The following is a 57,671-nucleotide window of genomic DNA, read 5'->3' on the forward strand; positions in this document are numbered from 1 at the left end:
TCCTCGATAGCTTTGGTTAGCTCCTCCCGGTCGGCCGTACCGCCCCTGTAGGTAGACTGGTAGAAATCAAGCGAGAGGTCTTCACCGATGGATCGCCCGTACATGGCAATTTCGGCCAAGTCATCGGAGTCGGAAACAGCAGGTACGTAGTTGCGGTTGAACATCGAGTCGGCATCGATAATATCGGCATAGACCAGCTCCTCACTGATCGGATCGCGCTTAACTAAGGTGGTGAGTTTATACAACCGGTTGTCGTAGCGGAAAATCTGGCGGATGTCCTCATCTTCGTCTGGAATGCCGTAGGCATCAATATGAGTGGCGAGAAGCTGCTTAAACTTCTCTCGGAGAGGCTCTTTCTGCTCGCTGTCCCGGGCCAGTGCGGTAACGAAATCATCATAGGTATCGAGCATTTGGCAGGCCGAGGCGATTTTTTCGCGCAACCCTTCGCCTGCTTTGTCCTTGCTTCCTACAGCAATAGGTTTAAAATAGTGGCGCTGTTTTTCATAAAAATTTCCATCATGGTGAATGATATTCCCAGCGTGATAATCTCGACTTGTATTCAACCGGACTCCCTCATCGGGGATGCGGTAGAATTCCATTGGGATTGGGAGCTCGTAGGGAAACTGAAGGCCATCTTTCACCACCCGGTCGGTAAGCTTATTATCGACTTTGCCTTTTACGCCCATGCGAGTGAGAAACTGCATGTCGTGGCCTTGAATATGCTCACCTAATACTTGTTGGGGATACTTTTGGTAGTAGGGATTATAGTAGGCCCCGTAAGACTGGCCGTTATGTTCAGTGATGCTGACGGCGAGCTCCTGGTGGGCAAACAATCGATTAAGTTCGCTAGTGACATCAGGGTGTTGCTCCCCGTCAAAGTCAGGATACTTCTGAAACAGGAGCAGATCCGTGGTCACAAGGGTATCGGCATTATCTTTAAAAGCGGTCGAGGGCAACCGGTAGGCGCCCACAAATCGGGCGCGTTGGACCATAGCCTGTCGGATGGCCGGATCTTTTTTGTCCATCGTACCGACCGAGGTGATCACCGCCATAAAACCGCCGGGCTGAAGAGCCTCCAGAGACTTCAAGATAAAGTAGTCGTGGATGCGCGGATTTAGGTGAGCCAGCGGGTCGCGCTGGGTATGAATTTTTATATCTCCAAAGGGGACATTGCCTATGGCGCCGGTAAGATTATATAGCGACAGATCGGTCTCAGCAAAGTTTTGGTGTTTAACTAACTGGTTAGGGTATAGGAGCCGAGCAATACGAGCGCTCACTGCAGACCGCTCAACCATCAACATACGATAGCTGTCGGTATTAGGCAGAAATCCCGCAAAATTTCCAATGCCTGAGCCGGGCTCTAATATGTTGCCCCCGTCCACGCCCATAGCCTGGAGTTTATCCCAGATCAGCTGTATCAACGGGTAGGAGGTGTAATGCTCGTTGAGCAGGCCGCGCTCGGTGCCGGTGCGATCCTCCCCGTACCCCAATCCACCAGCTCCGGTATACCGGCGAAGGGTGTCCAGGTCGGATTCGGTGATAGCACGATCTTCTTTTTCCAAGACGGCCAGCGCTGCTTCGTTGGCCCGGCGGCGTTCGGATTTCGTTAAACGGATCGGATCGTAATTTTTCAACGAAAGGTCAGAAAAATCGCTTTCATATTTCGCTTCTCCCGCACGATCTTCAGAGTCATGGTATGATTGGTCGTCTTCAATTTTGGTTGATAGGTCCTCACTTGTGGCATCTTCAAAAATTTGGTCAAAGTCGACGCCAATAATATGTCCGTGCTCGCGAAATAGCTGCAGTGCCTGCTCGCGATGCTCGGTTGGAAATTTGTCTAATGAAAATGCCAGTGCTAATTTCTTAACCGTTTCGGTAAAGGAGTCCTGGAGTACCTGCAACTGGTTGGTAGGATTTTTACGGGTCGTCAACTGTTGGTTCAATTTTGGGGAGTTGCCCAGAAGATCATCTATTTGCTTTGCGGCCTCCTCATTTCCCTGGTCAGCTTGCCAGGCCAAATCGGTTAGGTGCTGCATTCGTGTAGTGTTAAGTGTATTGGATTTATAAGGCTGGTGAGCCGCATTAGCTATTTGGGCCATCCGCTGGGTTTTAACCTGAATCTCGACCGGAATATCACCGGCGGTGCCAGCCATTACAATAAAATGGTGAGCGCGATATCCTCCAACGGGTCTGGCGTATTTGTCTTCATGCTCAATTACGTTGCCAACAGCTCCTGAATCAATTTTTCGGGCTACCTGGTCCAACTCAGCTTGACCCGACAAAACAATCATGCATCCGGCCATATCGGTCAATCCTTGCATGTAGTGTTCGCCAGCGCCAGCCTGCTTGATATCTCCCTTGATACGCTTTCGACGCAATTTGTTGATCACTGAGTACGGAGATTTTACCCGTCCCTTTATCGGGGCTTCCGGTTTTAGATCTTTGAGCTTTGCTATTACCTGGTCCAAGGCCTGCTGATAGTCGCCACGTAGTGCAATTAGCTGTTTGATTTCCTCGGTGAGTTTGACCTCTTCGACGGTATCAGTGTCCCCGGCCAGCTGCGGGTTGGGATCGTCGGCGTTGGGGATTCCGTCTCCATCGAAATCGCCAAAAATACCGGGGTAATCATCGGTTGTAATTTCGTCAAAAGGAGTAACAGTCGGATTGTTTCGCATCGGGCTAGCCCAGTATTTTGGTTAAGAAGGCATCCAGTTTGTCCTGGCTTTGTTTGGCCGCTTCGATATCAATTTCAGGTTCGGTTTCTTTCGGTGAAGTCGGTTGGATCACAGGCGTGGATTCTTCTGGAGCAGTTTTCTTCGGCTTCACTGTTGGTTTGGAGCTTTTCGGTTTCTTGTTATCGCCAGCAGTATCCTTCGGGGGTTCTTGTTGTTTAGCAAACGCCCGTTCCTGTCGCTTGTACTCCTTGGCGCCCAGTACCAGTTTCGCGTGGTCCTGCTTGTAAATCCGGATTTCCAGATCTCCATATTTTTTGACAAGCTTTTTCCAACACGCCAGTACCCCGCCACCAGAACCTTCCGTGCAGGCCTGATATTCAAGGTGGCCGTCCAGCAACAGATCCATGATGTATCGCTTTTTGGGATAGTCGGCGGTGTACCGGATCGACAGGTGAGCGTTTTCGGATTCTCCGGAATGCTTCGGGGCATAGCAGGGCATTTTGCTTCCGAACATGGAGTTGATGCGCTTCCAGGAGCGAATTTTGTGGAGTTTGTCCAGCTCTTTTAAGGTAATTTTAAAAGGGGTATCCACGGGGTTCTCGCGGTTGGCTGGAGCCTGTTGTTTCTCTGGCTTAGTTTTTGGTGAAACGTTTCGGTCGGCGGCCGTAAATGGCACGGCAATAGCCGTAAGTTCCCGGTAACGGTTCTTTTCGGTTTCGGCTCCGCCCTCTTTGGTAACCTTGATTTCGATGTCGCACTCGTGGGCAATGCTGGTATTGCCTTTGTACTGTCCGTCCTTGGTGGCATGCGATACCATAACAAACATAATACCGTTTTCTCGGCACCACTGGGCCAGCTCTACGGTTTCCTTGGCGTTGGCATCAATCACGGAAATCGAATCCAGGATACAGGCGAAGGACCGGTTCTTTAGCAGAATTTCTTTGAGGGCCTGAATGGATTTCCATTTGGTAAAATTGAGGTTCGGGTGGGTCGCTTCCAGGCGTTTGACGCGGTCGACCAATGTTTTGCCAAAATGTTCTTCGGCGGGAATATATTCGATGCGCCCATGTTCGGCTAAGGCATCAGCCAGTCCGAGGCTCATCGTTGATTTACCGGCTCCTTTTTCGCCCCAAATAAAAATGACGGCATTCTTTTCGGGCTCACCGAGAAGTCTCCCGTAGGGTTGGGCAATGGTAATGCCTTTGATATTAAGCTTGGAAAGCTGCTGGGCTGTCATTGATTCCATATTACTGTCGTCTGATTGTTTTAATTGCGATTCCAATGGCGATAATAGACAGGCTGCCAAACAGCAACACCTTGTGGTTTACCGATGCCTGTGGTGGCCTTTGGGTTATGGCTTTCGGGTTAATGCCTAGTTTTTGTAGTAGCCCCTGGCCGGCTATGCCGCTGGTTGGGAGCCCAAACTGTTGTTGGGCTTGTCTGACAGCCTGCTGGGTCTCCGGTCCAAATATCCCGTCGACACCATATTTGGGCAGGTCCATACCGGCGGCTTTGAGTGCGGATTGCAGGTGCATGACCTGCGGCCCTTTGTCACCTATTTTTAGAGTCATTGGGAAGAACGTTTTCGGTTTATGAAGGTGAGACCGGCAATTCCAATGGCGATGCCCATGGAGAGAAAACCGGCTTGTTTAAGTGTGGCCATGGATTTGCTTTTTGCAACGGTCTCTTCAAGACCGATAAGATCACTTACAGCTTGCAGGTCCACATATTCGAAGTACCGGTTGATAACCCCGGCATGTTGGTGGTAAATGGTATTTAACCCATCTTTATCGGTCGTAAGCTCGGCCATGATGATGGCCGTAGTTGCGGCTTTTCCTTTCTTGCCGCTTAGGGCGCGATCGGCTAGGCTAATGGCTTTGCGAAACGCATTTTTTCCGGTTTGTCGCAGGTAGCTGTTTAGCCCGCCCATACCGTCGTCCACAATCTGATAATCTCGACCTTCAATGAGCTCACGCATCTCGGGTTTCCTCCCGGCCGGTGTCAGGGTTGGTCATATTTTTCATGCTGTCTCGCAGGCCGGGCATAAGCGGGCCAAGGAAATACGCTCCGGCTCCGATGCCAACCAGCCATAAAGCTTTGGTGAGTGTGTTGTTGACGCCGCTGAACGCGCTTTGTGGGTTAGGCAAGCTAATCTGATACCACGGCTCGGTGGGTGGAGCATATACCCCGCTCTGTTGGCCTTCCTCGATATCCAGATCTAGGGTCATAACCTTGGAGGCCGCAAGCGGTTTGGCCTCGGATATATTGGCTTCGGTAACATTGCTGGTATGCAGCTCAAAGATGACCGGGTGATTACGGTCCGGACGAAAAGAGCGCCCGAACACCAGCCGGGTTTGCCCGCGACAGCCGTCCCACATGCTGGTCAGGATTCGGGATATGGCCAGTACTTTTCGGGTTTGCGGGTCCAGGGCCGCGATGACCGCATCCGGACATGCTATAAGCAGAAACGAGTTCCAGAAATTGCGGTATCGGTCAATCTCGATATCAACGGAGAAGGGAACCCCGTTTTTGGGCACCCCGCGCTCGGGATACCGGCCGATAATGCGAACTTCGCCAGCCTCAGAGCTAATAATATTTCCTGTAATGCCGGCGGATCCTAATCCGTTGTCACTATATGCATATTGGGTCTGGGTCATGTTATCTTCGTCTGGTTAAGATTCTAAAAGCAAGATATCCACCGGCAATCCATCCCAGGGTTTTCTTGTGTTGGTCAAACCAATTTCGGAGCTCTTCGGAGGGTCGAGCGGCGGAGAGCCGCTGGCAGATCGATTGGCCTTCAGGGGCTTCAACCTCTGCCCCTTTTGGGACTTCCTGCAGCTGGATGGTCGGTTGCAGGTACACCTTTTCCTCTGATGGAGAGGGATTTGGGTAGCGCCCGTTGGGAATATGACCATCGAGATAATGAGAAATTCCTACCGGATGGGCGGGATAAGTGGCTTCAATCATATTACGATTTCTTTTTTAGTAAGGTGTACATGAGTCCTCCCCCAACGGCAACGACGCCGCCAATAAGCAACATGCTTGTCATATTGGGGCCGCTCGATTTTTGGGCTTGCAGGAGCGCCATCTGTTGCTGGGGGGTTAGGCCACTGCCACTGGAGTTATTTTTCCCGCCGTTGATAACCCCGTCCACGGTCACGGCGGTATCGGCCGCTGTGGTCAAAAAGCTGGACAAGTCATTCAGGATGCTGCCAAACTTGGTTTTCTTTGAGGTGGTGGTTGTGGATCCAACAGGAGGGAGGAAGCTGTTTGTGTAGTTAAATGGCCGGGTAGTCTGCAGAAAATCTAATTGATTGTAGGAGCTGTTGTTCATAGGGGTTGGGGTATGCTATTGGGATTTAGATTTTTTCTTTTTGGCGATAAACATGATGGCGGCTCCCAGAATGGCAACCCCGCCCACTGCTGCGCCCGCAATCATGGCCGTACTTGCGGTCTCTTGTTTGGCAGCGGTATCGGTGACGTTGTGCTGTAAGGCCGTCATGAGTTGCTGTTTTTCCTGCTCTATTTTCTTCTTTTCAGCCAACTTGCGCTCGTGGGCCTTACAAAGCGCCTGCGATTTCTCCCGTTTTCGGCGGCAGCGTTTAAGTTTGCCGAACATCTTTCCCTTACAGCTCTGGTTGGCATACCGGCAGGGATCATCTTCTTCCCAACCGTTCAAGCCAACAGTTGAAGGGTATATGACCAATTGATCATTGTCGGGTTGTAGTATTGCTACGGGTCGGAGGTAGGAGCTGCTCATAAACAGTTATTAGTGGTTAAGGGTCCAGTAGCTGATCCCGCCAAGGGTGAGAAGCCCGGCCGAGAGTCCACCGTACAGGAGCCATTTTTTATGTTGAGATTTCTGCTGGTCGGCATAAAAACTGTTGCCGATGCTTCCAAATCTGTTCAGGTGGTCAACAGCCGGTTGGCCGTATTCTTGGATAACTTGGGCGTATTGCTTGAGGATCGCGTTATCCTTTTGGGAAAACGAAATGACGTCCGAGCGGACCCCTCGGGCCATTAGATAGTCTCGCCATTGCCCGCGCTGGATACGCTCGCCTTTATCTTTGGCGCCAAACCATTTGGAGAACATGCTGCTCATGGTTACGCCTGTTTTTACCGCTGTAGTGGCCGCGACAGTAAGGGTAACCGGATCGACACCCAGTCCTTCTGGCATGCTGTTTGGCAGGTGTCTGGATTTTTTAATCAGCGACTCGTCAAACTCGAAACCGGGATATTTGGCGATGGTTGTGTCAAAGGATTTCCAACCCTGAGGGGATCGGTAAACCGCGTAGATATGATCGTAGTTTCGTCCCGTCCGGCTCACAATCCGAAATCCGGTTTGAATACCCAGGCTTTGCAGCAGGGCCGCTGACAGGACCGCGTGATCGTCGCAGTCTCCGGCCTTCTGCCGGAGCGTGATATCCGGGGATTGAATGCGTTCAATATTCCAGGGATCCCGAACGTAGTTAATATTACGGGTCATCCACTTGTAGATAGAATCGGCAATCTGATCTACATTTCGCAGGTCGGGAAGGCCGGTATTTGAATTCTTGTGAATTCCCCGGGTGATTTTTAACGCTAACTCGCGGATATCATCCCGGCCAGTATATTTGGTAACAAGCTTCGAAGCTAGTTCGAGGACGCTATCGATCCCAGGGTATCTTCGACGGCGGGAAATAATAGGGGCGGCAGCATCACCTTTTGGGAGATTTGCTGCCGCCTTATTGCTCATCACTAAACCGTCGGTAGTGACTGCGTTACGGGAAGGGGTGATATGAGGATAATGGCTGCTCAAGAGCGGTAGGTGATATAGTCAAGTAGAAGTTGCAGGCCGTGCTCGGGGTTGCGGGTTGTGACATCACCGAGCCGTTTCGCTAGTTTTGGATCAAGATCGCCCAGGCTGATAAGCACGCCCGCAAATTGACCGGAGCGCGTGATGGTCGTTATTCCTGCGGTATCCAATTCCTTGTAGATGTTATCCCGAAGGCTTGTAACGGGTTGTTGGGTAATGGTTGGCATAGCTGTTAACTAAGATTTGGGTCCGTTGGACGTGACTAGTTTTTGCAGTTCAATAATGACTTCTGTGAGGAGCGCCTTTATTTGGTTGCTCACCGATATGCCGGTAAAGCGCAGCAGCTGTTGGCAAGCGAGGTGGGCAGGGATATAGCAGAGCGTAGTTGCGTGTTGCCCTAATCCATCCACAAGGGGATATATCGTTTTTGCAATGCGTTCGGCTCCGATATCCCTGCTTATCGCTTCTTCAGAAAGTAGTTTGGCCATGCGTGTCCAATCCTGTATCGTAATCGGGCGCCCGTAAGACTGCATCAGTGCCAGTTGTGATTTAATGCGTTTGGCATAGCGCCCGTAGGGCTGCGGGTGGTCGCCAAGATATTCAAGGGCCATCTTAAGCAAGGGAATATGATTGGGATTCATGGCGGGGTTGTTCAAAGTTGGTTATATGGTCATGGGTGATTCGGGATGGCCACCTGCCTCGGGTGAAGAAAAGCTGCCATTCAGAGTCGGCCCGCCTGCGCCATCCAACAGGGTCTCTGGGATATCGGCTCCGTCGGCGGGAAGGTGCCGAGGAGTCTCCTCCCCGGCACCTTTGGATTGTTCGGCTTCGTTGTTGAGGAGGGCATCTTGTTGGGGTTGGTCAGACTTTTTCTGCGTTTGAATCTTTTGGGCTACTGCGGTTTTAAAAGCCTCGGTTTGCTCGGGGGTTAGTTGGCCTTGGCTTCCGGCTCGTTGGGCAAAGAGCCCTGAAATGACGCTAAAAAACAATGGCGCATTTTCTTCCAGCATATCCAGCATGCGGCTTCCGGCGTCTCTGCCGCCAGCCCGCTGTTCCATTTCCATGCGGAATTTTACCTTTTCGAGTTCTCCGAGCTCTTTTTCGAGAGCTTTGAGGTTACTTCGTTGAATTTCTTTGAGTCGGTCAATCTCGTTGCGGTGTGATTCCTTGAGGTCGGCCAACTCTTTCTGGTGAGTGAGCAGGGTCGTGGTTTTATCTTCGGCAAGTTCCCGCTTCAGATTCATAATCTCATCAACCTGCTGGCGGATCTTGCGGTCCGCATCATGGAGCTCCCCTTCCAGCCGAAGAATACGATTGCTGTAATAGCCTTCGTCTTTGGTCTCCCTGGAGCCGGTCGGTTGCCCGAACAGGTCAGTAGTTACTTCAGTCTGCTTGTTTGGATCGTCAATCCGGAAATTAATTTCGATATCATGGTCGTCGCCGGTATGCAAGGTATAGATGCCGGGCTCCAGACGACACATGGCCTTGGCCACCTTAAAAGGAGAACGAATGTTGAACGGAATATCCTTTTCGACGTCGATGAAATCATCGGTCCGGCCGGTAATACGCCCGAAAATAGGCACCCCCTCTCGCAGTTCCTGGAGGGTGGTGGCATAATCGCATTGCTGGGTTTCTAAGGTATTCGGCAAGTGTTCAGGCATCGGGCCAGGCTTGGTTAATATGTCGTGATTGTATCAGTATTGGCAATCACCGATGTCAACGTAACACTATTTCAAATCAGGGGAAATACCTCGGGACGGGCTGGAATAACCTGCAATTAACTGCCAAAGCTTGGGACAGGATGGGAAAAGAAGAAACAAGATGTGCTAATTTGAGAAAAGATCTTCAAAAAGTGAGGTATATGGATAAATAATATTATATGTAAGTGTTATTTGTATTACATAAAGAGCCCTTGTATGAATAATATATTGATAAATCCCTTTTAGATAATTTAAAGGTCAGCTTTGCATAGTATATTGACAATGAATAGTATTTAACTCTCTGCACATAAGTTAAGGTTAGGTGTTTAAAGAAACCATATTCATGAATTTGAATCTACAGGTAGTAATTTCATATTCAGATATTTTTGATGATGATCCTCCAGAAATATCTGATTTGCTAAATGGTATACCTTCAATTATTGCTATTCAGATTGTTGTACACTACCTAACCCAAATTCACATGGATGAAACTGGATCTGAACAACAATTTGAATTCATTAAACAATGGACAGGAAGACAAGATAACGATCTAAAGAAAAAAATTTATCAAGTGTATAAAAGCTACTCCGGACGATTCAATTTTATTAACAATATATCTTGTTTGTTTTTAGTCCAAGAAATACTAGAGAACTTCAATGACAAGAATTCTCAGGAACTAACTCCTGATCAAGAAATTGATTTATTTAAAGCTTATTTAATCTCTTCAAAAGAATGGATAGAAAAATCTACAAAATTACTTGATGATGACAGAGAATATCAGGAACCAGATGAGGTGATTGAACTCGTTTTGCCAAGTCAATTACCAATCCATGAACTAAAATATTTCAAAGATTTCCGGTTACAATTTTATAAGGCAATAGAATTTTTCAATTTCTGTCAATCAAACAAATTATTTAAAGATATACTGTCGAAATTTTTAAAGTCTAGAAGCCAAAAAACTTGGGAAGATTATTTAGGCACAATAATTTCTGCTTATATGCAGATGGTTGATCAAGCGTCAAATAGATCCGTTCTGAAAATTTCTAATGACGAAAAAGCAGATTTTTTCTCTCTTTTGTCATTAGACCCTAATTCATATTCAAAAAAGATAGATTTTCTAAATATTAGAGAAAGACCAGTACTAAATTTTGATACAGATAAGTATCTTTTTCTAAACTTAAATTTTCTTATAGATAAAATTTTCCAAGGTATTCAGTTTGATATTTTTGAAGCAATTAAAAGTGAAAAACTTAAAGGAGGAGTCAAGTACAATAATTTCCCAGATTTTAAGTCCCAGTTAAGTGAAGATTTTACCGAAAAGTACCTGTTTAAAAACTTAGCAGAAGAAATTTTTTGTGAGAATTGTATTCATATACCTGAAGATAAATTCACTGGCCAAGAAATAAATCCTGATTACTACATTAGAAGAAAAACGAAAGTTTTTTTATTTGAATTCAAAGACATATTGTTTAGTGCTGCCTCAAAAAATTCATACGATATTGCAACTATTCAGCAAGAACTTTTGAAAAAGCTTGTCGAAAATAACCAAGGGAAACCAAAAGGTATTAAACAACTCTTAAACAATATCGAAGCCCTATCCAATAAGGGGTTACCCAAATCAGATCCATATGATTTCTCAAAAGCAAAGTTTTACCCAATTTTAGTAGTCACTGATCGTGTTTTTAATCAGTTTGGATTTAATTACTTAATTAAGAAAGAGTTTGATCAATTACTTGAAAAATCAAACATACCGGAGACACACCGTGTGAAAGAACCAGTAATAGTTCTGTTGGATGATTTAATCAAGTTTAAAACACTATTTAAGAATCAGGAGTTAAAAATTAATTCAATATTTGATTCTTATAATGGTCATACTAATGCTGGTGACCCTTTTAGAATTTTATCATCATTTAGCGACTATCTTCATCAAAGAGCAAAAGAATATGAAATTACTCCAACTGGATTTATCGAAGAAAAACTTGATACATTTTTAAACACCTAACCCGCCTTACCTGGACGCACCTCGCCAATTCGCTGCCTTCGTTAGTTGTTGATTTAACATAAATCTGGGCCGGTTATGCGCGATGTCGTTAGGCCAATTAATCAATCAGAGAGGTTTATATGAGTTTATCAATTGAGCAAATAACATCAGCAAGAAAAAAAACTTTCAAGAATGCTGAAGAGCTTATAAAAGATTCTGAATTACTTTTTGAAAATGGCTCTTTTGCTAGGTCACTTTTCTTATCCCAAATTGCTGTGGAAGAATTGGGTAAATACTTAATGATTTGCAGTATTATTACTCAACAAATTAGAAATGATGATATAGATTGGAGTAAGTTTTGGAAAAGATTTAGAAGTCATATTGAAAAGAGAGGCAATATATACAATTTTGGAATTTTCCTTTCTTTCGAAACTACACCTGAAGAAAAAAAAGAACAGATAGAAAATTTGGAAGATGACTTAGAAGATTTAGAAAGTGAAAAACTGTCTTCACTGTATACTGACTATACTGATAATGAATTTACTCTTCCATCAAATTTAATTGATGAAGAAACAGCAGTGGATAAATTAGAAAATGCAAAAGGAGTTTTGGACTTCTTTAGAACAGGTGAAGAGTTATTCAAAGCAGGTGATATTAAATCAATAGACCCAGAAAAGATAAAACAACTTCATTCAAAGTTAACACAAATTGAAGATGACCAAGAATTGGCCTAACCCGTCTTTAACTCGGACAGGTCTCGCCATCTTCTTGCCACCCTTTGGCTTTTTAGCTTCTCGTTCGTTATTTATCAACTCAACATTTTTACGGGCGCACCTTATGCGCAATATCGTTAGGCATCTTTCCTAGCTTTACAACTTCTAAATCATAGAGATATAACTAATTTATGAGACCACCTAAGAGTTATTCCATCTTTTTACTATTCATCTCTACATGTTTCCTATTTTCTTGTAGCACTAATAGTGATACAAGAATGTATGATGTAACTGTGAATATTCAGCCTTCAGATGGTGGCAATGTTTCCCCTTCAACTGACAGCACTTATGAAGAAGGAGAAACAATTACACTCAACGCAACTCCATCAGATGAATATTTATTTAAAAACTGGTCTGGAGATATCGATTCATCTGCTAATCCGTTAACATTTGATATTGATCAAAATTTAAGTTTATCTGCAAATTTTGAAATAAAACAATATCAACTCAAAGTTAATACAGTTGGGGAAGGTACTGTTGAGGAAGAAATTGTTAACCAGAAGTCTACTGATTATGATTATGGAACAACTGTCGAATTAACAGCTAATCCTTCAGAAGGATGGCGATTTAATAATTGGAAAGGTGGTATTGAAGGAAATCAGAATCCTGAACAAATTACTATTGATGAAGAAAAATCAGTAACGGCTGTTTTTGAAGAAGGAGGATATGTCTCTCATGGTTATGTAGAAGGGGTAACCCCAAACACAGAAGAAATATTTTCTGAAAGAACCTATCCTACTATTCGTGCAGATTGGGAAGGTGTTGGTGGTGATAAACTTTGGACTAAATGGAACCTTGGCGCTATAGCTGCACCAGAAAATGCTACAGATCAAGATCCAGAAAAACGAGGATGGGTTTTCCAATTTAATAGGCTTCAAGGTTATCACTATGATGGAGATATTGAAGAATCAAATAGGATACCACAGAAAAATTTAGAATCAAGTATTGATGAAGATGTTGAATGGGAAATTTCTAATGATCCTTGTCGTCAATTATTAGGTGGTTCATGGCGTTTACCAACACTTGAAGAATGGGATGCTTATTATAATGCATACAAAACTGGCACTTTTAATCCGGATATTTACCAAGATGATGCTTTTAAATCTCCCCTTCAGATACATAGTCCTTTCCGTGACCGAGGTCGTTGGGGTACCCATGATAATATTGGCGCATATTGGAGTGCTACACAATTTGGTGATCGTAATGGTAGGTTTTTAAAAGTTCCATCTACTGGAGACATTGATTACACAAGAAAATCAAATTTAATTCTTGTAAGATGTATCAAAGATTAAGTTAAAACTTCCAAAGATGCCTAACCCGCGCCTTTAGGGGACGCACCTCGCCCCCTCTTGCCGTTTTGTTTTCTTGGTGCCAAATAGTAAACTGGAAATTGAATTAAATACAGTAAGGCCGGTTATGCGCAATGTCGCTAGGTGGCTAAATAAATTGCTATGAATTTAGGTACATTCAAAAAATGAATGAGGAAGAGAAATACGTTCTTAAATACTGGATCAGCAAAGAGGAGTTCAATAAAAAAGAGCTCTCTGCTCATCTCGATTCAGCACTAGAAAAAATTCTACCAAAATTAGATTGTAAAATTTATTTGAACCAGGAATACCTAGTTCTTGAAGTGGTCGGTAATGAAAAAAATATTGATGCTTGCTATGATAAGTTAAATCTAAATCGTAACTGGGCCTATAGAGTCCAAGATGACCTCGGTGAAACTTTACGTATAAAATCATATCGCATTTTGGCAGATCTTGAACTGTCTTTCAGAGAATTTATAAATCGTGCGATGATTGAAGTAGGAGGTTTCAATTGGTGGAACTCATTAATACCTGACAATATCAAAGAAAGAGTTAATCAGGTTGAACAAAAAACCGATGACAAACAATTAGATAGCCAACACGCGTTAGAGTTCACTCATTTTGATGACCTCGTAAAAATTATAACTGCTGATTTTCAAGAATTATCCGATGAAGAAAATATTTCAATAGAAAAACTTTCAGAAATAATTTCTAAATGTTCGACTTTTGAAGAGTTTAAAAATGAGCTGAATGAGAGAAGAGAAGTCATCTCAATTTGGGAAAATGTATTCTCAAAATATTTTGAGGACAAAGAAGAATGGCTTGATTTAAGAAAAAAAATTAAAACTGATGTTATTGGGACTAGGCATAAAGTCATGCATCACCGAATGCTTAGACTCCATGAAGTTCGTAAATTAAAAGAGTGTAGCGAAGAAGTTAAGAGAGTAATAAAACTAGCAAAACGGGGTCTAAGCAGGAAGGAATTAAAAGAGGCAAGAGAAAATCTGCAACGTATTGCTGAAACTTTCCAAAAGAGTTTCAATAAAGCTATAACGGATGATTTCATTTCAACAATGAATGCATTTGAGAGACAACACAAAAAAATAATTGAAGATTTAAGTAATAGTATAAGGATTCCCAATATTTACTCTAATATCCCGAACATTGCTAATTCAATCGATTGGTCTTCCTTTAATCGTCTTCCTCCATCCCAAAGTGATAAAGGTAAAGATAATACTGATGAAGAAGACAATGGAAAGGATGATTCGGATAAAGAGGATTCAGAGGAAAACAGTGGAGATGACAAAGAATGAAAGTTTAAAATTAGTTAGATAATTAGATGATTTATCATCCAATAAATTTTGAAAGAGTAAAAGCTAAATTCCCTTTAATTACTAATTTATTCGGCAACAATGATCTTAGATCGCAGATCAAAATGTTTAATAAGGTAGTTGAAGCAAAGGAAATCCAGTTGGGTAGATTTGGTTTCATAAAGGAAATTGATAACAATATTGAGGTTCACTATAAAATTTTAAATATCCTTTCTTATTTGTCTATAGATGACAAGAAATTTCCTTTCACAGTTGCAATATCCATTTTCTATCTTGAGTCGCTTTTGAAATCTTTAGACTCAAAAAAATGTAATTTGTCCTCCTTTAAAGAATTGCTGAGATCACCCTACAGCTATGAAAATCTTTTAGCTGAACTTACAATCGTAGAAGAATTATCCGACATTTCAGATAATTTCTCAGTACACAATCCTAGCAAAACAGCATCGAATTCAAATTATGACCTATTTGCTGAAATAGTTGGTAAACGGATCCATACAGATGTAAAATGGTTTGAGTCTTCATTATCCAAGAACAGAGGTTTAGATATGCCATATATTTTTGAGGACCTAATTGTAAGGGATATAAATGAATGGGTAATGGTCAAACTAAAAAACTATGTCTTCGACGAAGATGACGCGATTTTAGCTGCTCGTGAAGTTCTTGATTTATACCAAAATAGAAAGGAAATAAATAGCCGAGAATATTACGTAAGTAATTTAAATAGCTCTTCTAAAAATGTTATCCGCAGAGGTAATAGTAACAAATTTGTAGAAAGCATCAGCATAATAAATAATCCAGGTGAGCCAACAGTTTCTACGATATGTGGTTTTGACATGAATCTTGATATCAAAGATGCAATAGTCGAAAACATTAAAAAAGGTTCGAAACAGATATCCGGAAATACAAATAGCAATGATTACCAAACAATTTTTATCGGGACCAATAATTTTCAAGAGTTTCGTGACATTGAAATCTGTTTATATCATAGAAAAAATGATTATGGGGAGAATTGTGGCCTTTTCAAGGAAGGGTTTGAGCATCAGCAAGAACTAAGTTCAATTGTATTTTTTTCTATCAACTATTCACAAATGGATCAAGATTCTTACCAAGTTGCCCTTAAATCAAAATATTATCCAAATGAACTAAATGAAAAACACTCTGACATGGAGGAAGTTTATAAGTTATTTAATCAAAACCTCCATAATAAAGAGTTTAACTTAAACTATTAGGGCCACCTAACCAGCGCATTTCAAGCGGACAGGCCTCGCCTAATCTTGCCAACCTCTCTTTTTATAATTACTCTTTCATTTTGTAATTAATTCCACATTCTAGCGCCTGTAGTTTATGCGCCAGGTCGTTAGTGGGCTTAACTAATATCTAATTTTTAACTTCTTGAATATATGCGGAAGCATCTTGTTGACTTATTATTTGAAGAATTCAAACAAATGAGGTTCTTCAGAAAACTCGAAGAGCAAGGGATTACTTTTAGAGATTTTCGCCAAATCAATAATTGGGATATTGTATGTGATATTATAGGTATTCCTGAAGACAATACTTTGGAATATGATTTTGATTATATCAATAGTGGCGGAGAAGTAAGAGATGAATCAAAAAAGAAGCCCGACGATAATATGTTTTGTAGAGACAAATATTTCGGGCATTACATTGAAACAATTGATGAAGTATCAGAAGAGCAGAACATTATTGCTACTGATAATGGTCTAAAAGTTGAAAACGAAATTGATGAAGAAAAAATAAAAAAAGCTTTAGGCAAACATGTTGACTGGTTATACAAAGAAGCTGAAGATTTAAATAACAATTAAAATAAATGGTGTTGACAGCCCACTAACCTGCGCATTTAAGCGGACAGGCCTCGCCAATTCTTGCCAGCCTCACTTTTTATAGTTAACCTTTTATTTGTAAATAATTTCAACACGTTGGCGCCTACACCTTATGCGCAATGTCGATATAGGAACCTGTTGAACATAGTTTAAAAATATTTCAATGGACGATTCAGCCACACCTTTGTTGATGTTATTAGTGATAATTGGTTTTGTTTGGCTAATTCCACTAATGCGTAAAAAAATAATGAACCTATTTAGAGGTTGGTTTGGTGAAAAAAAGACTACTTTCTATCTCTGGCTATCACTCAATTCAAAAGTTTACCGAAGATTTCATGATGTCATCATTAAATCAAAAAACGGTACAACTCAAATTGACCACCTTCTTGTATCACCATATGGACTGTTCATAGTAGAAACAAAGAATAGGAAAGGTTGGATATTTGGATTTGAGGATCAACAAAGATGGACGCAGTCACTATATGGGGATAATTATTCTTTTCAGAACCCAATAAGGCAAACCTTTAGACAAAAAAAGATTCTATCAGAATTTTTGGGTGTTAATGAATCAATCATACATACTGTTATTTACTTCGTCGGCAATTGTAAATTTAAAACACAATTGCCAGATAATGTGATAAAGTCCCGGCTAGGTAAATATATTAAACAGTTTAAGGATCGAGTTCTTCCACCTGAAGAAATTGATCGGATAGTTGATGAAATTGAATACTTCGTATCTGAGTCTTCATTAACCACTAGAGATCATGTACAATCATTGCGTGAAAGGCATAATTCAACAACAGTTTGCCCGAAATGCGGTTCGAAGCTAGTTGAGAGAACAGCAAAAAAAGGTCCTAATGCTGGCACGAAATTTTTAGGATGCGAAAACTTTCCGCAATGTCGATTCACAAAGGACTTATAACAGAAACTAAGCTACATTAAAACGCATTTAGCTGGACATCTAATTCTAAACGTACCACAAGACGACCTATAACCGCCTTCAAGGGGACATACCTTGCCATCACCTACCAACTTTTGGCTTTTTAGCTTTCCGTTCGTTACTTAATAGATTATTGTTAATCCGAGGGCACCTTAAGCACCAAGTCATTATATGGCCTTTAATAAATCGATTAAAATAATTCATTATGCTACGTAATCACCTGTTACTTATTGGTTTCGCAATATTTTTGACTTCTTGCGTAACTACTTCAAATATTCCCACTGAAGTTTCATCTGAAATCCCTGATGAAGCAAATGCTATTGAACTTTATTCAACTGAATCACCATCTGATTTTTATAAAACAATTTACCAACACCTTGCTTCAGAAGGATTTAGCATTTCTCAAGAAAATAGCGAAATGGGTACGCTTTCTACTGGGTTCAAAGAAGTTGGACAAGAAACAACTTTAAAAATCGACGTATTTGTAGAGGAAAATAACAATGGAAGTAAGGCTACATTACGAGGTTCTTGGGGAGTAACCACTTCAATGGGAGCTGGAATAACTGCTGCAACAGGTAGCAGTTTAGGCGGTACATCAGCTGAAAGGGCAAGTTGGGATCAGTCAGGTCGTCCTAAAGTTGCTTTCGGGGAGATGGCTGTAATTGCAAATGATATTGAACATCAGCAATTAGAATATATATCAGACTAAAAAACTGTTGCGGCCATATAACCCGCCTTTAAGCGGACGTGTCTCGCCCTTCCCTGCCCGTTTTTAGTTCCTCAATTTCTGTAGTACATTTTTTTTAAAACCAACGTTGGCCTGGCAGCTTATTCGCAATGTCGTTAGGGTGCTTAGCCCCAAAAAACCATCAAGAATTTTAAACCAACTTTTTAGACCAATGAGAAATGAACCAGTTTATAAAAATCGAAGAAAGCAAGCTTTAAAATGGATAGCTGGTGGGGTGATTATATTGGCTGGCTTTTCAAATTTTGAAAATGATCCAATTTCGGGAATTATATTTATCCTTATTGGAATATTTATACTTCCAATCGTTCAAAGTTTGGTAGATAAAAAAGCGGATTTGTCAACTCCAGCCAAATATTTAATAGTTATTGGTGGTTTCGCACTCGCTTTCTATGCTGGTTACACGAATCAAATGAGTGAAGAAAAGAAAGCTGACAAACTTGTAAACCAATCTATAGCAGCAGTTTCAAATAATAACTTTTCTAAAGCAAATAAATTACTAGACGAAGCAGAAAAGCTTTATAGAAACGATGATAACAAAGCAGTTCAAGTTGAAAATACTTTGGATAGGTTAAACTCAGAAAGTTTCTTAAAAACTTCCCTGCTAAATTTGTCTGAAGAAGAATTTAGCAACTTAAAAGAAGGCAATCTTGACAAAACGATCCTACAAAATGATACACTGAATGCCGTATTAATTGCCAAAATGAGGGAAAATGCTGGATCAAGAGCAGAATTTATTAAAGAAAAAGAGGAGCAAGAACGATTAGAGAGAGAACGTGAATTAGAAAGACAAAGAGAAGCCAGAGCCGCAGCTCGTAAGAAAAAAATTGAGGAACAATTTAGCGCGTGGGATGGATCGCATCGTAAGCTAGAAGATTATATTGAAAGAAATATGCATGATCCTGATAGTTACGAGCATGTAGAAACTGTTTATTGGGACAGAGGTGATCACTTGGTAGTTAGAACTACTTTTCGTGGAAATAACGCATTTGGTGGAAAAGTGAAAAATTCTGTGAAAGCGAAAGTTTCAATCGAAGATGGTGATATTCTCGAAATATTAAGCCAATAAAGAAAAACCACAGCACCCTAACCCGCCTTTAACTCGGACAGGTCTCGCCATTCCCTTGCCTCCCTTTCATTTATTAGTTAATCTTTCGTTTTAAAACCAATTCAACATTCCGGCGCCTGCCGGTTATGCGCAATTTCGTTATACCCACAATTTTCAATTCATCAATCAATTAAGAGATATGGAAAAGTTATTCTTTATTTGTTTATCAATATTTTTAGTCAGCTGCGCTGGCTCACAACAAACTGCTGGAATTAGTGATTCTTCTGCTCCTTCAAACACAAATGTCATTTTCGTTCACACCGATTTAGATGCTAAATCTGCATATAAAAAAGTAGCCCAGACGTTACAAACTCGTGGCTATACTTTTCGGTCAACTGACGAAACTTTAAAAACTATTTCAACAGAATTTACGGGTGTTTCACAAAGATGGGGCGTTGACAATACTTTTGTACGTATTGGTGCAAATATACAAAATGAATCTAATTCTAAAATTGCCATCAGAGGTTGGTGGAAAACCCTTGAAAATGAAGATACTGAAACTGGTCAAACAATTAAGAAATTTGGACAAAACAGTTCGCCAGCGCGTAATGCTTGGAAAGAAATGTATCAGGTAGCTAATTCACTTGGAGACTCATTAAGTTTTCAAACCAACTAATCCACCAAAAATATGTATTCTCTTGTAAAATCAGTTACAGTTGTACTTTTTATATCACTAATAAGTAGTTGTGCTACAACTTCTGAAATGTCCTCAGCAGGACCATCAAAAGAAATGATGGGAAAAGCTGATAAAATTTTATTGGTAGTTAATGAAACTCCTGAAAAAGCCTATAAAGAATTTGCACAGCATCTATCTGACCATAATTTCGGATTTGAAAATACTGATGACAATTTATTAACTCTCAAAACTGATCTTCAAGATTACGGCAATGCTGCAAGTAGTTACGCTTTTTCTATGAATGTTTCTATCCGATCTGATAGTACAACTATGATAATTGTCAGTGGTAACGGAAATATGGGTATTGGTACAGATTATGAAATTTATAATACCAATAATCTCTTCAACAACATTGGCAAATCATGGGATAAAATGAATGAAATTGTTTCATCTTATCCACACCAAGAAATTTTGTACAAAAGAAACTAATTGTGGGCATAACCCGCCTTTAAGGGGGCGCAACTCGCCCTCTCCTGACACTTTCTGGTTTTTTAGTTTCTCGTTCATTATTTAACAACTCAACATTTTTTCGTGCGCAATGTCGTTAGGCATTTAGCCAAATCAAGAGTTAAAATAAATGAAAGAATATTTTGCCTTTATAGATGAATCAGGAGATCCAAACTTTCACGAATCAGCTTCTGATCATTTTTTTGTAGGTGCTATAGTATTTGATAAAGAGGAAGTAAGTAATGCTCGCAATAAGCTGCAAGAGGTCAAACGTAAATTTGGTTTTAAAGAGCTTAAATCTTCAAAAGTTGGTAATAATTTTGAGAGACGAAAAGAAATAATTGCTGATCTTTCAGAATTAAAGTTTAGTTGTCTTTCTATCTGGGTTAAGAAAAAAGAACTTGAGGGGGATTGGTTTCGCTATAAAAAAACATTTTTTAAGTACATCCAGAGATTACTTCATCACGAAATTTATAGATTATTCCGTAATACATCAGTTTCATTAGATCAATTTGGCTCTGAGGAATATCAAGAATCGCTTGAAGAATACTTAGTCAAACATTTACAAAAAGAATTATTTGAGCCAGATATCACTATTGGTAACACTGAAAATGAAGAACTAATACAAATAGCTGATTTCTTTAGCGGAACTCTTAGAAAAATCTTAAAAGGTGACTTTATAGAATTAGAAAAAGCTGAGCTTTTAGCTCATTTCAAATCTGTTTGGAATTCGAGCATTGTAATTCCAGATGGTGGAAAATATTTAAATACTGAATTGTTTTCTGGCAGTGATAAATATGTAGACTATTTCGTTAAGGAAACAAAGAGATATCTTGAAAGTACCAATTCAAAGGACGTTGGCAAGATTAAGTCTTTAGAATATTTGTTCTATACAGCACTATTAGATCCTGAAGCTTATGTTTATCGAGATGAAATTATTACTTGGCTTGAAAAATTTGATGTCTCTTATTCTTCAGAAGAATTTAACCAAAAAGTAACTGCTCCCCTCAGAGAAGAAGGACAAGTAATTAGTGGTACTAGAAAAGGATTAAAGCTACCTACCAAAATGAATGATGTTTACGAATACATTGATTTCGGTAGTAGTCAAGCATTGCCAATTTTGAAGAGAATGAAAAAATCTATCAAAATAATTAAAGCAAATCCGAATCTCCCAGATGTAGAACCTGGCATGGATCAAGAGTTAAAAGATGTTCTCGATATGCTAAATGCCTAACCCGCCTTTAACTCGGAAACACCTCGCCTCTCTAGCCCGTTTTGTTTTCTTTGCCTCAAATAGTAAACTGGAAATTGAATTAATACCTGTACGTGCTCCCCTTATGCGGAATGTCGTTAGGTTACTTAACAATTCGAATTAGATTTAATAACAATGAAGAATATATCCCTCTTTCTTTTAATAACTCTGATATCAATTTTTACTTATTCATGTGGTACAGATAGCTCTCCATCAGAAAAAGATCTTAAATGGATTAACACATATGGTGGAAGTGAATTGGAATATGCAAAATCTATTGTTCAGACAAATGATGGAGGTTATGTGGCAGTTGGAAAAACAGAGTCTTCAGATGGAGATTTTAGTAACACTAATTCTTCTGGTGACATGATTTTTACGATGAAAGTAAGTGCCTCTGGAGAAACTGAGTGGATAAAAACTTTTGGTGGAAGTGGAATTGATAGAGGGAATTCTGTGATCCAAACAAATGATAAGGGTTTTGTTTTATCAGGAATGACAACATCCAATGACAAAGATTTTGCCAACATGAATGAAGGTGACAGAGATAGATTTCTAATTAAACTTAGTGCTTCAGGAGAAACTGAATGGATAAAAACTTATGGTGGTAGTAGTACTGATTGGGGCGAAGAGCATACTTTAACTCAGACAAACGAAGGTGATTATGTCTTGACTGGTCATTCTAGTTCAACTGATGGAGATTTTGAGGGTTATAATAATCAAAGTTGGAGTATTTTCGTCATGCAGGTAAACTCTACTGGGCAAATAGAATGGATTAAAACATTTAGTGGTAGCGGTAATCAAAGTGGAAGAGGAATCAATAAAACTTCTGATGGAGGGTTAATTCTTACAGGCTTTTCTACATCGAATGATGGTGATTTCGATGGATTGAATCAGGGAGATAGAGATATAGTTTTAATAAAATTAAATTCTTTAGGAGAAACTGAATGGTTAAGAACATTCGGTGGTAGTGGGCATGAGTATGGCTTGTCAACAGCAGAAGGAAATGATAATAGTTATCTTATAACTGGATACACTGATTCCAATGATGGTGATTTTGAGAATATCAATAATGGAGGATTCGATATTTTTGTAATCAAGGTAAGCCAAAATGGTGAAACTGAATGGGTTAAAAGTTTAGGTGGTAGTAATGAAGAATTTGGCCATTCAATTATTAGTCTTAGTGATAACAACTATTTAGTTACTGGATATACCAAATCAACAGACGGAGATTTTGATGGAATAAAAGATGAATGGTCAGATGATATTTTTGCCTTAAAATTATCTGAAACGGGAAACAAGGAATGGATTAAAACTTATGGAGGTAGTGATAGCGAAACGGGTTACTCCGTAATAGAAAATTCAAGTGGTGAGTATATTTTGACAGGTGACACTCGTTCAAATGATGAGGATTTTGAACAAATGAATAATGGTGAATCAGATATTTTTATAATTCAAATTAATTCTGACGGATCAATTTCTACAATTAATTGAAAGAAATAATATTATCTAAAAGTTTGATAAATATAATTAGCAAATCATGGATTTAGGCACAGGTTTAGCAGTTTTTGGATCAGCTAAATTAGTAGAAAAACTTCTTGGGCCTACAGTAGAATATATGGGAGAGGGTCTAAAAGACTTAGCAGAAAAGAGAGTTAATAATGTCAAAAGAATTTTTAACGTTGCTCATAAGCAATTAGGTGAGAGAATTGATGAAGATGGTCGAGTTCCTCCAAGAGTCCTCAAAGGAGTATTAGAAGAAGGTTCATTTGTAGAGGATGAATTATCAGCTCAATACTTTGGTGGAGTATTAGCTGCTTCTAGATCTAAATTTAAAAATGATGATCGAGGGACCTCTTTTATTTCTTTAATTACAAAATTGAGTAGTTATCAATTACACCTTCATTTTATTCTATATAATTTATTACGTAAGGAGTTTCTTGATAAACGTCTGAACATTGCTTCTCAAGAACATAGGCGGAAATTAAGGCTGTATATTGATCTCTTCTCTTTAGAAAATTCTTTTAACATATCTTCGTCGCAACAATTTGAAACTATACTTCAACATTCTGCTTTTGGCTTAAATAGAGAAACACTCATTGAAGATTTTGCCTTTGGGAAACCAAAAGATTTGCTATCCTACTATTCTGAACCAGAGAAGACAGATATAAAGAATAGAAGTTTTGTATTTACTCCATCAGCTTTTGGTGTTGAATTATTTCTTTGGGCACATGGAGAAGCCAATACAGCTTTAGATTGGTTTTTATCAAGGACTGTCGAGTTAGAATGTTATAAGGATATAGAATTACCTAAAAAGTTTGGTAAGTATAATTAGCAACTTAACCCCTTTAACAACAGGCCTCGCCATCTCCTTGCCTCCCTTTCATATATTAGTTAATCTTTCATTTGATAATTGTCCCGACATTCTACGCCTTCCGGTTATGTGCAATGTCGTTATACCAAAATTAATTTATCAATTATATGAAATGTCCAGTTTGTCGGAGAGATGCTAAAGTTCAAAAGAAAGATATGGGCAGATACTTAGAAGTAGATTGCCTTAAATGTGGTAGCTTTGAATGGGAGAAAGATATCCGGAGATATATTGATTCGCTAAATGAGCATAGCATTCTTTTAAGTTACTGGATAAGAAATAATCAGAACAGAAAAGAAGAACTTCATCTAGATGATAAATTAGTAAAAGCAATAATTGAAGATACGGAGTTACCCTCACCACAAGGAAAAGCCGAAAAATTACTTTTATTAGTTGGTCATGATCTTACAAAGCCGCACAAACAATTAGTGTTAACACCTGGAAAGAAGTTAGAATATATTGCCAAAATCGGTGCTAGTGGTGAAAATGAACTGTCATACATAGTAAACTATCTGAAGTCAAAAAACTTGGTAGATTCAATCATAGATTTTAAACCTGGTGCTGAAAATAAATTTAATAAAGGAAGTATTTCTATAACATTCCAAGGGTGGTCTAAATACGAAGACTTACGAAAAGAGCTTACAGATTCTACTGCTGCATTCATGGCTATGGAATTTGGTGATACCAATATTGAAAAAGCTTATGAAGAATGCTTTAAGGGAGCTGTAGCTAAAACGGGATTCAAGTTGTTCAATTTACAAGATATTCCTAAAGCAGGATTAATTGATAACAGATTGAGAGCAGAAATCAGAAATGCTCGTTTTTTACTTGCTGATTTAACAAATGACAATCTTGGTGCATACTGGGAAGCTGGTTTTGCAGAAGGTTTAAGCAAGCCTGTAATTTATCTTTGTGAAAAGACACATTTTGAAAACTTTCAAACCCATTTTGATACTAATCATCACTACACAGTGATTTATGAAATGGACAAATTGGATGATGCAGCAGAAGAACTCAAAGCAACTATTCGAGCAACATTACCATCAGAAGCAAAAATGCAAGACAGTTAAATTTTGGTATAACCTGCCTTTATTGGGCCGTGCCTTGCCCTCTCCTGCCTTCTTTTGGCTTTTTAGCTCATCGTTCATTATTTAATAGATCAAAATTTAGCCTACCCTTATGCGATAGGTTGCTAGGTATTTTAAGATAAATCATTATGAAGAAAACTGTTTTTATATCATCAACTTATCTTGATCTGAAGGATTATCGTTCTGAAGTATGGGAACTTTTAAATTCCAATTATGATGTTGACATCAAGGGTATGGAAGATTTTGGTGCTAGAACGGAATCACCACTTGAAACTTGTCTTTCTGAGGTAGATCAATCTGATATCTATGTTGGTTTAGTTGGGGTTCGCTTAGGTTCAATAAATGAAGATAAGGGCAAATCATATACACAACTTGAATATGAAAGAGCAGTTGAAAAAGGAAAAGAAATATTAATTTACCTAATCGACGAAGAAAATGCGAAAGTGTCCCCCAATCTAGTTGATAAAGAAAACAAGCATGTTAAACTTAAATCGTTTAAGGATAAGCTAAAGAAGTCACATACTGTTGATTTTTTTGTTAACGAAAATGATTTAGTTAAAAAATTAGAAAGAAAGTTTGATGAATTGCTTGAAATTAAAACAGAATCACATGAGCTGAAAGATGAAATACAATTCTCTAAAAAAGTAATAGACGAATTTTTTCTATTCCCAAAGTCTAGATCAGGTCAAGAAATAAAACTTAGAGTAAAATTTGATTCCAATTACTATCCAGCTTCTAAAGATATTTGCAATTCTTTCAATAAAAATTACGGTAGTACTGTCATAATGAACTTAGAAGTAAGAGCTCCCGAAAATGGTAATAAGCTAGATAAAATTTTAGTCAATCATGAGCAATTTAAAAAGGTAAAAGACATAATCGGGAAAGAGATTGATATTTATACAAATCTTTTATTCACCGAAAATACAATCAATAAATTTAGAGCCTATTTTGTAAGGGAAGAAAAAGGTTATTCGTCCTTAATGACAACAATTGCAGTCAATCCTTTGATGCAAAAGGAAGTAAATGAAAGAGAGGGTACTCTTATCCTCTCTTTAAATGAGGTAATCTAAAATATTTATCCCGGGCCATAATTCGGTTATACCTCTATCTGCTTAAATAGATCAAAGCTACTTTCTAAGAATATTTATCAAAAGATTGGCTTTACTTTATTAAAAAGTATGTAATTACACGAATTATAATCGGCAATGGATTACGACAAAGAAAAAGTTGATGAGATAGTACTTGCGTTATTGTGGCTAACAACTTTTAATGAAAAATCTGAGACTCGGGCTTGGAAGGGACAAAGCTGGGAACACCTGAACCGACTCTACGAAAAAGGATTTATTGGCAATCCGAAAAGCAAAGCGAAATCTGTTATAGTAACGGAAGAAGGAGAAAAGCGTTCCAAAGCATTGTTTGACCAATATTTCGGGATGGAAAACGCTAATTAACTATCAATCGTAATAAATAGGTTTGTTTTGACTAATCCAGCCTTGGTGATTGCCTGTCTGATATAAACCCCTTAATTTATGTGCGAACACACATAAATAACTATGGGCAAACTTACTAATAAACAACAGCAGTTTTACGATACGCTGATAACTTATGTCCGCAAGCACTTTCGCTGGCCGACGTATAAAGAATTGGCTGGCCGCCTTGGTTTTAGTTCGGAAAACAGCATAACACAGTATTATAATGCCCTTGTAAGCAAACAGTTTCTTAAAAAGGATAGCCAGGGAAATTATACCTTTACAAATCCGACTGATGTTTGGATGACCCGGGATGAGGAGCAAGGGAGTCGTTCAATACCGATCTTAGGAGAGATCACTGCGGGCACAATGGAAGAAGCCATAGAAGCCGATTTAGGTCACATTACGATTGGTGATTTCTTTCCCAATGCCTCCAACGTATTTGGACTTCGGGTAAAAGGCGATAGCATGAAAGACTTAGGGATCTCAACTGGAGACAAGGTTATTCTATCCAAAACGGAACTCAGAGATGGGGAAGTAGGTGCCGTATTGTATGATGGGAATACAACCCTAAAGCGAGCGCATATGCGAAGTGATGGTGTTCGCCTGGAACCGGCCAACCCCGATCATGACGATATCATCATCGAGCCTGGGGAATTTGAAGAGGTTCGCGTGTTGGGCAAGTACTTGGGGCATATCAGCGAAGATGGACTGGTGAAAGCCTCCTACAATTAATCCAACAGCATGCCCGCTTCCTCATAGACTAAATACCAGCCTACCTTTCGAGTGTCAAAGACAATATCCAGGTAGCGGTCATCTTTGGTTTGGAGCGTGATATGAATCTGCTTGTGACCATGGCCGACCGGCTCTTCGTGGCATTTGCGGATCTTCTGGACGTGGTGGACCTGTCCGTTTTGGCGCTTGATGCGAATTGGCTGCAGGCGTTTGGTTATTCCGTTTTGCTTGTCGGCAAAGGAAGCCACCGTTGTAATGACAATCAGCGGTTCAGGCTCTTTCGTGCTATTTGAACTATTCCCACTCATCGACCTCTTCGATTAGCTCCGGATCATTATTGCGTACAGAATTCACTTTTTGTGAAACCGGATACCGGTACATGCCATCGTCGGGATACGGTTCAAATACCCCCGATTCTTTAATGACTTTGGTATTCTGATTCTCCGGATCCAGCCACCAGTCAAAATCTTCTAAAGTTAGAATTACCGGCATGCGTGGCTTGCTGTTGTGGACCTCTCCGACGGTTTCGTTGTTATCGGTAGTGATAATCGTAAACGATGGAATGGTCTTGCTTCCATCTTCTGATTCCCAAACATAATACAGGCCCGCGAAGGGGACGATTTCGCTGTCTTTCAGCCGAAAAGCGTAGGGATAGGAATTCCCGTCCTTTTTACGCCATTCATAAAACCCCGAGGCCGGTACAATGCACCGGTACTTTTGAAAGGATTTCTTGTACGCTCCATGGGAGTCTACTTTCTCCTTCCGGGCATTGATGTATGGATACTTCGGTTTTCCTTCTTTTTCATAGGGTGGAACCAATCCCCAGCGAAACATCTCCATGCTTCGCTCTCCATTGCGTTGCAAAATGATCGGATTCTGCGTAGTCGGTGCCACGTTAAAGTTCGGCAGTATCTCGTCAATATCGAACGGAACCTCGAACATATCCTTGCAGGCCTCCTGAAATCTGATGTCTCTCCAATATCGTCCGCACATAACACTCCTGTTTGATTATTGTTGGCGACTTTGTAATATATGTGTAAACACACATATATAATATAGCTTCTTTTTACTGGTGCTGTCAATATGAATTCCCCTGATTTTAATCATCTTCCCGAACTGCCGGATCCCGGTCGCTACCAACTAAATAAGAATGTTCACAATATCACTCGGTACCAAACTATTGCTGCCGACATGCAGCATCCGGGGAACTCTCCGCGCCTGTATGTGCACGTAGATATGAATGCCTTTTACGCACAGGTCGAACAGTTGTGCTATAACCTGTACGGCATGCCGGTGGTCGTAGGCGGATGGCGCAAGCCGGACGGGACGGTAAAAGGGATTGTGGCGACCAGTTCCTATGAGGCCCGGGCGTGGGGCGTGAAGACTGGCATGAGCGCGTTAGAAGCCTATAAGCTTTGCCCGCATGTAATCTTCAAGCAAGTGGACTACGAGAAGTACCGGGCATTCAGCAAACGGATTAAAAGCGTTCTGGACACTTTTTCCCCAGACGTGGAAGCCTACAGCATGGACGAGTATTTCCTGGATATTACGTGGAAGCTCGATGAATCTTATGAGCAATTGGTTGAATTCGCGTGGGCGATGAAGGAAGCTATTTATGAGGAAACCAACCTTCGATGCAGTGTAGGAATATCGACTTCAAAAACCTATTCCAAACTGGCCTCGGATTTGGAGAAACCGGATGGATTAACGGTATTAGCAGAGGAGGAAGAAATTAAAGACAAGATATGGCCGCTGACGGTGGATGAAGTCTGGGGCATTGGCAGTCGGCGGTATGCGAAAATCAAAGGCCGAGGCATTACCACTATAGGTGAAGCTATCGCTCGGGGCTATCCGCTTTTTCAGAAGCTGTTTGGAAAATACTTCGGCAAGATGCTTTGGGAAACCGTGGCTGGGAAGGACAGAGCAATCGTAAGCGATGATACTGAATATATTCCCGAGCGCGTCTCTTACGGGCATACCTTTTCTACCTGGACCGATGACCCGTGGAAGGTGGCCGGAGAGTTTGCCAAAGCTACAAAACAGGTCTGCTACCGACTGCGAGGATACGGCAAGAAGTCCGACAAATATTTTGGAAATGTCCGCTTTCAAGGGCAAGAGAAAGAAGGATTCTCCTTTACGTTTCGAGCTCCGGGACTGACAAATTTAGATGGATACGTACTGCGAAACTGTCTGCAGAAAGTGTTGCCCATGCTGTTTTACTGCAAAGACCAAGGAAAGAAGTTTCGGGCGATTATGCTGGGTACAACCGAACTGAATATGACAACACAAGCGGAACTGTTTTTCCAGGAGAATCCTAAAGTACAGCGCATGTACCAGGCTATGGACTATATTAATAATCGGTTTGGATTAGATACCATTGATCACGGTATTGCTCAATTTGACGTGAAAGGGAATACGCATTTTAAGGAGCGGTCGATGTGAATACCTTAAATAGTTTATGTAGATTAAAAACTTCCTTTAAAATAGAATATAGGGTCTTATGAGTGGTGAGAATTTGAATTTTGATGAATTGAGAAAGATTGACTCTTTGTCTGATTACAATATTGATCAAGCTATTCAAATAATAGGTAGCTTAGGTGACTTTTCATATGATAGGAATTCTCTGAAGGGTATAAAACATGCTCTGTCACTGAGTGAGCAAATAAAAGATAAACCACTAAATGACGTGCAGGAGGCTTATTTTCATTACACTATTGGAAATTTATGGTCTTATAAGCATAAGATAGAAAATCCAAAGGAGCAGAATAAATGGCCTTGGGAATCCGAAGAATTTGAAAAAATTATTATTAATCTTCGAAAAGCTCTTCACCTTTTAAAGCAAAACAGATATAAAGAGAAGTATTATTACTGTCAGATTAATACGAACCTTGGCAATCATCTCTCCCATCTTGGTCGGATAATAGGTGCTGTCGAATATTGGAATGAATGTATCCAAGTTGATGAAAATTTTGGAATGGCTCTTGGCAATTTGGGCCACGGATTAATGCAATATTCAAGAATTGTTTATGATAAGGGCCACAAAGCTATCCTTCTTAAAGTAGCTTATGACCATTTAAATAAAGCATTAAAACTGAATATCACGGTTGAAGCACTTAAGGGATTTAAGAAATGCATAAAACATATTACCTCAATATTAGATGAGGACTTTTTGGAAGAAGAATCTACGTTGGATAATTGGGATTTAGGAGACACAGAAAGTGAAAAAATATATAGAAGGTGGGTTTTAGAAAAAAATCTTTTTTTAAATCCTTTAAATGATATTGGTTCTCACACCATTGCTGCTAGAGATATTTTGCATTTACCCAATATTGTTACTGATATAGAAACTAATCCTTTTCACCATGGCTTATTTAACGTTATAAAACAAGAATTTATATCTGCAAGATATCTATTTTATGAATCAGACATAACTGAAAAAAATAATGAGATTCATTTTTCGGATAAGGATAATCTACTTTATGATACATTGGATTATTCGTGTCATTCGTTATCGGTTGAAAAAATGAAGGTTGCCTATGAAAGTGCCTACTCCACCTTCGATAAAATAGCCTTTTTTATAAACGAATACTTCAACTTAGGAATACCCGAAAGAAGGGTGAGCTTTCGTACTGTTTGGTATAAAAATGATAGACTTAGAGATGAATTTGCTCAAAATAAAAACTGGCCTCTTAGAGGACTTTATTGGTTAAGCAAAGATTTTTTTGAAAATAACAAAGAGTTTAAAGAATGTTTAGAACCCGATGCCCAGAAGCTTAATGAAATAAGAAACCATCTTGAACATAAATATCTTAAGGTTCATCTATTTGCTGGGGCTATGACTTCTACTTATTCGTCTGATGATTTGGCATATTCAATATCAAGATCCGAATTGCATGCCAAAACGCTAAGAATTTTAAAATTATCAAGAGCTGCTATAATGTACCTTTCGTTTGCAGTTCATGTTGAAGAACAATTTAGAGATAAAGGAAGGGATTCTTCAACAATTTCAGTTCCATTACCCCTGACTGAATTAATTGAGCATTTGCGTTATTGAGTAAATTTTAAAGTTCTTTAGTTTGGTTATTCGATAATTTGAAATATCTATACAAAAACAATTCAATCTCCAGTAGATCTATAAGTTCAGGTTGGGTCAAGAGTTCCTTCCAAAGATCCATTGTCTCCTTTTCTGTCAGTTTCCCTTTCAGGTAATGTGTTATTTTCTTGCTTATCACTGATCGATTGAATGATTAGGTTTAAAACGTCTGTATAGTAAGACCATTTTAGAAGTGAATACTTACAGTATATTTAGTTTATTACGATACAAATAGATTTATTTGTTAATCCAATTAGTTGGCTTTTATGCAATTAGAGACGAAAACACTACGAAAAAGCATTAATAAGGCTTTTCTCAAAGAGACGGTTGATCGTACCTCATTTAATAACTTTAAAGGTGAGCTAAGGCAGTTACTGGATAAAATTGAAAGTGCTAAAAAGAAAGGTGAGCTGGAAGAGCACTATAAAAAGCCACTAAATACCTTTTTTGAGGAAGTAGGGTTTAAGGAGTACAATATCAATACTAGTGACCGTATTGATCTGGCTATTTATACCGAAGGTAGCGTTGGTGTATTATTTGAGGTGAAAAGTCCTACCCAGAAGCAGGATATGATCACCGAAGCTGATTTCAACCGTAAAGCATTACAACAAGCCGTACTTTATTATATAGAACAACGAATAGAAGAAGAAAACACCGATCTAAAACACGTAGTTGTTACTGATACATTCAACTGGTTTGTCTTTGATGCCCAGGAATTTGAACGTTGTTTTTATAAACCTTCTACACTCAAAAAAGTCTATAAGAGTTGGAAATCTGATCAGAAGGTTTCCTCCAATAAAGATTTCATGTACAATGAAATTGCCAACTTCATTAAGGAACAAGATACAACACTTCGCGGTCTCCATCTGGATCTACAAGAATACGGCAAATTATTGGAAGCTAAGGAAGGCAGTAAGCAGGAAAAGAAGCTTATCCCTCTCTATAAATTCTTTTCACCGATTCATTTGCTCAAAGAGTCATTTGCCAATGACAGTAATACCCTAAACAGAGAGTTTTACCAAGAATTACTGTATATCCTGGGGTTGGAGGAGGTGAAAGATGGAAGTACCCGATACATTGAACGAGCCAGTAAAGAAAACCGACAACCGGGTTCTCTGATTGAAAATACGATACGAATTATTGAGGCCGAAGATCATCTAAGCCGATTGAATGACCGGAAAACAAAGTACGGTAGTGACAAAGAAGAGCAACTTTTTAATATTGCTCTGGAACTTGGTATCACGTGGATGAATCGCGTTCTATTTCTTAAGCTCCTTGAAGCCCAGCTGTATCGATATCACCGGCAGGATAGAAATTTCAAATTTCTGAATCCCCAAACAATAGATGGTTATGATGAGTTAAACAAACTCTTTTTCCAGGTTTTGGCCCGGAGGGAATCAGAACGTGCAGAAGATGTGAATGAGAAATTCGGTCATATCCCCTATCTGAACAGTTCGTTATTTGACCCTTCTTCTTTGGAGCATGAAACACTTCGCATTTCTAATTTAGATGATAAGAAAACGCTGCCTGTTTATAATCGAAGTGTTCTGACTGACCAGCGTGGAGATGAGGTTAATACTTTACAGTACTTGTTTGAATTTTTGGAAGCGTATGATTTTGCTGCCGAAGGTGGCGAAGAGATTCAAGAAGAGCGAAAGACGTTGATAAATGCTTCGGTGCTGGGCCTGATATTTGAAAAAATAAACGGTTACAAAGATGGTTCGTACTTTACGCCCGGATTTATTACTGAATATATGGCGCGGGAAACGCTGCGAAAAGCGGTTATCGATAAGTTTAGTGAATACTGGAATGAAGAGGATCTGACCTTTACCGATGTGTATAACCGTATAGGGAGAAAGCAAGAAGATATAGAAAAGGCTAATGAGATTGTAAACAGCATCACTATTTGTGATCCTGCTGTAGGATCCGGTCACTTTTTAGTGTCATGTTTGAATGAGTTGCTGGCTATTAAGTCGGACTTGGGTATTCTGTGTGACAGGGATGGAAAGTTGTTCCACCACGTGAATATAGAGATCGAAAATGACGAGCTGATTGTAACTTGGGGTAACGAAGAACTTTTTGAATATGATGTTTCTACCACCTGGCATGGTAAGACCCTGGCTAAACGAAATATTGCATCTGATCGTCAGCGCATCCAAAAAGCCCTGTTTCATGAAAAGCGCCATATTATAGAGAACTGCCTTTTTGGGGTAGATATTAATCCCAACTCGGTAAAGATATGTCGCCTGCGACTATGGATTGAGCTGCTAAAGAACACCTATTATACCCAAGGCAGTAACTATCGAGAGCTGGAAGTACTCCCCAATATTGATATAAATATTAAAACGGGAAACTCTCTGGTAAACCGGTTCGAGTTGGGTAGTGATCTGAGTTCGGTATTTAAAGATAGTGATCATTCTTTAGAGGATTATAAAGAGGCAGTTCAGAATTATAAACACTCGGGGGACCGAGCTGAAAAGCAGCGGTTGCAGAATCTTATCGATGATATAAAAGAGGAGTATAGTACCACATTAACCAATAACCGGCCCATTAATAAAAAGCTTTCAAAGCAGCGTGGACGTCTGGAGCTTATGCAAAATGCCGATCTGTTTGGAGACAAAAAGTTCACTAAAAAAGAAATCAAAAAGCAGAAGAAAAAAGTAAAAAAACTGGAAAAACAGAAAGAGGAAGAAGAAAGCGGTGTAATATATAATAATGCCTTTGAGTGGCGCTTTGAGTTCCCAGAGGTGCTTGATGAGGAAGGCGCTTTTAAAGGTTTTGATGTGGTGATTGGGAATCCACCGTATAAGAACTTAACGAGAAATGTTTTACCATCAGAAATGATGGAATATTTAAAGAAGGAATTTAAATCTATTAAAAAATCAAATTCGAAGAACTTATTTACTCTTTTTGTTGAGTTTTCTATTGATATACTTCATTCAACAGGGTGGTTGTCAATGATAGTCCCTGAAGGACTTTTTCAGACCAGAAGCTATAGTGATTGTGTCGATGTTATGGAAAGCTCTGGTACAATAAAGAGAATAACTTTTATTGAAGGTATGATATTTGAAGAAGCAACGACTGGAAATTTGATTTTTGAACTAACTAAATATAATGACAATGCTGAAACTGAATATTATGAGTTCGATAAAAACCAACAACTTGATATAAAAGAAGATGATGTTGACACAATTTTAAAGAAGATAAGTGACTCAGAATATTTGCTTAATGATGTTGCCTTTTTATTTAAGGGAATGGTAGTAAAAGATCGAGATTCCGTACTATATAATGAGAAAAATGAAGATCTTTCTGATAAATTTCTTTTAGGTAATTGTATTAACAAATGGCAAATAACAAATGAGTTTTATACTAATTATGAAGACCTTGAAATAGTGGGGGGAACTAAAGTTCGAAGAAAATACAAGACTCACCCAAGAATTTTAATTAGGAGAACAGGTGATTCATTGTGTAGTGCATTTTTGGAAGAGCCAGCTTTGACTGAAAGTACACTATATTCCTGTTGGTCAACTGATGATAACTTTCCAAACCTTTATTTATTTGGGCTACTTAACTCGTCCTTGTATACCTATATAATTAAGGCTTCAAAGTTGACAAATGAGCAAGCCTTTCCTCAAATTCTATTAACAGATTTGAAAGAATTACCTATTAAAAAAGCACCTTCCGATACAGAGGAAGCAATAATTAATGCGGCTGATCAAATTCTTACCACCAAAGAGGATAATCCCGATGCCGATATTAGTGATCTGGAGAAAGAGATTAATGAACTTGTGTATGAGCTGTATAGTATGAGCGAGGAGGAGATTGAGATTATTGAGGAGAGTGTGGCGTAAGTATTAGTTAATATCAGAAAGATGTCTTTTTAGAACCATGACATATAACTCATTACAAATCCAGCTATGAATGAATTTGAGATATATGACAAAATTGTGAATGGTACCTATCGACCTCATTTAAAAGATAATGATACAAATGAATGGTTGGAGGAATTAGAAAAGAATTTTTTTACTAGCACTTTACGAATTGAGGAAAGAGAATTAGAGGGGCGCCACTTAACCACTTTCGATGACATTGACTTTGATTTTTATGGAATAAAAGATGGTGATAGAGTAGTACTAGAATTCCCCGATGAAGATAATGATTTGGAGAATATAGTTTTAAAGGTCGAGCCCAATCCTGAAGAACAAGAGTTGATAAATCTGGATATTCGCCCGCCAATAGATAAAAAGAGTGAAATTTACCTTAGAATCATAGAAGGGGAGTTTAGAAGAATAAAAGCATCTTCTAAAAAGAAACTCGAATCTTCTGAAGATTTTGAAAAGCTAAAATTATATGCATTAAAGAATATTCAAACCGCAAAAAGAATTGGTAGGGAAGCACATCAGCTAAAGAAAAAACTAAGTAAAAGTGGAATAGATGATATGAACAATAGTAATACTTTAATTCTTTACTATATCAAGTTGCATATCATTTATTCAATAAATCATATACAAGTTCTATTTAAAGATATTTTAGGGTTAACTGTCCAAAATAGATCTACACTTGAGGATGAATTATATGAACTGCAATACTCTAAATGGGAGGCTAAATCAAATCAACTAGATGGTTTTTTCAAAGAATCCGAAATAGATAGATTATATGAAGAATTGGGTGAAAATGAAGGGTTAGAACAATCCATTTCATTCTTTAAAGAAAAGCTAACTGATCAAATCGAAAAGGTTGAAAAAGAAAAGAAGTCTAGTTTTGGCGTAGCAAAGATGGAGGTAGACAAGCTAAAATGGCGAAAAGAAGAACTAGGAAAATTACTAATCCAAAAAATTTTTAAGAGTACAACAGCTAGTAATGAAAATAAATTGATTGCTAGGTATAAATACTTGGTTGAAACACTTAGAAATTTAAATTTAAACCAATATTCTTTAGAGTATAAAGCATTAGATAAGGTTGATTTTTTCCCAAAAGTCGAGACGGAAATATCTTTATTGAAAGATTTAATTGAAGTTGATTCAACAGTAATTGATTCCTCCCATTTAATTGACGACCTGATGTCATTATTATTACTAGTACAGGCTAGCAAACATGATTTCAAGGGAGAAGGTCAAATAAATCGTTACTTGAGCAATTTATTAAGGGCCAGACAATATTATGTCGCTGATGAATCAAGGCAAGGACGATCAGGAACTGATAAATCTAAAAACTATAAAAGTGGAGAACTAGATATTGCTATACGGGATATAGAAAATAATGGTATAGTAAAAACAATTATTGAGGCATTTCAGTTAAAATCGTGTGGTGAGGATAATAAAAATGTTGAATATCACATCGATAAATTATTAGATCGATATGATACCGCTGGCAATAAAGAGAATTATATCATTGTGTATGCAAAGGCAGATGATTTTATATCATTATGGGAAAAATACCAGAAATACATAAAAAATAAAGTATTTGAGACTTCAGTGAACTTCGAGAAAATTGAACGAAAACAAATTAATAAAAGAAACCTAAAGGTAGGTCTTACCAAAATTCCTAAAGGTAAAACAGTAATAAAACTGTATCACCTTTTTGTGAATATGTATCTGGATGATTAGTCAAAATCAGAAAGAAAGCAATTCTGCTTCCGAATCAGTACTTGAATAATTAACCTTTTCTTTGGGCTGCTGCACCAATTCATCCATTTCTCTCACAGAAGCATTCATGTTTGTCTTTTTAACTTCTTTGTCGACATGTGGAAGGTGTGAATTCAGCTCATCTAAAAAAGAACGAGAAGCGAACTCTATATCGGAAAAGTCTAAGACAACAGTGTTAGCCCATGAGCTTTCAATTCTCTTGACCAATTTTTTAGCAGTAGCCCTGTTATTTAAGGCACTTACATCGAATTCTTTTCGAAGGTTGATATGTTTATCGAATATACTCATAGATGTCGACGTGTTTAGGTGGTTTTTGGAATCCCATACAAATAATGGTGCCATTCCAACTAACCTGTGTCAAATTAATAAAGTGATTCCGCCCATTATTGTCAATAAAATAGCCGGCATTACCACTTATAACGCAAAAATAACCATTTAGTTCATTATTAGATAGCAAATTAATGGTGTTTTTAATTCCGGTACCCCTTTTCTGCGAACCAAATTCGTCTTTGGCAGATAAATGCTGGCGAATTACTTTTTCTAGGGCATCCATATCATCGGTAACACTTCTGCCCGCATTTTTTAAGGATTGGTAAATTCCTATCCCGTTATCCAGAAGACAGATTTCACATGAGTTATTGGCTGGCCAAAACTGGGAAAATATATAAGCTAAATCCGCTTCTGAATGCTCCATTATATTATCAACCATTTCGGAAATAAGAAGATAGAATACATTGTTACCAACTCGGTCAAGAAACTCTTGGTCGTCAATATTGCGCCGCAAAAGTTTTGGGTATTGGTCAGATAAAAATCTAAGCTTTTCTTCCCGCCCGTCCCTACTGGCTGATTTTAGATCAGCTTTTGTAATGGGAAAGTAAGTTTGTCCAATTTTGTTGAATTCAGAAGTATTCGTTCCTTCAGGGAATTCAATACTATCTAAATATGAATTGGCATTTTGTATCGTGATGTTATGATCAAATGCATAGCTGGCGATAGGAAGTATAGAAACCGGTCGAATAAAATCGATAGTAGAAAAACTCGCTGTACCGCCATCAGGAATAGAGCTAAGGGTTCTCAGATTATTTACCAATTCCTTAATACGTGCTAAAGGATCCCAACTACCGCCTATATGTAAACTCATTGATCGTTTCGTTCAAATAAATTTGTTTAATGGAGGGTTAAGATAACAGTTATACGGTTGAACAAATAGATGAAATAGGGAGTTTTTATTTTAAAACAACCGGTAATGATTTCATTCCTATCTGTTTTGCCACAAAATAGGTCGAGTTCCCATCCAAAATATCAAAAAGACCTTTTCCATCTACGCTTGGCCTAACAAAAATAGGTTTTCGTCTAGATATTATTCCCTGATAAGCCTGTCGCATTCTGGTAAACCCGTTGGCAATACCTTTCGGGCGTTTACGTGTAGGCCGAAGTAAGCAAATAGGTAAAATGGTTGTAGCTTCATTTATATCGAAAAAACGATCCAGCCGGTTGGGATCCAGGCAAAACATACGCTGATAATTTTGGAGGTACGTCCCAACTTGTCCCATATTAAGCCAACTGGTTAATGGGGCATCAAAACCATCCTCATTTATATAATTCACCTGAATGAGTTGCCTCGTTTCATCTACATATAGATGGAGTCTGTTAAAATCATGATACTGGCTGTTTATTTCATCTATTTTTGCTGTCAGATACTCAGTAGATATAGATGGTTTTACCACCTTTTTTTGGGTAATCGGCATTTTATCTACACGGTTATAGGTTTTCGGCATGGGGATTCTCCTGAATGGTCTGAATGATATAATCCACTTCTGACTTGCGACACAGCTTAACGGCTTCACGGCCGGTACTTTTATTCCGCCCGTAACTGCGCACGGTTATCATTTTACGATAACCGCACCGGTAAAAGGTGGTCCGGGAGATGCGTCCCAGTTTTTCACACATGTAGCTGATCGCTTCGCCAATCGTCATGAAATCTTCATTGCTGGAGGGCATGTTTCCCATCGGGTTGGTGGTATTTTCAGGATTTTCAAAATTAGACATAACCTTTCTTATTTTCTTAGACGCCATAGTTAAGTGTAGTAAAAACTGATAGTTAACCGCCTAAGAAATCGCCAAAGATTCATCTTAGATGTCTTAGGCCAATCTTAGAGTTCTTAGGCGTTTCTTAGGTGATTTCTTAGATATATTATTATTAACTAACTTATTATTTATTATATACTTACAGGGTGATGTTTTGGTGGATAAATGAGGATCTAAGAAAATAAGATGCTTTTTTAAAATTCTTAGATAATCTCATATTTCCCGGAAATCTTCTAAAATGGGGGTTCAATTTTGGAACCACTCATAGCAATGTGATCGTCGGTTTGTTGGGATTGTTGTTTCATCATAATCGCTGCTTCTTCGCGTTTGCCAAAGGCGCGAAGCCAGGAGGGCGTTAAGTTTGTTCTGGGCAGGTGATACCCGTGGCGGTTTTCCTGGACGGTTCCTTTTACTGGATCCTCATAGCTGTAATAATTGGTTTTTGCTTTTCCGTGTAGGTCCAGGGCTTCAATTTCTTCCCGGATGATATCCTGGCTGATATACTCCCGGCCTTTGTTATAGTTGGTGTAGGCATCCCAAATGCCGCTCCAGTACATTACCAGCCCATCCTTGCTGTTCCAGCCGTAGTAGCGTTTCGGCAGCTCCCCGTTATCATTCATGATCTCAATGCTCGCCAAGAACTGTTGCAGGGGCGTTTGGTGGACCTCCTTTTCCGCTGAATTAGCTAAAAAGGTCACTCCATAACGGAATATTTCTGTGGAGATGCGATTGTCTCGGAGCAGTTGCTGCATCTCCTGCCGATCTTCCGCGCTTACCGTTTGTTTGTTGTTTTCCCCCAAGGACTGTTGGACGAATTCAGCGAATTCCACATCACTGGGCCGACAGACAAATAGATCTACCGTAATAAGAGCCGCCATATTTTCGATTTGACGGTCTTTAATCTGGAAACGAACGCCTTCCTGGTCACTTCTACGCCCTAGTTCTTCCTCGACGGCTTCGGTAAGAAGACGCTTGGTCCAGAGTAGCTCGCTTTTGAACAGCTCCCGGTTGAAATCATTAAACTTGTACAGCAGAGACAGAAAAAGTTGCTGCAATTCCTTTTTATGATTGTCAAACCACCACAAATTATGGACAGAGCCCCGTTTGTCCTTGGCGTACTCAATCATAATACATCGCGACCGAAAATGGTCCTCGGTGGGTTTGTAGTTGGAGATAAACATCAGCTGGGAACGCACGGGGCTCCAGGCGTTTTTGGTCCGATCGTGGGAGGCGCTTACTCCACGTTGTCTCAACTCGTACCACATGTTAAATACTTGTGGCGTGATCTTGCCTTTTCCGGGGACAAACTCATCCATGATCACAGGAATCTTGCTGTGGTTGGCCAGCTTGTTTTCGGCAGACTTTAGCGTAGGATTGGAATCCACGTCTGTAAACGACTGCCCAAAGAAATTGAGCATGATCTGAGAAAGCTGACCTTTTCCCGTCGAAGGCTCGCCATACAGGTACAGAAAGACCACATGTTTAAATACATCGTAGATCTCATCAAAAAATAGAAAGGAGAGCATATAGGAGAAAATAAGGTAGCCCTCTGCTTTCTTCTCGGGCTGTTGTCCAGCGATAAGTTCTCCGAATCTGTCGCGGACGGTGTCGGTAAAATACCGGAGCTCGTTGCCGGTGAGAAGCTGGTGTTCGTCGTCGCTGTAGAATCCATCCTTGGCGGGGGACAGGTCTAACAGAGGCGAAGGTTCAATACGCCCGGGCTTAACGTAAAAGGTAGTGTCGGCAGCTACCATGGGGAACAGGCCAGAGTCTCGGTCGGGCGCTATCATGTATTGGGGCTCCCGAAGGTGATCATCCGGAATAGTAATTAAGGCATTGCGCGTCAGATAAAAGGTGTAGCCATGGTGCTCGATAAATCCGTAGTAATTGAACTCATACACGGTCTGCGGCTGCCACCGGTTGCACAGGAAGCTCATAAAGAAGAGGATCTCATCATCAGACTTAAAGCGAGCCGATTGATAGGAATGCTTAAAGATCTGAATCTGAAAGGCTTTCTTGGACAGCAGGTCTTCCGGCTCCAGTACAAAGAGTTCGCTCTGGGTCAGGGTTCGCGTTTCTGGTGTTAGCCAGCTCACCTGGCATTCATAGAGCGTCGAATCCCATTTCAGTGTTTCGGGATTATAGCGGATGATCTTGGAATGTATTTCGATATCGAAGGTGCCGATCCGGCGACTGGTGCCATCGGTTTCGTTGCGATACCATCCAAAATCTAACGGGTCGGAGCTGTCGATATATTCAAACGGTTCTTTTTGAGAATTGGATACTGCTGGCCCGTAGTCATCGGGTTGTTGCCGGTTGTTTGGCGATACTAGTGTTAAGGACTCTTCCCGGGTGTTGCTGCTCATTTATTTGTCGTTGAGATATTAAAATTTTGTGTTCACTTACATGGTTGAGTTCATAGAGATTGTCTCCATATCCGTAAATCACCCAGAGGTCGTAACCTTCCACCAGTTGGGTTTCGATCATGCGGACGATCTCTTTACGTTTCTTACCATCGCAGTCTATAAAATGGATGGTATCCCCAAGGGTATAGCGCGTTTTAATAGTTGCCATAAGTGGGGCCTGTCAGGTGAGTTGAGGTTCGATAAATTCAAATTTTATTCCCTTGGCTACCTGCAGTAGCTGGCTTGGTAGGTTAAATTCTTCTGTCAGTCTTGCTCTGACCTGGGCAGGGGTTATACCCAAGGTGTTTTCCATATGACAAAGGCGCCGATCAGAAATGTAATAGGGTTTTTTAAACCATTGGCGAAAAGTGTTTAATTTGACGTCGGGAAACATTTCCTGGCGGAACTCATTATAAGAGCCGAATTGCTGGAAAATTTCCTGTTTAATTAGCGACAAGCGGGTTCGATTAATTTCATATTTTGTTATTGGTCCGTTCACAAGCGTAATTCTGTCTTTTAAAATTTATGGGTAAGTAGTATAATCGGATGGTTACAGTTAAACGTTACCGATACCTACAGGGATAAAGTAGTGATGTGATAGTAACGAAACAATTAAAAATGATGTGATCGGAAAATATTTAGGAAGGGTATTTATTCCAATCACAATAAAACTAATAGGATAGGAAAAGAGGAATGTTGGAGAAAAAATCTGGCGAAACATTACAAGACAATGTCCGGTATCTGCTTGAGAAGTATTACGATGGAAATGTGTCTGAAATGCAGCGGGAGACGGGAGTTAACCGATCTGTGATTTCAGAGATAAAAAATGGAGGGAAGACGGAAGTAAACAGCTCCACGCTAATACGGTTTGCACAATCAGGGATAAATCTTAATTGGCTATTAACGGGAGAGGGCACACCATTTACTGGTAGTGAAATGGCCGATATTAGCGAAGAGCTGAAAGAAAAGCAGTTGCTTGATAACCGCATGAAAGAGATTAAGAAGCTTGTAGGTGATATCGAAGATCAGCTATCCGAGCAACCGCACCTGCGGCTTGATCCGGATGTTCAGAGCGCACTTCTTGAACTACTGAAGAAAGCTGTTCGATAAGGGTAAGTACCTGTTTTTTGCTATTACCGTTTTTGGTTTTGTGTACACTACAGGTAGACTGGTTTGTATGCATGGTCGCTGGCACTCTTAATTAATTACGTTTTTTTAGTGTTCTGTTTTACCCAAAAAATCTATACAAGAGCAGCTCACCCCGTATTTGTTACACATTTGCCGCAAAAAGTCGTTCAATAACTTTGCGATCAAAATATTTTCGGCGGCCGCCGACTCTCAGGCACGGAATAAACTGTTTGTGGGCCGGTGGCAGATTACTGCGATTGAGGACCGTTCGCTGATCGATACCAAAATCAGCTTCGATATCCTGGGCCGTTATGTAACGTGATTTATCAGGCTTGGATTGGTAAGCGCGTAACAGAAATTCTATTTTGGATTCAAGATTGGCAATGGTTTCCAGTAAGGTATCTTTGGGGTCTTGAGAATTCATAGGTGATATCTTTGGGGTTGCAAAAATTGTATGGCGCTAAAGAAAAGGCAATCCCTAATAAAATACACTTCCAGACAAAAACAGATTTTGAAAAAAAGGCGGCAAATATAGAGAATAAAATCAAAATCTGTAATTTTACCCTTAATTATGCTCTCTGTGGTGAGGAATCGCATATATTTTTCCTCATATTTTGGTCGCCTTTGGAGAAAATAGGTTACCCTTTTTAAGCGTGGCCTTAATCCGGTGTTTGAGAATTGACTTGTAAGCTTCTGGATTAACGAGATAAGTAGGCGAATTTAGAATTTCGTATTTTCCTGCCGCTTCTTTTACAAGTTCATCAATGGGTTTGCGAGCTTTCACGTTATTGACAAGTCCGTTGGAGCTGTCAATAAGGAAATCATTGATTAGCTCATCCAAATCATTCACCAAGAGCTTAAAGGTATACTTGCCATGCAAGCCTATGCGGAGCTCTAAAAATGAAATCGCCTCATCAATGCAGGCGAATTGCCCTATGGTACGAAGCTTGCCTTCTAACCGTTTTTTGGTATCCTTAGAGCAGTTGTTGATGCGGGCCATTCTACAGGTCCATGGTGCATAATCCAGGTGAAGCACACCCTCGCCATACTCATTAAAAAGACTCTCCAGGAGTCCGGAAAAATGGGGATTCGCAAGATCTGCTCCGGTAAAATCTATGTCAACGACTTTCCTGCGATTGACCTTTTGTTCAGCAAATCCGATCAGACTCCTGCCAAGATTCAACAGGTGATCATGGTACAGCGTGCGAACCGCAGAGACGAACTCAGGGCGAAAGGTTTCGGTCGTCCGGCCTGAAAAGTTTTTAAGGCAAAGCTGCAGCTGTTTTCGGTATTGACCTGTTTCTTTTAAATATTCAACAGCTGTAATACGTGTTGCAATTATTCGTTCTTGATCAGATGCAAAGTTAAGATCGCTGGGGAGTTTTGCCAGTCGATCCGCGATAAGTTTGAGCAGCAGGTCTCTTTTCGGAAGAGTATTGCTTAATAGTACAGGCACCTTTTCAGGCATGGATGCAAATGGGTGTTTTATTGCTGATTTACCGTTATGTTGGGTGCGGTAGAACACAGCATCTCCCTTCACGGGAACCCTGTAGTGCCACCGGCAGACCGAATAAAGCTACGTCTTTTACAGGAAATTCACAGAGTTTTTTCGAGGCAAAATACGGTAGGCCGTGGCACAAAAGATATGGTAAAGAATGATTATTTCTACCAGTCTGACACATGAATTCAATTCACATAGTTCATTTGCAGTAGTACAAAAAGTAGTACATGAAGGCTCAAAATTGGCCTTTGTGTTAACTATACCCGATATTCGTTTTGAAACAAGTTCAGGATGACACGAGACATTAATAAAATTCACAGCTATGTCCGGACTCATATTCAATCTCTTTATTTTTGTGCTGGCCTCTTTTATAGGCTTCGAACTCATCTCAAAAGTCCCCCCAACCCTGCACACTCCACTGATGTCAGGCGCCAATGCTATTTCGGGAATTACTATCCTTGGTGCGCTCATTGTTGCAGGACAAATCGACCATGTGGCTGCCCAATATATCGGCTTTGCTGCCATAGTTTTTGCAACGATTAACGTGGTAGGCGGATTTATGGTGACCGACCGCATGCTGGAAATGTTTAAGAAAAAAGATAAAACCAATGAGTGATTTTCTACCGCCATCCATACAGGCAATTTTACCCGATGTCATTCAGCTAATTTACCTTTTTGCTACAGGGGTTTTTATTACCGGGATTAAGCGACTCGGCTCTCCCGCTACCGCACGTTCGGGCAATCAGCTGGCTGCATTAGGGATGTTCATAGGTGTTATTGTAACGCTTTTTGATCAACAAATTATTACCTACGAATACATTATTGCTGGAATTGTCGTGGGTTCGGCCATTGGGATTACGGCCGCAAAAAAAGTAGAAATGACAGCCATGCCCGAGATGGTCGCTATTTTTAACGGTTTCGGCGGCGGGGCCTCTGCACTGGTCGCTTGGGGCGAATTCACACGCTTTGAGGCTACTGCTTTTGCCACACAGGATTTAGTGACCATTGGACTCAGTATACTGATTGGCTCTATCACCTTTACCGGAAGTTTTATTGCCTTTGGAAAACTCAAGGGCTTCATCAGTGGAAACCCCATTACCTTTCCGGGCCACAATATTTTTAATGGGCTGTTAACGGTAGGCACCTTGGGATTGGTTGGCTGGCTTACGTTTGATCCCACCAGTCAGCTCATATTCTGGTTGCTGTTTGCCATAGCACTGCTGCTTGGGATCTTGACAGTTATTCCCATCGGTGGCGCTGATATGCCGGTGGTTATTTCACTGTTGAACTCCTACTCGGGTATTGCTGCTTCAATGGCCGGTTTTGTAATCAATAATAACCTACTGATTATCAGTGGTGCATTAGTCGGGGCCGCGGGACTCATCCTCACAAACATCATGTGCAAAGCCATGAATCGCACATTGGGTAATGTATTGTTTGGGGCTTTCGGCGGAGATGGCGGTTCGGGTAGTGGACCTGCAGCTGATACCGACAAAACAGTGCGCGAAACCACCCCCGATGACGTGGCGCTTCAATGTGCTTATTCTGATAAAGTTGTGATTGTACCGGGATACGGCCTGGCTGTTGCACAAGCACAACACGTGCTTAAAGAAGTGGCCGATAAACTGGAGAAAAAAGGTGTAGAAGTAAAATACGGTATTCATCCTGTTGCAGGTCGGATGCCCGGCCACATGAACGTGCTACTGGCTGAGGCAGACGTACCCTACGATCAACTGTATGAGATGGAACAGATTAATCCGGAATTTAAATCAACGGATGTGGTGCTGATCATCGGAGCTAATGATGTAGTCAACCCGGTAGCCAAAACGGAGCCCGGCAGCCCTATTTACGGCATGCCCATCATGAATGTTGATGAAGCTGATCGAACGATAGTCTTTAAACGATCTTTGAGTCCCGGATTTGCCGGCATTGATAACCCACTTTTCTACAAAGAAACCAATCAGATGTTCTTCGGGGATGCCAAAGATTCACTACAGGCACTGAGTCAGGCGTTAGCTGAAGTATAGCAAGGTTCAGGATGCAGGTTTCAAGTATCTGTAATCCCGCCTTACTCAAATTCAACACATCCTTCGGTAGGTTGATATACGGCAGCGGATTGCTGATAAACAAGTTTACCTCCGAGATGTCCTACATAACCCAAGAAGCCGCAACCCGCAATAAGTAATATTGCCAACCCAACGTGTAGATATTTTTTTGTGATAAAAGTCAGATAGTCTTTAACGACCAGCCAATCAACAATTACAAAAGCTGAAAAAAGATATCCAACCGTAAAAGCAAAACGCTCATGCTCTTTGGCAATGGTGGGATCGCAAAGAGAGCGAGCCACCTGCCCGTCAGCAAGCGTGCCGGTATAAACTGCAATCCAGGCTCCAACTGTACCAATAAGCAGCAACAACCGACCAGATGGACGCAAAAAAGTATACCGTCGATGCAGCCAAAGACTGAGAATCCAAAATATACTGCCGATAAGAAGCAATCCTACCGGAATATGAACAACAAACGGGTGGATTAACTCCACCCGCCACATGCTTAATGGTTCCTGCATATTAATTTTTTGCTGAAATGTTATTCAAGAATCTCTACTCGCAACGGATCTAAGCGCTGACCTACTTTTTCGACCTCAACCCGCACTTTCTGGCCCATAGCCAAACTATCAAAAGGAACGGCAGTAGTATCTTTCACCAGCTCGGTCTCTTCGATAAAGTAAAGCTCCAACGTTTTGTTGTCAGCTGTCTTCACATAAATTTCCGATTCTTCAGCATTTACTTCCTGTATGGTCCCTTCATAGGTACCGCTTTCTACTACATCAGTCGACTCACCGCCGCAAGCAACAACAAGCATCAATAAGAAAGTTAAACTTCCAAGTTTCGTGATAATTGATTTCATAGTCTTTTTGATTGGATTAATGATAATTAGAATATCCTCCATAGAATTGTAAAGGTAAGGGGTTTGTACTTAGAAACAAATGTTAGCAACGTAATTACTATCATCATTTGATCCCCTGTTAAACTTTTTTGGTTCGTTAGTGTATGAATCAGTTTAATTTTGCTCGGCATCATGGCTATACGTTTCCATCGCTTTCCAAAAAAAGAGGGTTGCCAATATTCCGCAACAACTTAACACCAACATCAGTGCTTTAGCGGCACCGTAATCCCCAGTAAAAACCGTATCCATCAATAAACCGGTAAGAGGCGGACCAACCCCAAATCCCACCACACTAATTACAAACAGATACAATCCGCTTGCTAATGCCCGCATATTAGGTTTAACCAAATATTGCAAAATAGCGGCGGCAATTCCGTTATATGATGAGGAAATCACATTTGCCAATCCAATTAACACTAATGCCGTTACCGCCGACTCGGCAAACAATCCCACGTAATAAAGCGGCAAACATGCCAGGGCTGCCACCACGCCCGGTATAAATCGATACGAGGCCTTAAATTTTTGTGCCAGCCAGTCGGCTGCCTTGCCCGATGCCATTACACTGAGTCCCGTTGCCATCATAAACCAACCATATTGTGGAACCAACAAGGCTGCATCATGAATATCGGTTAGAACAATTCCGATAAATCCTAAAATTGTGTAGCCGGTAAACGCCATAAATGAGAATCCCAGAAAATGGTATCGCACTGTTTTTTTTCGGATGATATATCGAACGACCTCTCCAAAGGATTGCTCAATATCATATCGTTGATTCTCTTTGGGTTGCATGATGCCTCGAGGAAATTCCCTGATTAGAAACCAGGCAATCACTGCAATCAACAATCCGGGCGCTCCCACTGCCACCAGCGATGTACGCCAGTCATAGGCTTCGGCAATACCGCCGCCTACTAAAAAAGAAATCCCAATCCCTACGAAAATTCCTGCCGAATAAATAGAAAATACCGTACCCCGTTGTTCGGGCTTAAAATAATCCGAAAGTAACGAATACACCGCCGGACTCAGGGCTGACTCGCTAATCCCCACAAAAAAACGGGCCACGATAAGAAAAGTCAGAGAAGTAGCAAATCCGCTCACTACCGTCATCAGACTCCAGACCACCAATCCGGCAATAATCATCAGCTTACGAGAATAAATATCCGCCAAACGTCCCATCGGGATCCCACATAACGCATAGATAAACGAAAAGGCCGTTCCGTAGAGAATCCCAACCTGGAAATTGCTGAGTGAAAGTTCATCTTGAATACTCGGTGCCAATACCGCAATAATTTGGCGATCCACAAAACTGGAGATATAGATCAGTGTTAACAATCCGAGTACCAGCCAGGCATAGGGAGAAGAAACCAGTTCTCTGGCTTTCTGTTTAGGTAGCGTCATTGCTTTTGTTTTCCTTTATTTAGTGAAGCTAAAGGTAGGATAATTTGATTATTCATTTCTACCTTTTTCCGGAACAAACTTTCAGTCTTATTTTTGCGTTTTTAACCCCCTAAAATTATTGATTAAGAAATAGAACACATGCCAAAAACCAAACAGTACGAAGATCTTCCTAAACTCCCCCAAAAAACTGAAGAGGAGAAAGCTCGTGCCCAAGAAATTTTAGATCAGCTCTATGAACATTACCCCAATCCCCATTGTGCGTTGGATCATCGCAACCCATTTGAACTGCTCTGTGCCACCATCCTGAGTGCGCAATGCACTGATGTACGCGTCAATAAGACTACTCCTGATTTATTTGACGCCTACCCCACTCCCAAAGCCATGGCTGAAGCTCCTATCCAGGAATTAGAGGAGTTAGTGCGATCCACCGGATTTTATCGCAATAAAGCAAAAGCACTCAAACAATCCTCGCAAACCCTTGTTGAAAACCATGAGGGAGAAGTCCCTCAAAAGATGGACGACCTGCTGGAACTGTATGGGGTGGCACGCAAAACAGCCAACGTGGTGCTTGGCAATGCGTTTAATATTAATATAGGGGTCGTAGTTGATACCCATGTACGCCGGTTTTCCAATCGCTATGGGCTTACCGAACACGAAAAAAACACGGATAAGATCGAACGTGATCTGATGGCGCTGTTCCCTCGTGAACACTGGACCAATCTTTCGCATTTGATGATTCATCATGGCCGAAATGCCTGTAAGGCACGAATTTCTGAACCACCGGAGCACCCGCTTTGCAAACAATATGGAATTAACTGTGAGTGCCAAGCAATGCGAGAGAATTAATAAGTAGTATTATTTCATCCTGAATCTATCTTTCGATCTACATAAAAACTCTCTTTTGGGATACTAAAACGAGTTCAGAATAAAATATTTTTCTAAAAGGTTATTCTATGAGCCAGCAAAAACTTTTCGAATCTACGTCACAACCTATCCCTCCGTTACGACAGGATTTGCAAATAATTCCCATCAAAGAAAACGGAAGTGCATTCCTCTATTTCCATGATCAGCTGGAATATGCTACGCCTGACTTTGCATTACGTCGAGAGGCCGGTCAACTATTGTCGCTGTTTGACGGACAAAAAAGCATTAATGATCTCGAAAATCATTTAGGCCATGGGGTAAATAAAGATGACTTGCTTCAGTTCATCCAACTGTTGGACCAAAACCGGGTATTGGCTTCCAATTATTTTGAACATCATGCAGAGCGTATTGAAGCCGAATATGAGTCGAGGACCATACACAAGTCGGTAACCGCCGGAAACTCATATCCTTCCGAACCGGAGGAGCTAAAAAAATACCTGGATGAAGCTTTTGCCAAACACATTGATGAAAACTTAAAAACTTATGATACTGCCAAAGGGCTTTATGCTCCACATATTGATCCACGGGTAGGCTTGGACAGTTACGTTAAAGCATTTGCTCCTATCAGGGACCTAAACCCCAAGCGTGTAGTAATTCTGGCGACATCGCACTATGCCGGGCTTTATCCCGAGATTTATCAAAACGATCCTTTCATTTTGGTCGATAGGGATTTCGAAATGCCACTGGAAACGATTCCACGAGATCGACAGGCTATTGATCAGTTACAACAGACTGATGCCGATCTGGGCATTTCTTTCCATGATCGCGCCCACCGCATGGAACATAGCATAGAATTGCACCTTCTCTTTTTGAGCTATCTCTGGGATCACGATTATGAGATTGTGCCTTTTGTTATTCGCGGGCTGGATGATCTGTATTATTTGAAAGACGGGCATTTGGGGCAGCAGCTTGATAACTTCACTACATTTCTAAATAACAAATTTGGGAGTTCCGAAGACACCTTTTTCCTAATTAGCGGTGACCTTGCTCATTTTGGCAATAAGTTCGGTGATGATGCGGGCGCTTCAACCATGTTTGATGAGGTTAAACTCTTCGACCAGCAATTTTTAGAACACGGATCACAAAATAATCGCGCCGATATGCTCGAGCTTATGAAAGAAGATTATGATCCCTATCGCATTTGTGGATTCCCTCCGCTTTATACCTTTCTGCAATCTATGCCGGAGGTACAGGGAAAAATTCTTAGTTACGATTTGTGGGATGAGCGCGAACGGGATAGCGCCGTCACTTTTGGCTCTATTTTATACGAATAGAACACGAATGACGCTGGTCGAACTGTTTCCCGCAGAAAAATAATTCCAAAGGTTCAGTGGCTATCTGTGAAATCCATATTAGTCAGTGTTTTATTGATCCAGAATCTCCATCTTTTCTGCAAAGTAGGAAGTAAAATCACGCATATCTTCGGCCATTCCCTCTTCTTCAGTGGCATTTTCCAACGTATCAGCCATCGTTACCAACGTCTGATGAAAGAAGATTTTCATCTCGTCTTTGGTCATCTCTTTAGTCCACAAATCCAGGCGCAGAGTATCCTGTTTTTTGGGATCCCACATTGACAAAAACATCGCCTTGCAATTGGCAATGCCTTCCCCCTCTTTATCCGTGGCATTCCAGTCTATTTTTTCGGGGACATTATTATCGTCGAGTTCTACCGTGATACTAATTTCTTTTTTGTTGTCAGACATATCTTGCTTTTAAAAACTTAATTAAAGCACTTAGTGATTTTGTGAAAAGGAAATAAAAAAGGCCTCATCCATCAAAAAATGAACGAGGCCAAAATTACAAACTGCTATTGAAAATTAATAGCGGTAATGGTCAGGCTTGTACGGTCCCTCTTTGGGAACATCGATATATTCAGCCTGATCTTCCGTAAGCTCTTCAAGCTCTACACCAATTTTTTTGAGGTGCAAACGAGCTACTTTTTCATCCAGATCTTTTGGCAATACACTTACTTCCAGATTGAAATCTTCCGGGCGATTCCAAAGGGCAATCTGTGCCAGGGTCTGGTTGGTGAAGCTGTTTGACATCACAAACGAGGGATGTCCGGTAGCATTACCGAGATTCATTAGCCGACCTTCGGAAAGAAGTATAATCTCCTTGCCGTTGTCATCGAGTTTAAACAAGTCAACCTGCGGCTTGATATTATCGCGCTCAGAATGCTCTTTCAACCACGCCACATCAATCTCATTATCAAAGTGACCGATATTACCGACAATCGTCTTGTCCTTCATATTCTTGAAGTGACGCTCGGTAATGATATCCTTATTACCAGTAGCAGTTACAACAATGTCAGCTTCCTTAACGGCATCATCCATCTTCATTACTTCGTACCCTTCCATTGCGGCTTGAAGTGCACAGATGGGATCAATTTCCGTAACGATTACACGAGCACCGGCTCCACGCAATGAAGCGGCAGAACCTTTCCCGACGTCGCCATATCCGGCAACAACAGCAACCTTGCCAGCCAGCATAATATCAGTGGCACGCTTAACCGCATCTACACACGACTCGCGGCAGCCGTATTTATTATCAAATTTCGACTTTGTAACCGAGTCGTTAACATTGATGGCCGGAGCACCGAGCGTACCATTTTTTGCCATCTTATACAGGCGATTTACACCGGTCGTAGTCTCCTCAGAAATTCCGTTTATGCCGTCAAGCAGTTCGGGATAATCTTCGTGTACGAGCTTAGTAAGGTCACCGCCATCATCAAGAATCATATTAAGCGGTTCACCGTCCTCAAAGAAAAGCGTCTGCTCGATCGCCCACCAGAATTCTTTTTCATTCATTCCTTTCCAAGCGTACACCGGAATGCCCTGGTCAGCAATTGCAGCCGCCGCGTGATCCTGCGTTGAAAAGATATTGCAGGAAGACCATTGTACTTCGGCGCCCAACTCTACAAGAGTTTCAATCAATACTGCTGTTTGTACCGTCATATGCAGGCAGCCCGCTATGCGTGCCCCCTTCAACGGTTGTTCATCCCCATATTCTTCGCGGAGCGCCATCAGACCCGGCATTTCTGCCTCGGCCAAACGTATCTCTTTTCGGCCAAACTCAGCCAGTCCAATATCCTTAACTTTATAAGGAAGTTTCTCTTTTACCTTCTGTGCCATGAATTTTAATCCTTAATTTTCGTTTTGTGAAAGTTTATAAAAATACAAGATTTCCTGATACTACTCAAAAGTAACCAATAGTTTGAACTTCGTGTTCCCACTACATCTGTTTATGTTTATCGATAATTTTTTTCAGCTTCTCATAATCCCCTTGTGGACCGGATGTCCCCATCGATTGCTCTATTAAATTTCCCTCCGCATCTACATACACTTTATACGGAATGCCCTGCACTCCTAACTTTTGATGCAGATTATTGGAATCCATCAAATAGGTAAAGGTATAATCATGCTCCTCAGCAAATTGTCGGGCATCTTCTCGGGTATCAGTAAATCCCGGGGTCACAGCTAACACCACAAAGCGGTCCGGATATTCTTCCTGCACTTTTTGCATGGTCGGAAAACTTGCCAAACAGGGCTTACACCAAGTCTCCCAAAAATCGATTAAAACGACTTTCCCCTCAAAATCTGATAGTGCAACCTTTTCACCTTCAAGATTCGTAAATGTGGCCTGCTCAACATGGTCTGCATCGGTTAATTGTTGATCAGCTTGTTCCGTTGAGACTGAATCTTCTTTTTGCTGCTCTTCTGCTCCGCCACAGGCCATTAAACCAATAGCCAATAAAAGTATTAGTATCCAAGAGTAGTTTCTCATCTTATAAGATCTTATTAATTATTTTTTGCTCTCCAAAGATACAAAACAGAGAACACAAGAGAAGCATTCAACTAATATTATCTGCCGTTACTATAGCATCTAACTTTAAGATACCTGCCTTAATAAATTAAGGCATTAGTATTTTTTATTCACATTATTAATGTAAAATTTACAAATAGTTCACTTTTCTATGTTTTTTAATAGATTCTCTAAAAAAAGTTCTCCCCCTAACATTATTCGTTCTATATTGTTTTAAGTATAACATTAACAATAATTTATGGCTATGTATAACAGTTTCAAATCACTTTGGGTACTGGCTGTAATGGTATTGTATTCCAATATAGCTTTAGCACAGTTTACGGTATCCGGTACAGTAGTAGATGAACGAACCGGAGATATACTTGTAGGAGCAAACATTTTTCATGCTGAAACAAGTGCAGGTACCACCACAGATGTCGATGGAAAATTCTCTATTAAACTGCCTGGAACCCAAGCTACACTCCGCGTCAGTTATGTAGGATATATTGCCAAAAATGTCACCGTAGATTCAAACTCTGATGACATTACGATTGAACTCTCTTCTGATGTCGCCAATCTCGAAGAAGTTGTGGTAACCGGTTTGGCAAGCTCTATAAAAAGACAAAACCTGGCCAACTCTGTTACGTCGATCTCGGCTGAACAGCTTAGAGGTACTACACCAACTCAAACTCTCAGTTCTGATCTTTACGGTAAAATTCCCGGTGCCAATATCAGTGCCAATTCGGGTGCTCCGGGTGGAGGTATCTCTATGAGACTTCGTGGAGTTACAACCATAAACGGATCTTCAGAACCGCTTTATATAGTTGATGGCATTTATCTAAACAATGATGCTATTCCCAACGGATCTAATGCTGTAACGGCTGCAGCAGCCGGCGGAAGTGCTTCTAACCAAGATAACCCGGTAAACAGAATTGCCGATCTTAGTCCTGATGAGATTGAAAGTATCGAAGTGCTCAAGGGAGCATCAGCTGCAGCTATATACGGTCAACGAGCATCCAGCGGGGTGGTCATTATCCAAACGAAACGCGGCAGCGGCGGTAAGCCTCAGTTTAGCGCCTCCCAGTCGGTCGGTTTTAATACCATTATCAAAAAATTGGGTGCGCGTAACTTTACCGCTCAGACAGCTGAAGAGGCTTTCGGATCCACAGGACTGGCACTCTTTAATGAAGCCCAGAGCGCCGGACGTTTTCTTGACTATGAAGAACTGATGTATGGACGCGAAGGAATGCTGGCACGCACGCAAATTACCAGTAGCTTTGGCAACGAATCTACCAGTTTTTACGTAAGCGGAAGCCTCCAGAATGACGAGGGGATCATCCCAACGACCGGATATGAAAAACAGTCGATCCGCGCCAATATCGATCATCGGTTTACCAAAAATCTGAATATAAAAGTCTCCTCGAACTACATTCACTCTGAAACTTTTCGCGGGCTAACCAACAACGATAATACGGGTACAACCTTTGGTGTTTCCATGGTTGCCACACCTAACTTTATTGATCTACGCCCGGATGCAAGTGGTGTTTATCCAGCTCATCCTTTTAATTCAGCCAATCAGCTACAAACAAGGGATCTGTTTTCAAACGGAGAATTCGTAAACCGGGTATTAACTTCTGTCGAAGTTGACTATAGCATTATACAGAGTTCTAATCACGCGCTGAATTTAAGATTTACCGGAGGCGTTGATTACTTTAGTCAAAATAACAAGCTTATATTCCCGAGTGAATTACAGTTTGAACAGGCCAGCGGGTCACCCGGCACCTTGATTGAAACCAATACCAATAACCTGAACACAAATACTTCAGCATTACTGGTACATACGTTTACCGCCAACGATAACCTTTCACTGGTATCTCAGGCCGGTTACACTTCGTTTAATAATGATCAAAATCGGATCCTTAACGTCTCTAACGGAATTTTAGGTACGCAAACCAATGTAGATCAAGCAGTTTCAGTTCGCGTTGATCAAACTAAAATATTTCAGCGTGATCGCGGATTTTTTATCCAGGAAGAGCTGAATTTTGCCGATACCTATATTGGAACCATTGGGTTACGTGGGGATAAATCTGACCGCAATGGAGATGTTAACAAGATTTATTTGTATCCCAAAGCATCCTTTGCCTGGAATATTACCAACGAAGATTTTTGGTCTGCAGATGCAATTGACAATCTCAAGTTTAGAGTAGCTTACGGACAAACCGGTAATCTCTCTACTTTTGGAGCGAAGTTCACGTCTCTTGCACCAGCTAATATTGGCGGATTAGGCGGTGTGCTGCTCACAAATATCCGCGGTGTAGAAAATATCAAACCGGAACGCCAGCAAGAAATTGAGGGCGGATTCGATATTACTCTCAAAGACGGCGTGGCCTCACTCGAACTTACCGTCTATCAAAAACAGATCGAAGATATGCTGCTGCAACGTGAGCTCGAGCCTTCAACAGGGTTTAGCTTTGAAAGCTTTAATGCCGGAAAAATGCGCAACAGGGGCATCGAAATCAGCTTAAATCTATTACCTGTTAATAAACGAAATCTTAATTGGAACGCTAATATTAACTTCTGGAAAAACGTTTCCAAAGTGACCGATCTTCCGGTTCCCGCATTTGATGTCGGCGGCTTTGGTACTTCACTGGGCGTTTACCGAATCGAAGAAGGGAAATCAGCGACACAAATAGTTGGGCTTGATCCCGAAGTAGATAGTAATGGAAACCTGGTCACCGACGGAAATGGCAACCCGGTAATCCTCACCAAAAAGCTGGGAGACGGTGAGCCGGACTTTCAGGTTTCGATGCAGAATGAATTTAGGATCTTAAGAAACGTTGATTTTTCATTTTTGCTGCACTGGAAAAAGGGCGGTGATATGATCAACCTAACCGAACTCTTATATGACCTGAACGGGAATACGCCCGATTACGATGATACCGACCTGACATTTGCCGATTATCAAAATCAAGCGGCCGGAATAACCGACGATACCCCCAACGGTATAAAACGATTGAGCCTGCTGGGTATAAGTACCGATCAATTTGTGCAGGATGCCTCGTATCTGCGCCTCCGAGAAATCGGGCTGTACTATAATGTACCGGCCTCACTGCTTTCGAATATCAGCAGTGGTATTCGGGGTATTCGCCTGGGAGCATCTGCCACAAACCTGTTCACCCTTACGCCCTATCGCAGCTACGATCCGGAAGCATCAAATTTTGGTAATCAGCCTATTGCGCAAGGAATAGAGGTTGCTCCCTATCCTTCGTCCAAACAGTATTACTTCCATTTCAAGATAGACTTTTAACCTGCAGAGGTATCAATCATGTATCAAATAAATAAATTAGTACCGGTTTTTCTGCTGTTTCTCTTTGTATTGGGATTTTGGGGATGCGATATCATAAAAATTGAAGATCGCCCCGATCCGAATAATTCAGAGTTGCAGAACATTATCGATAATCCTTCACGCTCTGACATCAGTACTCTTGTGGCCGGAACAGAAGCAGGGTTACGTACCGAACTCCGTATCTATCACATAAATGTGGGGATGATCGGCCGTGAAATGTACCGATTCCTATCCGCAGAACCCCGCAATACCGGCGATCTTCTTGGAAAAGGGAACGCCCAGCTGGACGCAGGCTCCTACTACACTACTCGTCCCTGGGCTTCATTTTACACCGTAATTCGTAATACAAACATTATGATCCAGGCCGCAACCGCACTAAATAACGACGGTGTTTATTCGGCTGAAGAACTCAATGCGGCGCTCGGATACGCCCGAACGTTAAAAGCCTATCAGTATTTGATGGCGCTTACGCAAACCAACGAAAATGGTATTCGTGAGCAGGTGGAAGACGACATCTTTACCACCGGTGAGCTTCTTAGCAAAGAAGCTTCTTATCAACTTATTGCCAATTTATTGGACGACGCCGCTGCTAATCTTACCAATGCGGGACCTGCTTTTCCGTTTAGTTTTTCAGACGGTTTTGCAAATCTCGATACACCTGCAACATTTCGGGAGTTTAACCGCGCTTTGCGTGCCCGTGTTGAGGTTTATCGCCCCCAACCCGACTGGGATGCCGTGTTAACAACTATCCTTCCCGAATCCTTCATAGACGAATCCGCAGATTTACGCTTTGGTGCCTACCACGTATTTTCAACAGCCACCAACGATCTGTTAAATCAAGTTTTTGCTGATCCGCAAGCCGGATCGGGCGACAGCTGGGTAGCTCATAATTCCTGGGTAGAAGATGCGGAAGCCGGTGATCTGCGTATTGATCAAAAAGTACAACCTCGTAATGAACAGGCTGCCCTTGATGGGTTGGTGAGTGATTACGGGCTTTTCGTCTATCAATCGCAAACAGCTCCAATGCCCATTATCCGCAATGCAGAACTGCTGCTAATTAGGGCTGAAGCACTGGCACAACGCAATGCAATTGGAGACCTCGATGCTGCTGAAAATGATCTCAATGTCATTCGCAATGCGGCCGGGCTTGGAGATTTTAGCCGCGGCG

General features: G+C 40.7%; 57 protein-coding genes and 1 pseudogene (1 of these 58 running past the window's edge). 29 read left to right on the top strand and 29 right to left on the bottom strand.

Translation table 11 applies throughout. The features are described 5' to 3' along the window. From ACQ76V_RS07090 to ACQ76V_RS07145, 12 genes and pseudogenes are all read right to left on the bottom strand, one after another. A pseudogene (locus ACQ76V_RS07090) lies at nt 1-2,675 on the bottom strand (hypothetical protein); the annotation flags it as partial. A gap of 4 nt (nt 2,676-2,679) precedes the next feature. Then, the gene (locus ACQ76V_RS07095) at nt 2,680-3,921 is read right to left on the bottom strand and encodes a hypothetical protein (protein ID WP_440999790.1); all 1,242 of its coding nucleotides are present in this window, start codon (nt 3,919-3,921) and stop codon (nt 2,680-2,682) included. Between the two features lies 1 nt (nt 3,922). Continuing rightward, nucleotides 3,923-4,210: a peptidoglycan-binding domain-containing protein gene (locus tag ACQ76V_RS07100; RefSeq protein ID WP_440999791.1), complete on the bottom strand. Its 288-nt coding sequence runs from the start codon at nt 4,208-4,210 to the stop codon at nt 3,923-3,925. A 32-nt stretch (nt 4,211-4,242) separates the two neighbouring features. Next, nucleotides 4,243-4,653, bottom strand: a complete 411-nt coding sequence (locus ACQ76V_RS07105) for a hypothetical protein (RefSeq protein ID WP_440999792.1) — start codon at nt 4,651-4,653, stop codon at nt 4,243-4,245. Further along, nucleotides 4,646-5,332 (bottom strand): hypothetical protein, encoded by a 687-nt coding sequence (locus ACQ76V_RS07110; RefSeq protein WP_440999793.1) that lies wholly within the window; start codon nt 5,330-5,332, stop codon nt 4,646-4,648. Before ACQ76V_RS07110 ends, ACQ76V_RS07105 begins: the two co-directional genes overlap by 8 nt. A 1-nt stretch (nt 5,333) precedes the next feature. Continuing rightward, the gene (locus ACQ76V_RS07115; protein WP_440999794.1) at nt 5,334-5,642 is read right to left on the bottom strand and encodes a hypothetical protein; all 309 of its coding nucleotides are present in this window, start codon (nt 5,640-5,642) and stop codon (nt 5,334-5,336) included. 1 nt (nt 5,643) lies between these two features. Continuing rightward, a complete protein-coding gene (locus ACQ76V_RS07120) occupies nt 5,644-6,009 on the bottom strand; it encodes a hypothetical protein (protein WP_440999795.1) in 366 nt (121 codons plus the stop codon). A gap of 15 nt (nt 6,010-6,024) precedes the next feature. Beyond that, nucleotides 6,025-6,435, bottom strand: coding sequence for a hypothetical protein (locus ACQ76V_RS07125; RefSeq protein WP_440999796.1), 411 nt, complete (start codon nt 6,433-6,435; stop codon nt 6,025-6,027). A 9-nt stretch (nt 6,436-6,444) separates the two neighbouring features. Further along, nucleotides 6,445-7,473 (bottom strand): transglutaminase-like domain-containing protein, encoded by a 1,029-nt coding sequence (locus ACQ76V_RS07130; protein WP_440999797.1) that lies wholly within the window; start codon nt 7,471-7,473, stop codon nt 6,445-6,447. After that, on the bottom strand, nt 7,470-7,697 hold the full coding sequence (locus ACQ76V_RS07135) for a hypothetical protein (protein ID WP_440999798.1): 228 nt from the start codon (nt 7,695-7,697) through the stop codon (nt 7,470-7,472). The genes ACQ76V_RS07130 and ACQ76V_RS07135 overlap by 4 nt, the downstream gene beginning before the upstream one ends. Nucleotides 7,698-7,706: 9 nt before the next feature. Next, nucleotides 7,707-8,111: a hypothetical protein gene (locus tag ACQ76V_RS07140; RefSeq protein ID WP_440999799.1), complete on the bottom strand. Its 405-nt coding sequence runs from the start codon at nt 8,109-8,111 to the stop codon at nt 7,707-7,709. A 21-nt stretch (nt 8,112-8,132) separates the two neighbouring features. Continuing rightward, complete coding sequence (locus ACQ76V_RS07145; RefSeq protein WP_440999800.1) at nt 8,133-9,131, bottom strand: hypothetical protein; 999 nt, start codon at nt 9,129-9,131, stop codon at nt 8,133-8,135. A gap of 382 nt (nt 9,132-9,513) precedes the next feature. On the opposite strand from ACQ76V_RS07145, the gene ACQ76V_RS07150 reads away from it, so the two are divergent. From ACQ76V_RS07150 to ACQ76V_RS07235, 18 genes are all read left to right on the top strand, one after another. Further along, nucleotides 9,514-11,172: a hypothetical protein gene (locus ACQ76V_RS07150; protein ID WP_440999801.1), complete on the top strand. Its 1,659-nt coding sequence runs from the start codon at nt 9,514-9,516 to the stop codon at nt 11,170-11,172. A gap of 119 nt (nt 11,173-11,291) precedes the next feature. Then, nucleotides 11,292-11,885 carry an AbiV family abortive infection protein gene (locus tag ACQ76V_RS07155; RefSeq protein ID WP_440999802.1) on the top strand — a complete coding sequence of 198 codons (594 nt, stop codon included), beginning with the start codon at nt 11,292-11,294 and terminating at the stop codon, nt 11,883-11,885. A gap of 257 nt (nt 11,886-12,142) precedes the next feature. Then, the gene (locus tag ACQ76V_RS07160; protein WP_440999803.1) at nt 12,143-13,216 is read left to right on the top strand and encodes an InlB B-repeat-containing protein; all 1,074 of its coding nucleotides are present in this window, start codon (nt 12,143-12,145) and stop codon (nt 13,214-13,216) included. Between the two features lie 182 nt (nt 13,217-13,398). Beyond that, a complete protein-coding gene (locus tag ACQ76V_RS07165; protein ID WP_440999804.1) occupies nt 13,399-14,544 on the top strand; it encodes a hypothetical protein in 1,146 nt (381 codons plus the stop codon). A 26-nt stretch (nt 14,545-14,570) separates the two neighbouring features. Then, the gene (locus tag ACQ76V_RS07170) at nt 14,571-15,791 is read left to right on the top strand and encodes a hypothetical protein (RefSeq protein ID WP_440999805.1); all 1,221 of its coding nucleotides are present in this window, start codon (nt 14,571-14,573) and stop codon (nt 15,789-15,791) included. A gap of 171 nt (nt 15,792-15,962) precedes the next feature. Beyond that, the gene (locus ACQ76V_RS07175; protein WP_440999806.1) at nt 15,963-16,385 is read left to right on the top strand and encodes a hypothetical protein; all 423 of its coding nucleotides are present in this window, start codon (nt 15,963-15,965) and stop codon (nt 16,383-16,385) included. 181 nt (nt 16,386-16,566) lie between these two features. Continuing rightward, nucleotides 16,567-17,325 (top strand): NERD domain-containing protein, encoded by a 759-nt coding sequence (locus ACQ76V_RS07180; RefSeq protein ID WP_440999807.1) that lies wholly within the window; start codon nt 16,567-16,569, stop codon nt 17,323-17,325. 223 nt (nt 17,326-17,548) lie between these two features. Next, complete coding sequence (locus tag ACQ76V_RS07185) at nt 17,549-18,052, top strand: hypothetical protein (protein WP_440999808.1); 504 nt, start codon at nt 17,549-17,551, stop codon at nt 18,050-18,052. 190 nt (nt 18,053-18,242) lie between these two features. Further along, the gene (locus tag ACQ76V_RS07190) at nt 18,243-19,157 is read left to right on the top strand and encodes a hypothetical protein (protein WP_440999809.1); all 915 of its coding nucleotides are present in this window, start codon (nt 18,243-18,245) and stop codon (nt 19,155-19,157) included. A gap of 178 nt (nt 19,158-19,335) precedes the next feature. Next, nucleotides 19,336-19,812, top strand: coding sequence for a hypothetical protein (locus tag ACQ76V_RS07195; RefSeq protein WP_440999810.1), 477 nt, complete (start codon nt 19,336-19,338; stop codon nt 19,810-19,812). A 12-nt stretch (nt 19,813-19,824) separates the two neighbouring features. After that, nucleotides 19,825-20,301: a hypothetical protein gene (locus ACQ76V_RS07200; RefSeq protein WP_440999811.1), complete on the top strand. Its 477-nt coding sequence runs from the start codon at nt 19,825-19,827 to the stop codon at nt 20,299-20,301. A 148-nt stretch (nt 20,302-20,449) separates the two neighbouring features. Further along, nucleotides 20,450-21,553, top strand: a complete 1,104-nt coding sequence (locus ACQ76V_RS07205) for a DUF3800 domain-containing protein (RefSeq protein WP_440999812.1) — start codon at nt 20,450-20,452, stop codon at nt 21,551-21,553. Between the two features lie 153 nt (nt 21,554-21,706). After that, nucleotides 21,707-23,062, top strand: coding sequence for a hypothetical protein (locus ACQ76V_RS07210; RefSeq protein ID WP_440999813.1), 1,356 nt, complete (start codon nt 21,707-21,709; stop codon nt 23,060-23,062). Nucleotides 23,063-23,108: 46 nt separating this feature from the next. Continuing rightward, nucleotides 23,109-23,903 carry a hypothetical protein gene (locus tag ACQ76V_RS07215; RefSeq protein WP_440999814.1) on the top strand — a complete coding sequence of 265 codons (795 nt, stop codon included), beginning with the start codon at nt 23,109-23,111 and terminating at the stop codon, nt 23,901-23,903. A 146-nt stretch (nt 23,904-24,049) separates the two neighbouring features. Next, nucleotides 24,050-25,009, top strand: coding sequence for a hypothetical protein (locus ACQ76V_RS07220; protein ID WP_440999815.1), 960 nt, complete (start codon nt 24,050-24,052; stop codon nt 25,007-25,009). Between the two features lie 146 nt (nt 25,010-25,155). Continuing rightward, the gene (locus tag ACQ76V_RS07225) at nt 25,156-26,097 is read left to right on the top strand and encodes a DUF4062 domain-containing protein (RefSeq protein WP_440999816.1); all 942 of its coding nucleotides are present in this window, start codon (nt 25,156-25,158) and stop codon (nt 26,095-26,097) included. A gap of 135 nt (nt 26,098-26,232) precedes the next feature. Then, nucleotides 26,233-26,478 carry a DUF6429 family protein gene (locus ACQ76V_RS07230; RefSeq protein WP_440999817.1) on the top strand — a complete coding sequence of 82 codons (246 nt, stop codon included), beginning with the start codon at nt 26,233-26,235 and terminating at the stop codon, nt 26,476-26,478. Nucleotides 26,479-26,580: 102 nt separating this feature from the next. Then, complete coding sequence (locus tag ACQ76V_RS07235) at nt 26,581-27,231, top strand: LexA family protein (protein WP_440999818.1); 651 nt, start codon at nt 26,581-26,583, stop codon at nt 27,229-27,231. On the opposite strand, the gene ACQ76V_RS07240 is transcribed toward ACQ76V_RS07235, so the two are convergent. Next, the gene (locus tag ACQ76V_RS07240; protein WP_440999819.1) at nt 27,228-27,539 is read right to left on the bottom strand and encodes a hypothetical protein; all 312 of its coding nucleotides are present in this window, start codon (nt 27,537-27,539) and stop codon (nt 27,228-27,230) included. The two genes, ACQ76V_RS07235 and ACQ76V_RS07240, sit on opposite strands and share 4 nt — an antisense overlap. Continuing rightward, a complete protein-coding gene (locus tag ACQ76V_RS07245) occupies nt 27,526-28,224 on the bottom strand; it encodes an SOS response-associated peptidase (protein ID WP_440999820.1) in 699 nt (232 codons plus the stop codon). The genes ACQ76V_RS07240 and ACQ76V_RS07245 overlap by 14 nt, the downstream gene beginning before the upstream one ends. 90 nt (nt 28,225-28,314) lie before the next feature. Here ACQ76V_RS07245 and ACQ76V_RS07250 point away from each other — a divergent pair, with 90 nt between their 5' ends. The 4 genes from ACQ76V_RS07250 to ACQ76V_RS07265 all read left to right on the top strand — a co-directional run bounded on the left by ACQ76V_RS07250 (nt 28,315) and on the right by ACQ76V_RS07265 (nt 36,930). Further along, nucleotides 28,315-29,673: a Y-family DNA polymerase gene (locus ACQ76V_RS07250; RefSeq protein ID WP_440999821.1), complete on the top strand. Its 1,359-nt coding sequence runs from the start codon at nt 28,315-28,317 to the stop codon at nt 29,671-29,673. 58 nt (nt 29,674-29,731) lie between these two features. After that, entirely contained in the window at nt 29,732-31,285 is a 1,554-nt protein-coding gene (locus tag ACQ76V_RS07255) for an LA2681 family HEPN domain-containing protein (protein ID WP_440999822.1), read from the top strand. Between the two features lie 305 nt (nt 31,286-31,590). Beyond that, nucleotides 31,591-35,175: a type IIG restriction enzyme/methyltransferase gene (locus ACQ76V_RS07260; RefSeq protein ID WP_440999823.1), complete on the top strand. Its 3,585-nt coding sequence runs from the start codon at nt 31,591-31,593 to the stop codon at nt 35,173-35,175. A 66-nt stretch (nt 35,176-35,241) separates the two neighbouring features. Beyond that, nucleotides 35,242-36,930, top strand: coding sequence for a hypothetical protein (locus ACQ76V_RS07265; RefSeq protein ID WP_440999824.1), 1,689 nt, complete (start codon nt 35,242-35,244; stop codon nt 36,928-36,930). A gap of 6 nt (nt 36,931-36,936) precedes the next feature. On the opposite strand, the gene ACQ76V_RS07270 is transcribed toward ACQ76V_RS07265, so the two are convergent. From ACQ76V_RS07270 to ACQ76V_RS07300, 7 genes are all read right to left on the bottom strand, one after another. Then, a complete protein-coding gene (locus ACQ76V_RS07270) occupies nt 36,937-37,257 on the bottom strand; it encodes an STAS-like domain-containing protein (RefSeq protein ID WP_440999825.1) in 321 nt (106 codons plus the stop codon). Beyond that, entirely contained in the window at nt 37,241-38,110 is an 870-nt protein-coding gene (locus ACQ76V_RS07275; protein ID WP_440999826.1) for a hypothetical protein, read from the bottom strand. The genes ACQ76V_RS07270 and ACQ76V_RS07275 overlap by 17 nt, the downstream gene beginning before the upstream one ends. 85 nt (nt 38,111-38,195) lie before the next feature. Beyond that, a complete protein-coding gene (locus ACQ76V_RS07280) occupies nt 38,196-38,747 on the bottom strand; it encodes a hypothetical protein (protein ID WP_440999827.1) in 552 nt (183 codons plus the stop codon). Beyond that, nucleotides 38,731-39,018, bottom strand: coding sequence for a hypothetical protein (locus ACQ76V_RS07285; RefSeq protein WP_440999828.1), 288 nt, complete (start codon nt 39,016-39,018; stop codon nt 38,731-38,733). The genes ACQ76V_RS07280 and ACQ76V_RS07285 overlap by 17 nt, the downstream gene beginning before the upstream one ends. 272 nt (nt 39,019-39,290) lie before the next feature. Continuing rightward, nucleotides 39,291-41,423, bottom strand: coding sequence for a hypothetical protein (locus ACQ76V_RS07290; protein ID WP_440999829.1), 2,133 nt, complete (start codon nt 41,421-41,423; stop codon nt 39,291-39,293). Next, nucleotides 41,356-41,631, bottom strand: a complete 276-nt coding sequence (locus ACQ76V_RS07295; RefSeq protein ID WP_440999830.1) for a hypothetical protein — start codon at nt 41,629-41,631, stop codon at nt 41,356-41,358. The genes ACQ76V_RS07290 and ACQ76V_RS07295 overlap by 68 nt, the downstream gene beginning before the upstream one ends. Before the next feature lie 12 nt (nt 41,632-41,643). Further along, nucleotides 41,644-41,961: a hypothetical protein gene (locus ACQ76V_RS07300; protein WP_440999831.1), complete on the bottom strand. Its 318-nt coding sequence runs from the start codon at nt 41,959-41,961 to the stop codon at nt 41,644-41,646. Nucleotides 41,962-42,155: 194 nt separating this feature from the next. Between ACQ76V_RS07300 and ACQ76V_RS07305 the strand changes: the two genes are divergently transcribed. Then, nucleotides 42,156-42,572, top strand: coding sequence for a hypothetical protein (locus tag ACQ76V_RS07305; protein WP_440999832.1), 417 nt, complete (start codon nt 42,156-42,158; stop codon nt 42,570-42,572). Between the two features lie 160 nt (nt 42,573-42,732). Here ACQ76V_RS07305 and ACQ76V_RS07310 read toward each other — a convergent pair whose 3' ends face one another. Both ACQ76V_RS07310 and ACQ76V_RS07315 read right to left on the bottom strand, forming a co-directional pair. Further along, nucleotides 42,733-43,014: a hypothetical protein gene (locus ACQ76V_RS07310; RefSeq protein WP_440999833.1), complete on the bottom strand. Its 282-nt coding sequence runs from the start codon at nt 43,012-43,014 to the stop codon at nt 42,733-42,735. A 183-nt stretch (nt 43,015-43,197) separates the two neighbouring features. Next, nucleotides 43,198-44,115 (bottom strand): hypothetical protein, encoded by a 918-nt coding sequence (locus ACQ76V_RS07315; RefSeq protein ID WP_440999834.1) that lies wholly within the window; start codon nt 44,113-44,115, stop codon nt 43,198-43,200. 298 nt (nt 44,116-44,413) lie between these two features. On the opposite strand from ACQ76V_RS07315, the gene ACQ76V_RS07320 reads away from it, so the two are divergent. Together ACQ76V_RS07320 and ACQ76V_RS07325 are read left to right on the top strand one after the other, a co-directional pair. Next, the gene (locus ACQ76V_RS07320; RefSeq protein ID WP_440999835.1) at nt 44,414-44,707 is read left to right on the top strand and encodes an NAD(P) transhydrogenase subunit alpha; all 294 of its coding nucleotides are present in this window, start codon (nt 44,414-44,416) and stop codon (nt 44,705-44,707) included. Then, nucleotides 44,700-46,118, top strand: coding sequence for an NAD(P)(+) transhydrogenase (Re/Si-specific) subunit beta (locus ACQ76V_RS07325; RefSeq protein WP_440999836.1), 1,419 nt, complete (start codon nt 44,700-44,702; stop codon nt 46,116-46,118). The genes ACQ76V_RS07320 and ACQ76V_RS07325 overlap by 8 nt, the downstream gene beginning before the upstream one ends. A 41-nt stretch (nt 46,119-46,159) precedes the next feature. Here the strand turns inward: ACQ76V_RS07325 and ACQ76V_RS07330 are convergent, their stop codons facing one another. The 3 genes from ACQ76V_RS07330 to ACQ76V_RS07340 form a co-directional block, all read right to left on the bottom strand. Then, nucleotides 46,160-46,657, bottom strand: coding sequence for a DUF2231 domain-containing protein (locus ACQ76V_RS07330; protein WP_440999837.1), 498 nt, complete (start codon nt 46,655-46,657; stop codon nt 46,160-46,162). Nucleotides 46,658-46,677: 20 nt separating this feature from the next. Continuing rightward, a complete protein-coding gene (locus tag ACQ76V_RS07335; protein ID WP_440999838.1) occupies nt 46,678-46,998 on the bottom strand; it encodes a hypothetical protein in 321 nt (106 codons plus the stop codon). 153 nt (nt 46,999-47,151) lie between these two features. Then, complete coding sequence (locus ACQ76V_RS07340) at nt 47,152-48,432, bottom strand: spinster family MFS transporter (RefSeq protein ID WP_440999839.1); 1,281 nt, start codon at nt 48,430-48,432, stop codon at nt 47,152-47,154. A 138-nt stretch (nt 48,433-48,570) separates the two neighbouring features. On the opposite strand from ACQ76V_RS07340, the gene nth reads away from it, so the two are divergent. Together nth and amrB are read left to right on the top strand one after the other, a co-directional pair. Further along, a complete protein-coding gene (nth, locus tag ACQ76V_RS07345; RefSeq protein WP_440999840.1) occupies nt 48,571-49,278 on the top strand; it encodes an endonuclease III in 708 nt (235 codons plus the stop codon). Between the two features lie 107 nt (nt 49,279-49,385). Then, entirely contained in the window at nt 49,386-50,630 is a 1,245-nt protein-coding gene (amrB, locus tag ACQ76V_RS07350; protein ID WP_440999841.1) for an AmmeMemoRadiSam system protein B, read from the top strand. Between the two features lie 90 nt (nt 50,631-50,720). On the opposite strand, the gene gldC is transcribed toward amrB, so the two are convergent. The 3 genes from gldC to ACQ76V_RS07365 form a co-directional block, all read right to left on the bottom strand. Further along, on the bottom strand, nt 50,721-51,059 hold the full coding sequence (gene gldC / locus ACQ76V_RS07355; protein ID WP_440999842.1) for a gliding motility protein GldC: 339 nt from the start codon (nt 51,057-51,059) through the stop codon (nt 50,721-50,723). 114 nt (nt 51,060-51,173) lie between these two features. Next, nucleotides 51,174-52,487 (bottom strand): adenosylhomocysteinase, encoded by a 1,314-nt coding sequence (gene ahcY / locus ACQ76V_RS07360; protein WP_440999843.1) that lies wholly within the window; start codon nt 52,485-52,487, stop codon nt 51,174-51,176. Nucleotides 52,488-52,587: 100 nt separating this feature from the next. Beyond that, nucleotides 52,588-53,139: a TlpA family protein disulfide reductase gene (locus ACQ76V_RS07365; protein WP_440999844.1), complete on the bottom strand. Its 552-nt coding sequence runs from the start codon at nt 53,137-53,139 to the stop codon at nt 52,588-52,590. A 283-nt stretch (nt 53,140-53,422) separates the two neighbouring features. Between ACQ76V_RS07365 and ACQ76V_RS07370 the strand changes: the two genes are divergently transcribed. Together ACQ76V_RS07370 and ACQ76V_RS07375 are read left to right on the top strand one after the other, a co-directional pair. Next, entirely contained in the window at nt 53,423-56,464 is a 3,042-nt protein-coding gene (locus ACQ76V_RS07370; protein ID WP_440999845.1) for a SusC/RagA family TonB-linked outer membrane protein, read from the top strand. 18 nt (nt 56,465-56,482) lie between these two features. Beyond that, nucleotides 56,483-57,671, top strand: partial view of a RagB/SusD family nutrient uptake outer membrane protein gene (locus tag ACQ76V_RS07375; protein ID WP_440999846.1) — the 5' portion only. 185 nt of this gene lie beyond the right edge of the window; 1,189 of the gene's 1,374 nt are visible here — the first part of the coding sequence; its start codon is at nt 56,483-56,485; its stop codon lies off the right edge, out of view.

Origin of the sequence: Fodinibius sp. SL11 (assembly GCF_052060035.1) — a bacterium.
Lineage (GTDB): Bacteria > Bacteroidota > Rhodothermia > Balneolales > Balneolaceae > Fodinibius.

Coding starts and splice junctions, on each gene's coding strand:
- ACQ76V_RS07200 (WP_440999811.1), top strand. CDS start 19,825: ATGTATTCTCTTGTAAAATCAGTTACAGTTGTACTTTTTATATCACTA.
- ACQ76V_RS07225 (WP_440999816.1), top strand. CDS start 25,156: ATGAAGAAAACTGTTTTTATATCATCAACTTATCTTGATCTGAAGGAT.
- ACQ76V_RS07330 (WP_440999837.1), bottom strand. CDS start 46,657: ATGCAGGAACCATTAAGCATGTGGCGGGTGGAGTTAATCCACCCGTTT.
- ACQ76V_RS07205 (WP_440999812.1), top strand. CDS start 20,450: ATGAAAGAATATTTTGCCTTTATAGATGAATCAGGAGATCCAAACTTT.
- ACQ76V_RS07125 (WP_440999796.1), bottom strand. CDS start 6,435: ATGAGCAGCTCCTACCTCCGACCCGTAGCAATACTACAACCCGACAAT.
- ACQ76V_RS07230 (WP_440999817.1), top strand. CDS start 26,233: ATGGATTACGACAAAGAAAAAGTTGATGAGATAGTACTTGCGTTATTG.
- ACQ76V_RS07325 (WP_440999836.1), top strand. CDS start 44,700: ATGAGTGATTTTCTACCGCCATCCATACAGGCAATTTTACCCGATGTC.
- ACQ76V_RS07155 (WP_440999802.1), top strand. CDS start 11,292: ATGAGTTTATCAATTGAGCAAATAACATCAGCAAGAAAAAAAACTTTC.
- ACQ76V_RS07305 (WP_440999832.1), top strand. CDS start 42,156: ATGTTGGAGAAAAAATCTGGCGAAACATTACAAGACAATGTCCGGTAT.
- ACQ76V_RS07105 (WP_440999792.1), bottom strand. CDS start 4,653: ATGCGTGAGCTCATTGAAGGTCGAGATTATCAGATTGTGGACGACGGT.
- ACQ76V_RS07245 (WP_440999820.1), bottom strand. CDS start 28,224: ATGTGCGGACGATATTGGAGAGACATCAGATTTCAGGAGGCCTGCAAG.
- ACQ76V_RS07235 (WP_440999818.1), top strand. CDS start 26,581: ATGGGCAAACTTACTAATAAACAACAGCAGTTTTACGATACGCTGATA.
- ahcY (WP_440999843.1), bottom strand. CDS start 52,487: ATGGCACAGAAGGTAAAAGAGAAACTTCCTTATAAAGTTAAGGATATT.
- ACQ76V_RS07180 (WP_440999807.1), top strand. CDS start 16,567: ATGGACGATTCAGCCACACCTTTGTTGATGTTATTAGTGATAATTGGT.
- ACQ76V_RS07175 (WP_440999806.1), top strand. CDS start 15,963: ATGCGGAAGCATCTTGTTGACTTATTATTTGAAGAATTCAAACAAATG.
- ACQ76V_RS07285 (WP_440999828.1), bottom strand. CDS start 39,018: ATGTCTAATTTTGAAAATCCTGAAAATACCACCAACCCGATGGGAAAC.
- ACQ76V_RS07190 (WP_440999809.1), top strand. CDS start 18,243: ATGAGAAATGAACCAGTTTATAAAAATCGAAGAAAGCAAGCTTTAAAA.
- ACQ76V_RS07145 (WP_440999800.1), bottom strand. CDS start 9,131: ATGCCTGAACACTTGCCGAATACCTTAGAAACCCAGCAATGCGATTAT.
- gldC (WP_440999842.1), bottom strand. CDS start 51,059: ATGTCTGACAACAAAAAAGAAATTAGTATCACGGTAGAACTCGACGAT.
- ACQ76V_RS07255 (WP_440999822.1), top strand. CDS start 29,732: ATGAGTGGTGAGAATTTGAATTTTGATGAATTGAGAAAGATTGACTCT.
- ACQ76V_RS07140 (WP_440999799.1), bottom strand. CDS start 8,111: ATGAATCCCAATCATATTCCCTTGCTTAAGATGGCCCTTGAATATCTT.
- ACQ76V_RS07195 (WP_440999810.1), top strand. CDS start 19,336: ATGGAAAAGTTATTCTTTATTTGTTTATCAATATTTTTAGTCAGCTGC.
- ACQ76V_RS07320 (WP_440999835.1), top strand. CDS start 44,414: ATGTCCGGACTCATATTCAATCTCTTTATTTTTGTGCTGGCCTCTTTT.
- ACQ76V_RS07135 (WP_440999798.1), bottom strand. CDS start 7,697: ATGCCAACCATTACCCAACAACCCGTTACAAGCCTTCGGGATAACATC.
- ACQ76V_RS07165 (WP_440999804.1), top strand. CDS start 13,399: ATGAATGAGGAAGAGAAATACGTTCTTAAATACTGGATCAGCAAAGAG.
- ACQ76V_RS07110 (WP_440999793.1), bottom strand. CDS start 5,332: ATGACCCAGACCCAATATGCATATAGTGACAACGGATTAGGATCCGCC.
- ACQ76V_RS07280 (WP_440999827.1), bottom strand. CDS start 38,747: ATGCCGAAAACCTATAACCGTGTAGATAAAATGCCGATTACCCAAAAA.
- ACQ76V_RS07290 (WP_440999829.1), bottom strand. CDS start 41,423: ATGAGCAGCAACACCCGGGAAGAGTCCTTAACACTAGTATCGCCAAAC.
- ACQ76V_RS07265 (WP_440999824.1), top strand. CDS start 35,242: ATGAATGAATTTGAGATATATGACAAAATTGTGAATGGTACCTATCGA.
- ACQ76V_RS07240 (WP_440999819.1), bottom strand. CDS start 27,539: ATGAGTGGGAATAGTTCAAATAGCACGAAAGAGCCTGAACCGCTGATT.
- ACQ76V_RS07270 (WP_440999825.1), bottom strand. CDS start 37,257: ATGAGTATATTCGATAAACATATCAACCTTCGAAAAGAATTCGATGTA.
- ACQ76V_RS07340 (WP_440999839.1), bottom strand. CDS start 48,432: ATGACGCTACCTAAACAGAAAGCCAGAGAACTGGTTTCTTCTCCCTAT.
- ACQ76V_RS07100 (WP_440999791.1), bottom strand. CDS start 4,210: ATGCACCTGCAATCCGCACTCAAAGCCGCCGGTATGGACCTGCCCAAA.
- ACQ76V_RS07115 (WP_440999794.1), bottom strand. CDS start 5,642: ATGATTGAAGCCACTTATCCCGCCCATCCGGTAGGAATTTCTCATTAT.
- ACQ76V_RS07095 (WP_440999790.1), bottom strand. CDS start 3,921: ATGGAATCAATGACAGCCCAGCAGCTTTCCAAGCTTAATATCAAAGGC.
- ACQ76V_RS07170 (WP_440999805.1), top strand. CDS start 14,571: ATGATTTATCATCCAATAAATTTTGAAAGAGTAAAAGCTAAATTCCCT.
- ACQ76V_RS07215 (WP_440999814.1), top strand. CDS start 23,109: ATGGATTTAGGCACAGGTTTAGCAGTTTTTGGATCAGCTAAATTAGTA.
- ACQ76V_RS07365 (WP_440999844.1), bottom strand. CDS start 53,139: ATGAGAAACTACTCTTGGATACTAATACTTTTATTGGCTATTGGTTTA.
- ACQ76V_RS07310 (WP_440999833.1), bottom strand. CDS start 43,014: ATGAATTCTCAAGACCCCAAAGATACCTTACTGGAAACCATTGCCAAT.
- ACQ76V_RS07220 (WP_440999815.1), top strand. CDS start 24,050: ATGAAATGTCCAGTTTGTCGGAGAGATGCTAAAGTTCAAAAGAAAGAT.
- ACQ76V_RS07210 (WP_440999813.1), top strand. CDS start 21,707: ATGAAGAATATATCCCTCTTTCTTTTAATAACTCTGATATCAATTTTT.
- ACQ76V_RS07150 (WP_440999801.1), top strand. CDS start 9,514: ATGAATTTGAATCTACAGGTAGTAATTTCATATTCAGATATTTTTGAT.
- ACQ76V_RS07185 (WP_440999808.1), top strand. CDS start 17,549: ATGCTACGTAATCACCTGTTACTTATTGGTTTCGCAATATTTTTGACT.
- ACQ76V_RS07250 (WP_440999821.1), top strand. CDS start 28,315: ATGAATTCCCCTGATTTTAATCATCTTCCCGAACTGCCGGATCCCGGT.
- ACQ76V_RS07260 (WP_440999823.1), top strand. CDS start 31,591: ATGCAATTAGAGACGAAAACACTACGAAAAAGCATTAATAAGGCTTTT.
- nth (WP_440999840.1), top strand. CDS start 48,571: ATGCCAAAAACCAAACAGTACGAAGATCTTCCTAAACTCCCCCAAAAA.
- ACQ76V_RS07295 (WP_440999830.1), bottom strand. CDS start 41,631: ATGGCAACTATTAAAACGCGCTATACCCTTGGGGATACCATCCATTTT.
- ACQ76V_RS07160 (WP_440999803.1), top strand. CDS start 12,143: ATGTATGATGTAACTGTGAATATTCAGCCTTCAGATGGTGGCAATGTT.
- amrB (WP_440999841.1), top strand. CDS start 49,386: ATGAGCCAGCAAAAACTTTTCGAATCTACGTCACAACCTATCCCTCCG.
- ACQ76V_RS07370 (WP_440999845.1), top strand. CDS start 53,423: ATGTATAACAGTTTCAAATCACTTTGGGTACTGGCTGTAATGGTATTG.
- ACQ76V_RS07120 (WP_440999795.1), bottom strand. CDS start 6,009: ATGAACAACAGCTCCTACAATCAATTAGATTTTCTGCAGACTACCCGG.
- ACQ76V_RS07275 (WP_440999826.1), bottom strand. CDS start 38,110: ATGAGTTTACATATAGGCGGTAGTTGGGATCCTTTAGCACGTATTAAG.
- ACQ76V_RS07335 (WP_440999838.1), bottom strand. CDS start 46,998: ATGAAATCAATTATCACGAAACTTGGAAGTTTAACTTTCTTATTGATG.